Genomic DNA, 55,069 nt, shown 5'->3' on the forward strand with positions numbered 1-55,069 from the left:
TCCAATGGCCTGCCCCTGTTGTCCCGGTCCACACCTCAGCCTTGTTCCCGCGCCGGCCGGCCAGAGACGGTGAGGGCAGGTACGGATTGTGTTTGGACACTTGTCGAAGAAGGACCGTCGCCACGCTCGTGTGGACCAGCGCGACGGCGTAGAGCTGGGCCATCGTCAGCACGCCCGCCAGCGCGGCCGGTGGGATCAGCCGCGGCGAGCAGGCGCACCAGGTCGGGCCCGGACCAGCACCGGCAGCTTCCGCATCCGGTCCAGCCAGGCCCCGGCGGGCAGGCCCCCAGGACGAAGGCGGCGGTCTTCCTTGGCCGCGGTCAGCAAGGCCCGAACCTGGGAAGGCCGAGGCGTGCAGCTCCAGCACCGCCGCCAAGGCAGTCGGACCATGGTGACCTACTGCCGGCCTGACTGGTGGCGGTTCGTCTGATTGAGCAGCAGGTGCCGGAAGTTCGCGGTGGCTAGAAGGCCGGGTCCTGGGACGGACGGGGTTCCGTCGTCACCCGAGTGACTCTCGGTCACGGATTCGAAGCGGCAAGCACAGCCTCGATTCATTTCCGGTCCCCGGCGGTACCGACCGGTACCGGGACACCCTGGGGCGGCCCTCCGGCCGTTCCCCTGGTGACCACCTCCGTCTCACCATCCGGACGCGTCCCGCAGGGGACCAGCGGCGATCCCCGGCGCTCAGCCGCCCAGGCGCGCCGCCCACCGGCTCGTCCGATATCCGGGCCTTCATCTTCCGGTCACCGGGACGGTCTCCCGGAAACAGGCCGGATCACGGTGCCTGACCGTTCCCGGCCGTCGGCACAGAGTGACGGAAGACTGCCCGTTCGGGCAGCTCAGGCGTGGACGGAGGGGTCCGACGGGGCTGCCGCGCAGGGCCGTTCGGCCTGCGGTCGGGTCGTGGTGGGCGGAGAGTGGGGGGTATATGGCTCTTCCGAAACTACGGGGTCGCCATCGGAAGCCTGCACGACTCTCTCCCGCGACCCCGACCCACGACTTCGGCCAGTGGTACCACGGGCACCTCTTCCGCCAGACGCCCGTCGGCGTCTACCAGGCCGCCTCGACGTGGACGCCCCCGGCAGCGTCGGCGTCAGCTACCGCGTGGTCGACGACCTGACCGGGGCGGACATCGCCGGCCTGCGCAAACCGCCCCGACGGCTTCCACCACCTGGTCTCCTCGGCCACCTCCGGCGCCCTCGACTACGTCCGCAGCCCGCTGCTGCGCAACCGCCTCTGGTTCGAGTGGCTCCACCGCCGCCTCCGCCCGCCTCCACCACACCCTCGCTCCGCACCCGCCCGGCAGCCCGATGTTTCGGCCCGGACCTCTCGGACTCGCTGGCCACCTCGGTGACCAAGCTGCGCCGTCGCATCCTCGGCCTCGGCGGCCTCGACCACTTCCGCCCCTACCTCCGCTTCTTCCCCTGGATCGCCAGCAACGGCGACCAACGCGCTCGACGTCCTGCTGCCGCACCTGGAGGCCGCCGCCCGCATCTACGTCTTCGGCCAGGCCTTCACCACCGGCCTCGGCGTCCACGACGTCCACACTCAACCAGGGCGACCCGGTGGGCAGTCAGTGGTACCCGAGCAACGGGCCCTGGCAGGACGGCGCCGTAGTGTGCGAGCGGCCCGGCGGCCAGGTGGTCGTCTGGCAGATCAAGTTCAACACCCAGTCCCTGCACACCGACGCCTCCGGCCACCCGGTCTGAGACCGCCCCGAGGCAGGCCCCGAACCGGCCGCCGCGCCGAAATTCCCAGCGGGGCGGCCGGCCTCCGTGTCAGAGTCCACGGATGGACGCGCGCTTCCTCGCCATCGAAGACCTGACCGGAGTCCCGCCCGTGGCCGTGGTGGTGGACGTCATGCGGGCCTTCACCACCGCCGCCTGGGGCCCTGGGCCGCGGAGCCGAGCGGATCGTCCTGGCCGCCACCCTGGACGAGGCCCTGGAGCTGAAGGCCCGTCACCCCGACTGGCTCGCCCTCAAGGACGGCCCGGCCGCCCCCGGCTTCGACGCCGTCAACTCGCCCGGCCTGCTGCGCACGGCCGACCTCGGCGGGCGCACCGTCGTCCAGAAGACCACCGCCGGAACGGTCGGCGCCCTCGCCGTGCGCGACGCGCCGCTGGTGCTCTGCGCGAGCTTCGCGGTGGCCGGGGCCACGGCCGCCGTGCTGCGGGAGCACCGCGCCGAGCAGGTCACCTTCGTGGTCACGGGGGAGCGGGGGCGGGCGGAGGAGGACCTGGCCTGCGCCCAGTACGTCGCCGCGCTGGCCGACGGCCCCGCCGACGCCGAACCGTACCTGCTGCGCGCGGCCGGCTCACTGGCCGCCGCCGAGCTGGCGCAGGGCGTCCGGGAGGGCGTCCACCCCGACGACGTGGCGCTCTGCCTGGAGCTGGACCGCTTCCCGTTCGCGCTGGTGGCCCGCCGGGAGGGTGCCTCGACGGTGCTGCGGGCGCACCCGGTCGGGGCCTGAGGAAAACCACTTGCGTCCGCGGGCGGGCCCGCTGTTATGGTGATCGCGCTGTTGTGAGTCCGGAAGTTCCGAGGAGGTGTGTACGCATGGTCGCCGCCGTGTCGCGGCGCGCTTCTTCGTGCGCGCCATACGCCTACTTCCGTTCCCAGCCCACCGGCTGACGACGCGTCACACCCTTCGACGCACCCCGGTGGGCCGACTCCTCAGGAGCCCCCGCAGTGCGCGAGCGTTTCGCCGACAGTGATTCCTTCTCCCGTATCCGCCCCAAGGGCGGCGCCCGGCGCGGCCGCCGGAACGAGCGGTTCGACGACGTCGAGCCCGAGTACTTCTTCCCCGAGTTCCCCGTCGACTCCTTCGACGAGGACGCCGAACCCACCACCCCTCCCGCCGGTGACGGCCCGCCGGAGGGCGACCGCTGGTCCACCTGGGACCAGTCCACCCCGACCGAGAAGGGCCCCGAGCCCCGCCCGGACTGGGTGGTGACCGAGCTCGCCGCCGTCGACACCGAGCTCGGCATCGTCAAGACCGGCAAGGAGGCCGACGTCTTCCTGCTGGAGCGCGCCGTCCCCGGCACCGGCCGCCGCACCCTGATGGCGGCCAAGCGCTACCGCGACGCCCAGCACCGGATGTTCCACCGGGACTCCGGCTACCTGGAGGGCCGCCAGCACAAGGAGTCCCGGATCAGCCGGGCCATGGCCAAGCGGACCTCCTTCGGCAAGGAGGCCATCGCCGGGCAGTGGGCGGCGGCCGAGTTCACCGCCCTGTGCCGCCTCTGGGAGGCCGGGGTCGCGGTGCCGTACCCGGTGCAGATCACCGGCACCGAGATCCTGATGGAGTTCGTCGGCGACGAACACGGCGTGGCCGCCCGGCGGCTCGCCCAGTACGCCGCCGAGGAGGTGGACGTCCAGGACCTCTGGGACCAGCTCGGCCGCAGCCTCTCCGTGCTGGCCCGACAGGGGTACGCGCACGGCGACCTCTCGGCCTACAACACCCTGGTGCACGAGGGCCGGCTGGTGATCATCGACGTCCCGCAGATCGTGGACGTCATCGCCAACCCGCGCGGACGCTCCTTCCTGGAGCGCGACGTGCGCAACATCGGCGCCTGGTTCGTCTCCCGAGGCCTCCCCGAAGCCTCGGTCGACGCCCTGGTGGAGGTGCTGGCCTTCGACGCCCGGCTTGACTGAGCGGGGCGCACGCGCCGAGGGCGGCCGGGGATTCCCCGGCCGCCCTCGGCGTCGTGTGCGTGCTCGGTCACCTGGTGAAGGCGGCGGTGGCGCTCTGCGCGTCCGCGCCGCCGGCCGGCTCGGCCCAGCTGTTCATGGTGCCGGCGGCGAGGTCGATGTCCAGCTCCTTGAGCCGGCCGCCGCTGGTGGCGAAGAGGTGCTCGACGCCGTTCGCGGTGGCGCTGGTGACCCGGGTGATGCCGCTGCCGGGCATCTGGGCCCAGCCGCTCCAGTGCCCGGCGGCGAAGTCGCCGTCGGTCCTGACCAAGGTGCCGTTGGCCGTGACGGCGCTCAGGTGGACGGTGCGGCCGGAGGCGGAGGCGGCCACGTCCTGCGCGGTGACGACGCTCGGCCCGGAGGCGGTCCAGCCGTTCCACCGGCCCGCGCAGTAGTCGCCGTCCTTCTCCATCACCTGGTTGGTGGTGGCGTCGACGGCGAAGAGGTGGTTGACGCCGTCGGTGGTGGTGGCGCTGGTGACGCGCTTGAAGTTGCCGCCGTGGTCGGTCCAGCCGGTCCAGCGGCCGGCCTCGTAGTCCGCGTCGGCGTTGTAGAGGTGGCCGTCCTCGCCGATCACGACCAGGTGGAGCGCGTGGTTGAGCGCGGAGGCGGAGACCGCGACGGCCTTGCGGGGGAGGGCGTCGGCGAAGGAGGGCTCGAACCAGTTGGACCACTGGCCGGTGGCGTAGTCGCCGTCCTTTTCGAAGACCTTGCCGTCGCGGACCGCGAAGATCCGGTTCACCGAGAAGGTGGCGGCGCTGGTGACCTCGGTGACCCCGTCGGCGCCCATGTCGTTCCAGGAGCTCCACTGCCCGGCCGCGAAATCGCCCTCGGCGTTGCGCAGGCGGCCGTCCTTGAGGCCGACCAGGCGCACCGCGTCCGACGGGCGGGCGAGCTGGGTGGCGCTGCCGGTGAACCAGCGGGCGGAGTACGTCTGGTCGAGCAGGGTGGCGAAGCCCTGGGCGAAGACGGCGTAGCCGGCGTCGTTCGGGTGCAGGCCGTCGTTCATCTGAGCCGGGGTCAGGGTGGGGGCCTTGGCGAAGCGGAAGTGCCGGCCGGCCTGCTGCTGGACGGACTCCTCCTGCTGGAGGCGGGTGTTGAAGGCGTCCATGTTGGCGGACAGGTTGACCGGCATCGGGTTGTTCATGCCGGTGCTGGCGCCGATCAGGCCCTGCATGATCACGGTGACGCCCGGCTGCGCGGCGAAGATCTTGTTGACCAGGGCGACCGCCCTGGCCGCGGTGTCCGTGCCGTTGGCGCCCTGGTTGAGGTCGTTGATGCCGATGTGCAGCAGCACCACGTCCGGGCGGGCGGCGAGCCAGCCCTGGTCGACGCCCTGGCCGATCTGATCGACCGTGAAGCCGGGGTGGCCCTCGTTGGCGTAGTCGTCCATCACGCCGTTGCGGTTGGAGCCGACGAAGTCGAGAGCGTACCGGCCGCCGGCGGTGGCCAGGCCCTGGAGCGGTCCCCGGTAGCCGTTGCCGGTGCAGCTGCTGCGGCCGAAGGTGATCGAGTCGCCCAGCGGCAGCACCCGCACCACCGGCGCGTTCGCCGCGGCCGGGGCGACGGTGGCCGCGCTGCTCACGGCGGGCGCGACGGCGGTGCCCCCGACGGCCGCCAGCAGGGCGGTGGTGGCGGCGAGGGCGGTCAGGCGGGGCATGTCATCTCCAAGTGCGGCACGGCGGGCGCCGCGCGGTCGACGGGGGTCGGTGCGGAAGCTTATGGGGTGTATACGGATCACTTGTCACCGGCCCCCTGGCAGCGGGCCCGGAGGCCGAGGTCCGGAGACCGGGAGCCGGCCGACGGTGCGTCAGCTGGTGAAGGCGGCGGTGGCGCTCAGCGAGTCGGCGCCACCGGCGGCGGGGGCCCAGGAGCTCCAGGTGCCGGTGTTGTAGTCGCCGTCGATCTCCAGCAGGCGGTTGCCGGTGTCGGTGGCGAAGACGTGGTTGACGTTGTTGGCGGTGGCGCTGGTGATCCGCTTGAGGTTGCCGCCGGGCATCTTGAACCAGCCGTTCCACTGGCCGGTGGCGAAGTTGCCGTCGGTGTTGGACCAGCTGCCGTCGGGCGCGACGGCGCTCAGGTGCACGGTCCGGCCGGAGGCGGAGGCGGCCACGTCCTGCGCGGTGAACGCGGTGGAGCCCGCGTTGGTCCAGGAGCTCCAGCTGCCGTTCGCGTAGTCGGCGTCCTTCTCGACCACCTGGTCGCTGCTGTTGATGGCGAAGATGTGGTTGACGTTGTCGCTGGTGGCCGCGCTGGTGACGCGCTTGAAGCCGCCGCCGTGGTCGGTCCAGCCGTTCCAGCCGCCGGTGTTGTAGTCGGCGTCGGTGTTGTAGAGGTGTCCGTCGGTGCCGACCATCACCAGGTGGACGGTGTTGCCGAAGGCGGAGGCCGAGAGGGCGGCGGCGTTGACCGGCAGCGCGCCCGTGGCGGGCTGGAACCAGCCGGACCACTGGCCGGTGGCGTAGTTGCCGTCCTTCTCGAAGACCTTGCCGCCCTGGATCGCGAAGATCCGGTTCACCGACCCGGTCGCGGCGCTGGTCACCTCGGTGATCCCGGTGGCACCCAGGTCGCTCCAGCCGGACCACCGGCCGGTGGAGAAGTTCCCCTCGGCGTTCTGCAGCGTGCCGCCGGGCTTGAGGTCCACCAGGCGCACCGTGTTGGCCGGCGCCGGGAACGGGTCCGCGCGGTCGGTGTCCAGACCGGTGCCGGGCCAGCAGCTCCACGCGCGGTAGCCCTGGTCGGCGAGGATCTTCTCGGCTATCAGGATCTGCTGCGTCTTGGTGGCCTGGTCGGGGCGGGCCGCGTACTGGGTCCCGCCGTAGTACTGCCAGTTGTGCAGGTTGATCTGCAGACCGCCGTAGTAGCCGGCGGGGTTGACGGCGCTCCAGTTGTCGGTGCTCTCGCAGTGGGCCACCTTGTCCCAGGTGGCGACCGAGGCGGCCGAGGCCGTCCCCTGGCCGCCGGCCGTCACCACGGCCGCCAGCACGGAGGTGGCCGCGAGGGCGGCGGTGCGGCGGATCGGACGACGTGCGGACATGGGGGTACCCCGTTCTGGGAGAGCTGGAGGCGCCGGAGCGGCGGGTGTTCCGGCGAGCGTCGCTCGGCCGGTGATCACCATCCTGGTGGCCCGGCGTCCCCGGCAGAAGGCCCTCCGGCTGGCCGGAACGGGCCCCGGACGCATCCGTCCTCCGAGCCCTGACGGGACGTCACCGCGTACTCCTTGCAGCGGAACGGGGTGCCCACCGCGTCAGAGGGGTGGGGGACGGAACCCCCGGACGGATCGAGGGGGCGCGGGGATGGGTGCGGGCAGCGGTGAGGCCGGATTCGAGGAGTTCGTGGCGGCGCGGTATCCGGCGTTGCGGCGGACGGCTTACCTGCTGTGCGGGGACTGGCACGCGGCCGAGGACCTGGTGCAGGGCGCGCTGGTGAAGCTGTACGCGCGCTGGCGACGCCTGCGGGAGCCGGACAAGGCCGGAGCGTACGCGCGCACCGTGATGGTGCGCGACCACATCGACGGGCTGCGGCGCCGGTCCAGCACGGAGCTGAGCCTCCCCGAACCGCCCGAGACCCAGGCCGCCCGAGTGCCGGACAGCGACCGGCAGTTGGCGCTGCGCGCGGCGCTGGCCGAGCTGCGCCCGCAGTACCGCGCGGTGCTGGTGCTCCGCTACTGGGAGGACCAGACCGTGGCCGAGACCGCCCGGGTGCTCGGACTGGCCGAGGGCACCGTGCGCTCGGACGCGCACCGCGCGCTGGGCAAGCTGCGCGAGGTGCTGGGCGATTCGGTCCTCGACCTGGTCGCGGACTGATCCGCCGACCGGGCCGCCGGGCGGGGCCGTCGGGCCGGGCCCAGGGGCGCCGCACCACCACGACCATGACGACCAGTGAGGAGAAGGACGATGACCGCAGCTGACCCCGGGCCGGAGCAGGAGGGCCGGCTGGCCACCGCCGTGTTCGGCGCCGTGCTGGACCACGAGGAGCCGCCGCTGCCCGCGGTGCTGGCCCCCGTGCGCGAGCGCGGCCGGCGGCTGCGCCGGGCCCGGCGGGCCCGGGCCGGGCTGCTCGGCGCGGCGTTCACGGCCGCCGCCGTGCTGCTGGTGGTGAACGTGACCGCGGCGGGGGGCGGCCCCGCCGGCCTCGGGCCGGGCACCGTCACGCCGGAGACGGCCACGGCCTCGCCGTCGCCCAGTGCCTCGCCGACCGGCCCCGGCCGGGCGATGACCATGGAGGAGGGCTTCCAGCGGCTCAGGGAGGCGGTGCGGGAAGCCGCGCCGCAGCGGCTCTCGGTGCTGCACCTCAGCCCGTCCGGCTTCACGGAGTTCATGCTGACCGAGCCCGGGAGCCCCTCCCCGCGACCGGGGTCGACCGCGGAGGCGGTCCGGCTGGGCATCCGGGGAGGGCAGCCGGTCGCCCCCGGCCAGTCCCCGGAGTCTCCGTGCACCCGGACGGGGCCGCAGAAGGCCGCCACCTGCGTGCACCGGGTGCTGGGCGACGGCTCGACCGGCTGGATCTCCTCCTACGGCGGGGCCGACCCGCGCCTGGAGGCCACCTTCGCCTCGCCGGGCGGCACGGTCTTCGGGCTCTCCGTCATCAACCCGGCGGCGGCGGACCGGGCGGCGCTGAGCCTGGACGAGCTGGTGGACCTGGTCGGCCGCGCCCCCGTGTACACCGCGCTGCTCGCCACCCAGGAGACCTCCCCGGGCGGCCCGTCCCCCCAACCCTCCGCCTTCCGCACCTCCACCCCGTCCTCGGGACGGCCGTCCTCTCCGTCCTCGGCGCCGGGCTCGGGTTCCGCTTCGCCCTCGGGTCTCGGGTGACGCGGAAGGGCCCCGCCGGACGGTGTCCGACGGGGCCCTGACGGGAGGTCAGCCGCGGTTGGCGGCCGGCTTGGTGGTGACCGAGACGTAGTCGACCCGCATCGGGTGGCCGGGCTCGGTGGCCGGGCCGACGGTGCCTCCGTACGCGGCGGGCAGGTTGCCGCCGACGGCCACGTTGAGGATCAGGAACAGCCCCTTGCCGACGGCCCTGTCCCAGCTGGCGCGGTCCATCCGGGAGGCCTCCACGCGGTGGAACTCGCGGCCGTCCAGGTACCAGCGGATCTGCTCCGCCCCGGCGGTCAGGTCGACCTCCACGGCGTAGGCGTGGAAGTCCGACCGGCAGCCGTCGCACGGGACCTCACCCGAACCGAGGCCCTTGGGCTCCTGGCAGGGGCCGCCGTCCAGGACGCCGCAGTGCATGGTGCCGAAGACCGCGTCCCGGCCGTTGACGTTCTCCATCACGTCCAGCTCGCCGATCGCGGGCCAGCCGGTGTAGCCGTTGCGCAGCTCGCCGCCGAGGGTCCAGAAGGCCGGCCAGTACCCGGCTGCGGCCGGGCCGGTGACGTCCGGCAGCGCGATCGAGGCCTCGATCCGCATCACCCCGCCGGGCTGGGGCTTGAGGTCGGCCCGGCGGGACTCGATCCGGCCCGAGGACCAGCTGCCGTCCGTCGCGCGGGTGGGGACGATCTCCAGGGCGCCCCTGCCGTCCAGGCGGACGTTGGCGGTGGAGTCGGTCATGGTCTCGACCTCGCCGGTGCCCCACTGCGGGGCCGGGCAGCCGGGGTAGCAGGTACCGAGGTCGTACTGCCAGTTGGCGGCCGAGGGGCGGCTCCCGGACGGCCCGTCGAAGTCGTCCCGCAGCAGCTGCGTCCAGCCGCCCGCCTGCGGGGTCCCGGCGGTGCCGCCGCGGGCGGGTACCAGCCCGGCCTCGGTGAGCAGCCGCTCCAGGCGCGGGGTGAGCACCACCGCCGCCACGTTGGTGATGTGCGCGTCGTCGCGGTAGAGCAGGATGCGCTCCAGCACCGCCGGGCAGGCCTTCCCGGTGCCGGGGCAGAGCACGGAGTTCACCGAGACGCTGTGCACCCCGGGCATCCGGCCCGCCGCGACGGCCTCGGCCAGCGGGTCCGGCCACTGGGCCTTGGCGCGGTCGAAGGCGCAGGCCGCCGGGTCCGCGGTGTGGCCCGAGACGCAGGCCGGCACGTCGGTGCCGGGGACGGGGGTGTCCTGGAGGTAGACCACCGGGACGCCGAGGGCGCGCAGCGGGGCGAGGGTCTTCTCCCAGCCCCGGAGCAGCAGTCCGGGGTCGTCGGTGTAGCGGTTGAGGGTGGAGACGGCGATCAGCCGGGGCTTGGGGCCCTTCGCGATGCGTTCGAGTGCTGCCGTCCGCCAGGTGTCGCACTCGTGGTAGGTGCGGCCCAACTGGGGGTTGACCACGGTGAGTTCGGGCAGCGGGCAGCCCTGCTTGACCAACTCCTCCAGCGCCCAGCCGCGTTCGGCGGCGATCGCCAGCATCGCGGAGAACCACTGCCCGGCGTGCGAGTCGCCCAGCAGCACCACCCGGTCGGGGCTGGTGGTGTTGCCGAACAGGCAGGCGGGGCTGCTGACCGCGGTCGGGGCCACCTCGCACTCGCCGTCCGGGGGGAAGTCCTGCCGGGCCTGCACCGGATCGGGCACCACCGGACCGCCCTTGGGGGCGCCGGCGGTCTGCACCAGCAGCGAGGTGCCGTCGGGGGCGCCCGGCGGCAGGCCGAGCAGGTCGACGGGCTTGGAGGGGCCGAGCAGGCGCAGCGTCCCGGTGCCGACCACCAGCGCCAGCACCACCGGGACGATGACCGCGGCCAGGCCCAGGGAGAGGCCGCGGCGCGGGAGTTCGGAGAGCGTGCGGTTGTGCCGCAGCGGCGTCTCGATCCAGCGCATGGCGGCCATCGCGGGCAGTGCGGCGGCGGCGGTGAGCGCCACCTTCACCGGCCAGGAGAGCGCGCCGAACTGCGCCTCCGCGAGGATCAGCACCGGCCAGTGCCAGAGGTAGAGGTTGTAGGAGAGCCGGCCGACGGCCCGGGGCGCACGGGTGCCCAGCAGGCGGTTGACGCCCTGGTCGGTGCCCGCGCCGGTCCGGTCGGGGGTGCCGGCCAGGATCACGGCGGCGGTGCCGAGGGTCGGCAGCAGGGCGGCGTAGCCGGGGTAGGGGGTCTTGGAGTCGAAGACCAGCACGGCCGCGACGACGGCGAACAGGCCTGCCCAGCCGCACAGTTGACGCAGCGTCCGGGTGGAGGGCAGCAGGTGCCACGGCAGCAGCGCGAGCAGTGCGCCCACGCCGAACTGCCAGGCCCGGGACGGGGTCGCGAGGTACGCCAGCGAGGCGGAGCCCTGGGTCCAGTACAGCGCGAGGAGGAAGGAGGCGGCCGTCAGTCCGGTGGCGATCACGGTGGTCACCGAGCGCACCGAGCGGCCGCGGCGGGCGGCCCGCCCGGCGAAGAACACCACGGCGGCCAGCAGCGGACCCCAGAACAGGTAGAACTGCTCCTCGACCGCCAGCGACCAGAAGTGCAGCAGCGGGCTCTCGTCCCGCCCGGCCGCCAGGTAGTCGGTCTGCTGGGCGATGAAGCGCCAGTTCCCGATCGACAGCGCCGCCGCCAGGACGTCGTACTCGAGGTCGGTGCGGCGCAGCGGCACGGTGAGCCAGGCACCGGCCAGCGCGACCACGCCGAGCACCAGCGCGGCCGAGGGCAGCAGGCGGCGGGCCCGGCGGGCGAAGAACTCGCCGAGCCGGATCCGGCCGGTGGTGACGGCCTCGCGGACCAGCAGATGGGTGATCAGGTAGCCGGAGACGACGAAGAAGACGTCCACCCCGACGAAACCGCCGGCCAGGCCGGGCACCGAGGCGTGGAAGGCCAGCACGGCCAGCACGGCGAGCGCGCGCAGGCCCTCGATGTCGGCCCGGAAGCCGCTCGGCCGGCCGGGGGCGGTGGTGCGCACGGGCGCGGGGCGCTGCGCGGGTATGACGTAGGAGGTGGGACGGAGGTCCGAATCGACGGACGAGGACATCGGTGTGACGACCTTTCAGCCCAGCCAGGGCAGCATGGGGCGGACCCAGCCGGAGGCGAGCAGAGCGACGAGGACGAGGGCGGTGGTGGCGGCGAGCGCCTCCGGCCAGCGGCGGGGCAGCATCGCCCGGCGGGCCCGGGTGGCGTTGCGGGACTCGACCGTCTCCGAGGCGCCCGGCACCAGTTCGATCAGCAGGTCGCGGATCAGCGGCAGGCTGATCTGGAACTGCACCAGCAGGTAGAGCCCGAGGCCCCAGGTGGGCGCGATGCCGTGCTCGGCCGCAGCGAGCACCAGGCCCACGGCGGCGGCGCCGACCGAGCCGACCAGCCAGATCAGCGAGACCACGGTGACCTGCTGCGCCAGCTTGCCCGACTTGCTCTTGCCGGGGCCGGCCGTGCCGGTCGGCACCCAGGCGGCGCTGCGGCCGCGCAGGGTGTGCCAGAACGCGGCACCGGCGGCGACGCTCATCAGCACGTTGGCGCGGATCACCTCGACCCGCCAGCGGGTGCGGCTGATCCGGGGCAGCAGCACGTGCCAGAGCCAGAGCGGTGCGAGCAGCGGCAGCACGTGCCAGGGCCGGATCTCGTCCGGGTACCAGAACATCATCACCAGCGGCGGCAGCGGCGCGGCGAAGATGTTCACCACGGTGGTCAGGTAGCCGACCACGCCCTCGTAGAAGCACAGCCGCATCCGCCAGGGCGCGCCGATCCGCTTCAGCTCGGGGGTGGCGAGCAGGTGCAGGTTGCCCATCGCCCAGCGGTACTGCTGGTTGACGAAGGAGGCCAGGTTGTCCGGCGAGGTGCCCTTGGCGACCAGCACCGGGACGTAGAGGGTCTTGAAGCCCTGGGCGTACAGCGCCAGGCCGGTGAACAGGTCCTCGCTGTGGTCCAGCTTGGCGAAGCCGCCGGCGGCGTCGATCGCGGTGCGCCGGTAGACCGCGTTGCTGCCGCAGCAGATGGCCGCGTCACTGGCGTCCCGGGAGGGCTGGATCCACCGGAAGAACCACTCCTGGGCGGAGCCGGCGGCGCGCTGGATCCAGCCCATGGTCTCGTCGGTGTCGAAGCACTGCGGGCTCTGCACGATGCCGATGCCGGGATCGGCGAAGTACGGCACCAGGTGGCGCAGGAAGTCCGGCCGGGGCGCGAAGTCGGCGTCCAGGATGGCGACGAACTCGGCCGTGCTGAGCGTCAGCGCGTGGTTGAGGTTGCCCGCTTTCTTGAAGGCGCCGCGGTCCGGGCGGACCACGTACTCGTACCCGTGCGCGGCGGCCAGCTCGGCCACCTCGGGCCGGTCGGCGTCGTCCAGCACCCAGACGGTGAGCGCCTCCGGCCACTCGACCCGGGCGACCGCGCGGTAGGCGTTGGCCAGCACGTCCAGCGGCTCACCGCAGGTCGGCAGGTAGAGGTCGACGGTGGGCAGCTCGGCCGGGTGCCAGGCGTTCACCAGCACCTCGTGCGACTGCCGGGTGAGGCGGCGCGAGCGCAGGCTGTTGAGCGAGGAGAGCGCCAGCGCGACCAGGTTCACCGCCAGCACCGCGAGGAAGGCCCAGAGGGCGGGGGTGCGCAGCGAGAAGGTCAGCATCGTCACGGCGGTGAAGCTGAACGCCAGCGAGGTGCAGATCAGCACCCAGCGGCGCTGTGGTCCGAAGTACCAGTAGAGCTCCTGGTCGGAAGGTGGTTGAGGAAGGTGATGCACAGTCATGAGGCCCCCACAGCCGCGTGTTTCGACAGCGTCCTGGGCAGCACCGTACCGCAATTGGTATAGACCAATGGACGGGTGACTGGAGGGCGAGACGACCATCGGGTGAACCCTTGCCCCGGAGATCATTCCGGGCTCCGCACGGTGCGGTGGGGCGATCAGTGGGCCACGAACAGGCCAACACTGGCGCAATTCCCGCGTCTTGGGACGGGCGGGCGCGCTCGCCGGGCCGCGAGGGGTGCCCGGGCGGGAAGGTGATCTTGCCCGAAAGGGTCATTGACGAACCTTCAGGCGGCATCCGGGCGTGACGGACTCTTCATCCGCTGTTCACGGCCGGTGCGGCGGGGTTCGGACCAGGCCCCGGGGAACCGCCCACCCCCGTGAGGCGGTTCCCCGGGGCGGGGCCTCGGCGTCCACCACGCTACGGCGCCCGAGGCCGCTCCCCGAGGGACCCGGCACGCCAGGCGGGGGACCGTTCGTGCCAAGGGGGCCTATGCTGCCTCCTCGTGATCGAGAACGCGCCCCGGGGGACGACCTCCTCCGCCCTGGCCCGGCTGAACGTCGACGGCGCGCGCCGCCTCGGCGTCCCGGTCGAGGGGTACGCGCGGCTGGTGGGCCTGGACCCGGAGCACCTGCACGACGACCTCTGCCGGCCGCCCACCACCACCAGCATCCGGATCGCCGAGCTGATGACCGTCCGGGCCCCCTGGACCGAGGTCGCCCGGGTACTGGCCCGGGAGTCCGAGGTCGGGAGCCTCGGCGTCTGGGACTACCTGATCACCTCGGCCCCGACCCCCTTGGAAGGCCTGCGGGACGCGGTCCGCTACCTGGGCGCCGTCCTCGACACCGGCACGGACGGCGTCGAGGTGACCGAGAACGGCAGCCAGGTCACCCTCACCCACGTGAACCGCGCCGACATGTCCCACGAGGGGGCCGCCGCCGTCCGGGCCGGCGCGCTCGCCCTCTTCCAACAGCGGCTGAGCGCGGCCGCCCGCCGCGCGCTGGTGCCGGTGCACGTCACGCTGAGCACCACCGCCCCGGGTCGGCACCGGGAGCTGGCAGAGCTCTACGGGACCCGCTCGATCGAGTTCGAGGCACCGGTCGGCTCGATGACCTTCCTCGCCGCGGACCTGAACTCCCCGACCCCGCACGCCCAGCCCGGACTCTCGGCGGTGCTGCGCCGGCACGCCGAACAGAACATCGCGGGCGCGGTGGCCGTGCACGGCTGGCTGGACCTCTTCCACGCCGCCCTCGGAGCCGTCGCCGCCGACACCGAGGCCGCCCCCACGCTGGCGCTGGTCGCACGCCGGCTCAACCTCAGCCCCCGCACCCTGCAACGCCGGCTGGACGACCACGGCACCACCTGGACCGCCGAGGTGGAGGACCTGCGCCGGGCCGATGTCGTCCGGCTGCTCCGGCGCACCGACCTCGGCATCGACGCGGTGGCCGCCCGGAGCGGCTACGCCGACGCCCGGGCCCTGAGGCGGGCGGTCCGCCGCTGGTACGGCACGACACCCGCCGCGCTCCGGGCGGCCCCACCCGGTCGGCCCCTCGGGCGGGCACGCTGAGTTGCACCCGGCCGCGCGGGTGCGAAGCATGGGCATGACCGGGCACGCAGCGCCGGCACCGCACCAGGGAGGTGTCTGATGGCGGACTGGGACGATCAGGACCTCCCGGCCGAGGACGACGGAGTGCTCGAACCGGCGGACAGCCTGCTCACCGACCGCCTCGACGACGACCCGCTCGACACCGGCGTCATCCCCGCCGACGGCTACCAGGGCGCCACCGCCTACGGCACCACGGCCGCCGAGGCCCAGGCCGGCGAGTCCCTCGACCAGCACCTCGCCGAGGAGGAGCCGGACGTCGTCCCGGAGGTGGTCGACGACCGCTGGACCGACGGACCGTCCCCCCCGGGCGGGCCGCCTGCTCGGCGGCGAGGACGACGTCACCGGCTTCGACGTCGGCCCGGACGCCGGGGCCGCCGGCGCCGAGGAGGCCGCCGTCCACCTGGTCGACGCCGACCAGGACCGCGACGCCGAGTTCGCGGACGGCAGCCGCGACGAGTCGCTGGACGAGGCGATCGCCTTCACCATCGCCGACGACCTGGCCCGGGCCCGGGACGAGTACCGCTGAACCCCCTCCGCGCACCAGGTGACCACCCGTCAGCGGCCGGGCCGCACCCGGCGGGCGGCCTGACGGCCGAAGCCGCCCGGCGCCGCTGGAAGGCGCTCGGCGTCTGCCTGCTGGTCGGCTTCATGAGCCTGCTGGACGTCTCGATCGTCAACGTCGCCCTGCCCTCGATCGACCGCGGCCTGGACGCCGGCCCGGCCGAGCTCTCGTGGGTGCTCTCCGGCTACGCGCTCACCTTCGGACTGACCCTGATCCCGGCCGGCGTGCTCGGCGACATGTGGGGGCGCAGGACGGCCTTCCTGACCGGCCTCGCCGCGTTCACCGCCGCCTCGGCCGCCTGCGGCCTGGCCCCGACCGCCCTCGCCCTGGTGGTGTTCCGGCTGCTCCAGGGAGTGGCCTCGGGCTTGGTGGGGCCTCAGATCTCGGGACTCATCCAGGAGATGTTCACCGGCCCCGAACGCAGCCGCGCCTTCGGCTACTTCGGCACCACCGTCGGCCTGGCCACCGCCGTCGGCCCGCTGGCCGGAGGCCTGCTGATCGAGGCGGCCGGCCCGTCCGACGGCTGGCGCTGGGTGTTCTTCGTCAACGTGCCGATCGGGATCGTGGCCTTCCTCCTCGCCCTGCGCCTGATCCCCGGCCGGGCCGGCTGCGGCTCCTCGCAGGGCAGCCTGGGGCGGCGGATCGACGGGGTCGGGGTGCTACTGCTCGGCACCGGCCTGGTCGCGGTACTGCTCCCGCTGATCCAGGAGCAGCAGTGGAAGGGAGCCGCGAAGTGGTGGCTGATCCCGCTCGGCCTGGCCCTGCTGGCCCTCTTCGCCCTCTGGGAGCGGCGCACCGCCCGGGCCGGGGGCGTACCGCTGGTGGACCTGGCGCTGTTCCGCACCGGCTCGTACGTCTGGGGCGCGGTGCTCGGGATGCTCTACTTCGCGGGCTTCACCACGATCTTCTTCATCTTCACCCTCTACCTCCAGAACGGGCTCGGCTACAGCGCCCTGGCGGCCGGCCTCGCCGTCACCCCGTTCGCGGCCGGCTCGGCCGTCTCGGCGGCCGTGGGCGGACGGCTGGTGACCCGGCACGGGCGGTCCCTGATCGTGGCCGGCCTGGTCCTGGTGCTCGCCGGCACGGCACTGGCCGCCCTCGCCGTCCACCTGGTGCCGGGGCGCAGCGCCGGCTGGGCGACGGCCGGGCCGCTGCTGCTGGCCGGCGTCGGCTCGGGGCTGGTGATCGCCCCCAACCTGGCGCTGGCCCTGGCCGACGTCCCGGTGGTGCGGGCCGATACGGCGGGCGGCGTGCTGCAGACCGCGCAGCGGCTCGGCACCGCGATCGGCGTCGCCTGCGTCGGGGCCGCCTTCTTCGCCCACCTGGCGGGCGGCCACTCCTGGGCCTCGGCCTTCCAGGTGGGCATCCTGGTGGCGCTCGGCTTCGAGGCGGCGGCGATGGCCAGTGCCCTGGCGGACCTCCGCCGTCGCCGTCGTGCCTCCTCCGGCCGTGCCTCCGCACCGAACTGACTGCCCTTCGTGCGGAGGGAGACCGAACTCCACGGACCGCGAACGCCGTGGTCCCGTCGAGCGGGTCCGGCGTGATCCCCGTGCCGTGGGCGGTGTCCCCGGGACGGTGGAGCGGGCCCGGCGGGCGTGAGCGCCGTGGCGGGGAATCTCGGCTGCGGTGGGGGGAGGGCGAGGCTAGCGTGGTGCCTCTGTGAGGGAGAGGGGACCGCGGTGCTGGTCATGCCCGGGCGGCGGACGTCGACGATGGAGCTGCTGGCCGCGGAGGCGGCGGGCCGTGGGATGGCGGTCAGGGCCGCCGAGGAGCCCGGACTCGTGGGCCCCGCGTACTGGTACGGCGGGCCGATCGCGGGTGCCGGACTGGCGGGCCGGCTCGGGTTCGCGCTCCTGGAGCCCGGGGACGACTGGCTCGCCGAACTGTCGGAGGAGTTCACCGGCCGGTCGGTCCGGACCGCGACCGTGGCGGATGTGTGGGCGCTCGACCGGCCGACGTTCGTCAAGCCGCCACGTGACAAGTCCTTTCCCCCCGGCATCCACGCCGACGGCTCGCGGCTGCCCTCCGACCTGGACCCGGCGACGCCGGTCCTGCTGTCCGAGGTGGTGACCTTCGCCGCGGAGTACCGGCTCTTCCTGCTGGACGGTCAGATCGCTGCGGCGAGCCGGTACGCGGTGTTCGGCCGGCTCGATCCCCGCCCGCTCGCCACGGGCCTCGCGGAGCGGGCGATCGCGGCGGAGATCACGGAGTTCGCCGACCGGCTGGTCGCCGAGGCCGGGCACACCTTGCCGAGCGCCGTCGTCGTGGACGTCGGGCAGCTGCTCGACCCGTACCGCCCGGGCCACCGCTGGGCCGTGGTGGAGGCCAACATGGCGTGGTTCTCGCACGCCTACGCCGCCGATCCGGCACGGGTGCTGGACGTGGTCCTGCGGGCGGCGGGCCCGCGCGAGCACGTGCGGCCCCGGGACCTGGCGTTCGATCGGCACTGACCCGCACCACTCGACCCGGGCGCTTGTCCGAGAGCTCGCACCGGCGAACGGGGACTGCTCAGACCAACGGGACGGCGGCCTCGGGGGAGTACAGGCTGAAGGTGAGCGCCTGCTGGAGGTAGAGCTCCACCGTGTCGGCGTCGTGCCGCAGGTACCCGATCGAGAGGTCCTGGCCCAGGTGCAGCTCGAAGTCGCCGCCCCGGGTGGAGAGCAGCACCCCGCCGGTCAGCGCCGGGGCCCAGATCAGCGGGCAGTCCAAGGCGCGGGCGATGTGCTGACGGATCGGGTAGCCGTGGTCGGAGGTCTCGTTGACGGCGGTGTACGCGTCCGCGCCCAGCAGCAGTGCGTACGGGCCGCCGACGCCCGCCAGCCGCAGGGTGGAGAGTGCGTGGCTGACGGTGTCGGGGTAGGCGGTGACGTCCTGCGGCAGCGCCACCGGCGGATTGTCGGCGGCGGCCCGCAGCCCGGAGATCCCGGCCTCCGGCCAGCCGTCGAAGACCGCCCGGTCCTCGGCCATCGCCATGGTCCGGGCCGCGTCCTTGACCGGCTGCCAGTCGCTGTCCTTCGACCCGCGCTCCACGTCGTCCACCGCGTCCCGGCTCAGAGTGAAGCGCGTCCTCAACTCCACCACCGGGCGCACCTGGTGGGCCCGGGCTCGCAGGCCCTCGGCGGGCGGCGGCAGCGGGGTCAGGTGTCCGGTGCCGACCGCGGCCAGCGCCGGGCCGGCCGGGCCGGAGAGGTCCACCACCCGGCGACCGGCCAGGTGCAGGACGAAGGTCCGGCGGGCCTCCTCCTCGATCTCGGCCCAGGCGGCCTCGCTGATCGGGGCCAGTGCGCGGTGCAGGTTGTCCACGGGTTCACGGTGCTTTCACTGGGGGACGGTTCAATCGGCCCGGACGGGAGCGGGCTTGAGGCTGCCGATCCCCAACGAGCCGTCCTTCTCCGGCTGTTGACGCTCGCTGGTGGACGCGTCCGCGTCGGCGGCCGGCCCGTCCTCCAGGAAGTCGGCGGTCGGGACGTGGAAGAGGCTTCCGGTGACGGCGGTGGAGAAGTCCAGGATCCGGTCGTGGGAGGCCTCGTCGGTGCCGAGGAACATGTTCCGCAGCATCTGCTCGGTGACCTCCGGCGTGCGGCAGTACCCGGCGAAGTAGGTCCCGTACTCACCCCGCCCAGGCGAGCCGAACGGCATGTTGGCGCGGTAGATCTGGCGCTCCTCGCCGTCCTCGTCCAGCACCTGGTTGACCGCCACGTGCGAGTCCGGCGCCTGCACGCCGTCGGGGAGTTCGATGTCGGAGAGCTTGGTCCGGCCGATCACCCGTTCCTGCTCGTCCGAGCCGATCCGGTCCCAACCGTCCAGGTCGTGCAGGTACTTCTGCACGATCAGGTAGCTCCCGCCGGCGAAGTCCGGGTCCTCGTCCCCGACGTGGACCGCCTCCACGGCCGGGTTCCCCTCCGGGTTCTCGGTGCCGTCGACGAAGCCCAGCAGGTCGCGCTGGTCGAAGTAGGTGAAGCCCTGCACCTCGTCCACCACCCGCACCGCACCCGCCATCCGACGGGTGATCAGGGTGCCCAGCTCGAAACAGAGGTCGGCCTGCTGCGCCCGGACGTGGAAGACCACATCGCCCGGGGTCGAGGGGGCGGTGTGCCGCGCGCCGCGCAGCGGCACGAAGGGGTGCAGTCCGGCCGGCCGCGGCCCGCCGAACAGCCGGTCCCAGGCCTGTGAGCCGATCCCCGCCACACAGGTCAGCCGGTCCGCCGGCCGACGGAACCCCACCGACCGCACCAGCCCCGCCAGATCCCCCAACAACTCCCGCACCACCGGCTCACCACCGGCCTCCACGGTCATCACCAGGAACAACGCGGCCCGGCTCGGTGCCGCCAGCACCGCCTGCACGTTCGGCGACTTCCCACCCACGTCCGACTCCCCTCCGCGACCGCCCCCTACGGGCGGCCCCACCCAGCTTGACCGGGCCCGTGCCCGATCCCACGACGGCAGGCGGACAGGTACCCCGAACGGCCCAGTCCCCGCCCCACCCTGACGAATTCTCAGCCGCCCCTCCCGGCACCTCCGACCCCCGACGGCGCTCCGTCAACTGCCCCGCCCGCACTCCGTGGGGTGTTCGGGCCCGAAAGGCTCGTGCAGGAGTGCGGATTGCGCCAGGATGATCCACGTCGGGCCGCATCGGCCCGGAGTTCGCAGCGGAAGCACGGGGGCGGTACGCATGACGGCGGGTCAGAAGGTCGCGGTGTTCGGCGGATACGGACACACCGGTCGGTTCGTGGTCGCGGAGCTGCTCCGGCGCGGCTACCTCCCGGTGCCGTCCGGCCGCAACGCCGAGGCGCTGGAGGAGCTGGCCGGTGCGCACGGGCTGGAGGCCCGGGTCGCCTCCGCCGACGATCCGGCCTCGCTGGACCGGGCGCTGGCCGGAACAGTGGCCGTCGTCAACTGCGCCGGCCCGTTCGCCACCACCACGGGCCCCGTCATCGAGGCGGCGCTGCGCGCCGGGATCCCCTACCTGGACGTGGCCGCCGAACTGGAGGCCAACCTCGACACCTTCGCACACTTCTCCGACCGGGCCCGTGAGGCGGGCACGCTCGTCGTCCCGGCCATGGCCTTCTTCGGAGGCCTCGGCGACCTGCTGGTCACCGCCGCCATGGGCGACTGGACCGAGGCCGACGAGGCGCACATCGCCTATGGGCTGAACCACTGGCACCCCACCGCCGGCACCCGCCGGGCGGGCGCGGTCTCCCGGGAACGGCGCGGTGCCGTCCGGCTGCGCTTCAGCGGCGGCCGGTGGGAGCGCCGCACCGACGCGCCGCCCACCCTGGACTGGGACTTCCCCCAGCCGTTCGGACCCCGATCCGTGATCGGTGAGTTCACCATGGCGGACGTCGTCACCGTCCCCCAGCACCTGGCCATCCCCGAGTGACCACCTACATGACCGCCAACGCGGTCGCCGACATCTCGTCCCCCGACACCCCCGCCCCGACCGCCACCGACGGAGCCGGCCGCTCCGACCAGACCTTCGTGGTCGACGTCCTGGTCCGCCTGAACGGCGCCGAACGCCGCCTCGCAGCCCACGGCCGGGACATCTACGCCGTCACCGCCCCGCTCGTCGTCGAAGCCCTCTCCCGCGTCCTCGACGGCCGCACCAAGTCCGTCGGCGTCGCCTCCGCCGGGGCGGCCTTCGACGCCCTCGACTTCCTGCGCGCCCTCGCCCCGCACGTCATCCTCGACCCCGCCCCGGACCCCGCCTGACCTCCCGTCAGGCGGCGTGTCCGGGCAGGGAGTCGGCGGACGGCGTGGTGGAGTGGGCCTGCCGGTCGTCCGTCCGGCCCGTCCGCAAGGAGCACGCGATGACCGAGCCCGGGACCTCCTACGCCGACCTGCGCGCGATCGTGCTCAACTGCACGCTCAAGCGCTCCCCGGAGCGCAGCCACACCCAGGGGCTGATCGACATCAGCACCGGCATCATGCAGCGCCAGGGCGTGGCCGTCGACGTGCTGCGGCCGGTGGACCTGGACATTGCCACCGGGGTCTGGCCGGACATGACCGAGCACGGCTGGGAGACCGACGAGTGGCCGGTGGTCTACAGCCAGGTGATGTCCGCCGACATCCTGATCCTGGCGGGGCCGGTCTGGCTCGGGGACAACTCCTCGGTGATGAAGCAGACCATCGAGCGGCTCTACGCTGCTCCTCGATCCTCAACTCCCAGGGCCAGTACGCCTACTACGGCCGCGTCGGCGGCTGTCTGATCACCGGCAACGAGGACGGCGCCAAGCACTGCGCGATGAACGTCCTCTACAGCCTCCAGCACCTCGGCTACACCATCCCGCCCCAGGCCGACGCCGGCTGGGTCGGCCCCGCCGGCCCCGGCCCCTCCTACCTCGACGAGGGATCGGGTGGGCCGGAGAACGACTTCACCAACCGCAACACCACCTTCATGACCTGGAATCTCCTGCACATGGCCCGCCTCCTGAAGGACGCCGGAGGCATCCCCGCCCACGGCAACCAGCGCTCCGGCTGGGACGCGGGCTGCCGCTACGACTTCGAGAACCCGGAACACCGCTGAGACTCGTCCGGGAGGCCATCCCGGCACCGAAAACGCAACTTCGACATGATCGGGGAAGGCGACTAGCCTCACCCGCTCGTGGGTGACCGCCCACGCGTGCAAGGGGGTCCCGTACCCGGACCCCCGGAACCGGGGAGGGACGCATGCCGCAGCTGGCGCTGTACACGTTCGGAGTTCTGAAGTTGCCGTTGGCCGATCCGGGGACACTCACCCGTGAGCTGTACGAGAGCGGGGAGTCGGTCTACCGCGAGATCACCCGGCAGCCCGGGTACCTGGGGCACGCCGAACCGGTGGCCGGGGGACCGGGAGAGCTCTTCGGGGCGGACTGGGGGGTGTGGGGGGAGTTCGCGGTGCCGGGCTGGTACCGGAAGGGGCGGACGGCGGAGAGTACGGCGCTGGCGGCGACGCTGTCGCTCTGGACGGATGAGGACGCGGCCTTCGAGGCGGTGTACGGCGGGCTGCACCGCGAGGCGCTGAGCCGGCGTCACGACTGGTTCGAGAGGTCGGCGTACCCGACCCACGTCATGTGGTGGGCCACCGACGGTGCGGTGCCCACCTGGGGCGACGGGGCATCGAGGATGGAACGCCTCCACGAGCACGGCGTCACGGCGGACGGCTTCACCTTCCGGCACCCGTTCGCTCCCGAGGGTAAGCGGCCCGGGAGCTAGAGGGAGAGTTCGACCACCAGGGGGCGGTGGTCGGAGATCGGCGGCCGAGCCATCCGTACCGGCTGGCGGGGGCCGGGGCCGGTGGTGAGGATGTGGTCGAGCTGGAGGCGCGGGTGGTGGGCGGGGAAGGTCCGGGCCCGGGCGGTGGGGTGCCAGCCGCAGCCCAGGACGGTCGTCGGGACGGTGCCCGGGAGGTTCAAGTCGCCGAGCAGGACCTGTGGTTGGGGTAGGTCGGCGATCCACTTCCGGACGGCGAGGAGCTGGCGGACGTTCCAGCCCGGGACGAAGGACAGGTGGAGCGCCACCGCCGTGAACGGTCCTCGCCGGCCTTCCAGGACCGCCGCCAACGCCACCCGGGGATGGTCCCGCACCACCCGGAGGCCGCGCGGGGAGGGGGACGGGAGCAGCGCCGCGACCGGCGGCTCCGCGAACCGCCTTGCCCGCCAGTGGTGGACAGGCAGCCGCGACAGCAGCGCGATGCCGTGCGAGGGAGCGGTGCCGTCGTGTCCGGTCCCGGGCGGGCCGTACACCCGCAGGCCCGGCTCGGAACGCTCCCGTACCCAGCCGCGCCCCTCCCTGGCCCGGGCGTGGAAGGCGGAAGCGTACCGCCACTCCACCGGCCCGAGCGCCTCCGCGACGGCGCGGGCCTGGTCGACCCGGCCGGAGCGTTCCTGGAAGCGGTCCAGCTCCTGAAGCACCGTCACCTCGGCGTCCAGGGCGGCCACGGCCTCCACCAGCGCCCCGACGGCCACCGGGCCGCGGTCGCCGACCGTCCGCCCGTGCAGGACGTTGAAGGTGGCGAGCCGTACGGGAGTCGAGGCGGTCATTCCCTGACGCTACCTCAGGGCGGTGTGGCCGTTCGCCGGACAGGCGTGACCGTGGACGGGCAAGCTGTTCGCCGACGGAACGGGGGAGACGAGGGTGATCGAGACGATCGTCGCCGTGGTGGGGGCGTTCAGCACCCTGGCGGGCGTCGGGATCGGCGTGGCCGGATACCGGAGCCAGGCGGCGCTGGTGAAGCTGCAGGGCGAGCAGCTCCGGCGCCAGATCGAGGACTCCGAGCGGGCCCGGCGGTCGGCGGAGGCTGCTGAGCGGCGTGCCGAGGAGGCCGAGCGTCGCGCCGAGCTGGCCGGCAGGCAGCGGGCCGAGCAGGAGGAGCAGGCCGAGCGGCGGCGGGAGCGGCAACAACTCCTGATGTCCGCAAGGGACTTCACCGTCGAGCCGGTCGGGAACGCGGTGCGGGCCGCCTACCGGGGCCGGCATCCCGTGACGGAGGTACGGCTGTACTGGCGGGACACGGAGATCACCCCGGGTGGCCGGGCTCTGGACCTGTACCTGTCCTCCGACACCCCCTCGACGGGGGAGGCCGTCGTCCCCGTGCCGGGGATGCCGGAAGGTACGCGGGCGCAGTTGGCGGAGATCCACGCGGAGTACACCGACGTGCAGGGGCGGCGCTGGCGCCGGCGAGGGGACGGGGGCCTCCTGCTGCGCGGCGCGGACGGCCGGTGGAGCGCCGAGCCCACCGTCTGGCTGGACCTCGTCCTGGAGGAGCCGTTCCCGGTGGTGACGGGGCAGGGGTCGCAGACCAACCCGTGGGGCCGGCCGCAACCGCAGGGCTTCCCGCCGCGGCAGCCGCCGTTCGGGTACCCGGCGGTGGGGGACTGGGGGACGGCCGAGCCGAGCTCCATGAGGGTGGCGTCACACGTCGTCCACGGTGCGTCGGTCCCTTCGGTCGGTCCCAAGGGCGTTGAGGGAGGGGCACGGTGGCCGCTCGTCCTCGCTCTTGCGGGCATCGGGGCCGGCGTCGCCGCCCTCTCCTTCCTTGCTCTGTGGAGATGAGCGGGCCGACCGGTCAGCCGCCCGCCGCCGGTTGTCCCAGGTGGCGCCTATGGTTCCGGTCATGAGCGTTCCCGAGGTCATCCCGATCAGGCACGAACCCGACTACCGCACGAGCACCATCGGACGATGCCGGGGCGGCCAGTTCTTCGCCTCGGTCACCGCGACCCTGCCCGAGGACTGGAGCGACGGCGACTGGCAGTCCCGGAAGCGCTGGTACAGCGTGCTGCACCGGTTCGACGAGGCCGGCCGTCACCTGGATTCGCGCATCCAGTTCACTGGCACCACGGCGGACGGCGAGCGGAAGGCGGTCGACGCGGCAGGGCTGCTGCTCGCCGAGTGGCTGGACGCCCTTCCGGATCGGCAGTACCAGGACATCGCGATCGCGCCCTTCGAAGTCCGTTTCGAGGAAGCCCTGTTCGGCCTGGTCGTGGAGGAGGACGAGGACGGAGAGCCGGGCGAGGAGGGGGAGGAGGAGGGCGAGGGCCGCGGCGTGTGGGTCGAGCTCTACCCCGACGGCCTGGGTTTCACCGCGCCCTGGGACGGTTGCTACGACACCTGAGCCGAGTCGCTGACCTGCCGTGGTGGGGCCGGGTGCCGTGCTCGGGCGCGTGCCGCATAGGGTCGGTCCATGCACGAAAAGCAAGACCACGGGCAGGCCGACGCCGAGGTGAACGGCTCGAACACCACCGCGTCCGCCGAGGCCGACACGGCGGTGTTCGTCTGCGCGACGTGCGGCGTCCCGCTGACGGGGCCGCTCACGCGGCTGCCGGAGGTTCCCGAGGCGCCGTACTACGAGTGGTGGGAGGCCGACCAGCCCGGTCCGTCGCCGCCGACCGTGCCGTCGGGCCACTACGCGATCGAGACGGAGCCGTACGGCGGGCCCTTGGTCGTTGCCGAGGCGCCCGGGCCGGCGATGCCTCGCCGCGGATCGATATCCGACGTGGAGGGCAACTACCTGATCTCGCAGGGCCCGAGAGGCAACATCGTCATCAACCCGGACAACGCCCGAGGCCTGGAACTGCGGCACGCGTCCGCCGCCTGTTGCGGAGCGACCCCGGACGGCGGGATGAACCAGGTGTGCGCCTGCGGAACCCTCGTGGCGACCCTCTGCTCCGACTGCTGCCTCCCGTACGAACTCCACCTCTCGGCCGACCACGTCCGCGCCGTCCGCAGCTGAGACCGACGCGCTCCGTCGCGACGCGGGTCAGGCGAGCGGCGGCCAGGGGCCGGTGAGGAGCCGGGTGGCCTCGGCGAGGATCCTGGTGGTGATGGTCTCCAGCGAGTCCTCGAACGCCGGGATCCAGTTGTCGTACTCGGCGCCGTCACCGGCGATCCGGCCCAGCGCATCGGGATGGCCGAGCGGAGCCCACGCTTCGCGGGCCAGGAGGTCGGCGCCGGTGGCAGGATGGACGGCCCCCGCCACGATCAGGGTGAGCCACCAGCGGGCGAGCTCCCAGCGGATCTCGTCCTCCTCCGTGGGCAGACCCGCGAGCAGACCGAGCTCGTCCATGACCTGCTCGAAGAGGCCCGCCGCTTCCGGCTCCTCGGAGCGCCCGAGCCCGGCGAGTGACCGCAGGGCAGGGGAGTCGACATCGAGGACGAGCGCGGCCAGCCCGGCGCGGATCAACTGGTCGGCCCGGACCTGACGCCCGAGGCGGCGTTCCAGGGCCAGCATGCGCAGGTCCGTGAGCGCTTCCTCCGCACTTCGGGCGTAGGGGTCGTACGCGGTCCTGAGCACGGCTCGGTCGGGGATGCCGTTGGTCTTCCCGAGCAGGTACGACCAGAACGGGACGGTGGCGCGGGCCTCGTCGAGCCGGGCGGGCAGGCCGCTGAACTCGTGCCGGAGGTAGTCGGCGAGGTCGGCCCCGTAGTAGATGACGTCGCTCTGGTGCACCGACAGGACGGGGTGCCCGAACTGCCGGGCGGTGCCCGGCAGGTAGCGGTGCCCGAAGACCGGCACGAGTCGGGGGACACCGGCCAGGAAGGCCTTCGCGATCCGCACCGCCTCTTCGAGCCGCTCCGGCCGTTCGCCCCACGTCAGGTGCCAGAAGGCGTTGTGGCGGACCTCGAAGAGCAGCCCCTCGACCGGCCGGTCGAGACTGTCGCGCAGCGTTCCGGAGTCCGCGCCGCCGCGCCAGTCCGGCCAGCCCGTGCCGATGGGGAGCCCGGCCCTCAGGAAGGCCCGGTGGTCGGCCGCGAAGCGGAAGCCGAAGCGCGCCTCCACCGCGTCCAGTTCGTCCTCGCTCAGGCCGGGTGCGAGGTCGGCGCCGTGGAGGCGGTGGAGGGTTCGGGCGGCTTCGACCGTCAGAGGGCGGGACGGCTGGTGGGTCACTCTCGCAGCTTAGTCGGTACACCGACGCAGCCGGGGCCCACGGCCCGGCAGCAGCCCTGCACGCTGCCGTGAACGAGCACGGTGGACTAGGCGTTCGCGCGGCGGAGGCGCTCGGCCGCCTGGACGCGGACGGCTTCGCAGGACATCGGGGCGTCGCCGTGCAGGGCCTCCCAGCGGGCATTGTGGGCGGCCGGCCAGAGGCTGGCCGCCCAGGCGATCTCGAGCTCCTCCGCGGTGAACCGGCGCCCCTGCTGGTTCTGGTAGGCCGTCAGGAACGCCGAGGAGCTCTCGATTGGAGCCAGGGTCGGGGGCGAGCTGCTGGCGAACGTTCCGCTCGCGGCGCCCACCAGTGCCGCCTCCGGCTGCCATGCCAGGCTGTCCCAGTCGTGCACGGCCCACAGGACTCCTCCCCGCCAGCGGAGGTTCTGCGCTTCGAAGTCGACGTGGCCCGGTACGCACGGCAGCCCGGTGGCCAGCAGCCGTGTGCGGGCCCGGGCAGCCGTCGAGACGACGTACGCGGGCACGGCGCTCTGGTCCCGTTCGTCGAGGAAGCCGATCGTCGGCCAGAGTCCCGGATCCGTGTGGTCCCAACGGGCCCAGCGCGGATTCGGCAGCGGCGGTGCGGCGAGGAGTTCGGGCAGGTCGGCCAGTTCGGCCATGAGGCGGGCGAAGACCTCTGCGTAGCGCACGGCGATGTCCGGTGAGTCGCCGCGCAGTGGTTCACCGCCGAGCCGGGCCTCCTCGGCGTGCACAGCCATCGCGCCGACGCGGACCACGGGTGTGAGCGGCCGCGCGCACGGAAACCCGCGCAGTGCCAGGTGAGCCTGCGCGGCGACGCACGAAGCGGCCCGGCCGTCGTCCTCCCGTGCCTTCACCACGATGTCTCGGCCGTCGGCCAACTCCAGACCGAACACGGCGGATTGCGCATGCCGCGCGAACAGCACGCGGACCGGATCGCTCCCCAGCCGGTCCGTGCACCAGTCGGCCAGCCAGGCCGGTAGCTCGTCCGTGGTCATGGTGACGACTGTGGCACGGGTGCGAATGCGCCGGAAGCGAGCGGACACGCGGGCTGCCGCGACCGCCCGGAGGTCGGTGCTCTCCGGGTCAGGGCCGGTGGAAGGCGATCTCCGGGAAGGTCGGGGACGGGGTGTCGAGGAGGGGGGTGGTGGCTCCGCGCAGGTGGTGGTCGAAGAAGGCACCGACGTAGCTGCGCACGATGCGGGTGGAGCGTGCGCCCGGGAGCGGGGTCTCGGGGTGGGGGTAGCCGGAGGCGTCGCCGAGGACGGGCCAGTCGGTGAAGCCGGGGTGGCCGAGGCCGGTGACGACGAGCCAGCGCTTCCAGCCGTCGAGGCGGGCCCAGGTCTCGTTCCAGGACGGGTCGTCGAAGTCCGGCGGGAGGAGGGTCGGGTCGCCGGAGAGCATCAGGAAGGGCCGGCCGCCGAGGCCGGTCTCGGGGACGGGGGTGAAGAAGGTGCCGTCGAGATTGGCTCCGGCGTCGACACGGGGGTCGGTGGCCATGACGGCGGAGGCGGCGTTGCCGCCGATGGAGTGGCCGGCGGCGCCGATCCGGGTGCTGTCGATCAGCCAGGAGTACCGCCAGGCGGGGTGCGGGCCGGTGACGCGGTCCAGGACGAAGGAGAGGTCGCGGGCGCGGCCGTCCGAGACGCGCTTCAACTCGCCGCTGGGGAAGACCTGTTCGCAGGCCTTGCAGGTGAGCAGACGGTCACCGGGGAAGAGCGTGCCGTCCGATTCGTAGGCGTGGTCGACGGCGGCGACCACGTAGCCGCGGCTGGCGAGGTCCTCGGCGAGGCCGGTGAGGGAGGCCCGGGGGAGGGAGAAGCCGGGGGAGAGGACGATCAGCGGGTAGCGGCGGGGGGTGGGGCGGGGGAGGGCGTCGGTGCGGGCGTGGGTGCGGGTGGCCGCGACGCGTTCCGGGGTGGTGTGGTCGGCGAGTTGGCCGCGGTCGGTGAGCAGGGCCTTGGCTTCGGCGGTGGTGAGGTAGGGGGCCGGGGTGCCGGTGCGCGGCAGTGCCGGGTAGTAGAGCGAGAGCAGCAACTCCCGGTCCTCGGCGGGCACCCAAGGGTCCTTGCGGCTGTGGTCGACCAGGGAGAGGGTGTCCTGTCCGACGGCGAAGTCACCGGTGAGTGGCGGGAGTTCGATGCCGCGCAGGGTTCCGGTGGTGGCGGAGGCGGGGCCGGCGAGCACGGCCGTGACGGCGAGGGCGGCGGTGACCGCGACCGTTGCCACGGCGTGGATGATCTTCTGCATGGCCGCATGATAGGCAGATAAGGTTAGGCTTACCTAATATCGCTGGTGGGAGGTGCTGCCGGACCTGGACGAGGACTTGACGGTGGGTCAGGCGTGCGAAAACGAGTGGAAGTGCGGACGCTCCCGCTGGGACGATCGCCGGATGGGTGCATTGGACGCGGTGGCGGCCCGGGTGGCCGCCGGGGCCGTGGTGGAGTTCCGGCCGAGCGGCGACTCGATGGTCCCGCTGATCCGCAGCAGGCAACTGGTGACCGTGGCCCCGGTCGACCCGGCCAAGGTCGAGGTGGGCGACATCGTGCTGGCCCGGGTCGCGGGGACGGTCTACGTGCACCTGGTCTCGGCCCTCGACCGGACCAGGAGGCGCGTCCAGATCAGCAACAACCGCGGCCGGGTGAACGGCTGGACCGGCCACGACCGCGTCTTCGGCATCTGTACGGCGGTCGAAGGGATCCCGCGGGCCGGGGCGGCGGCGAAGGTCAGGGGCCTTCCGTCCGACGCCACGCGTTGAGCGGGGACGGCTGGAGGACGAGTGCGTTCGCGAGGTTGAGCACGCGGATGGAGCCGGTGGGGAAGCGGACGGTGATGCCGTCGGCGAAGTCCTCGGCGCCGTACTGGTGACGGACCCTGCGGACGGAGCGGATGGGCTCGCCGACGAACGGGGTCATGGGGAAGCCGGGCGGGTCGTCCTGCACCGGTGTGTGGACGGGGTCGGGCGGGGTGAGGTCCAGGGTCAGGCCTCCGTCCTGGGCGGCGAAGCGGACGGGGCCGAGGTCCTCCAGGTGCCACCACATGTGGAGGAGGGACGGTTCGGCTGCCTCGGGTTGCTGCCAGGCGGCGGTCACGCGCACCAGGCGGCGTCCGACGAGGTCCTCGGTGGAGATCATCCGGTGATGCTCTCATGGTGTTCGGCCACCCGGTCCGCCCGGGCGCGGCGGGAGGTGTGCCAGAAGGAGTACAGGCTGCCCGCGCAGAGGAGGGCGACGGCGGAGGCGGAGACGAGGAAGGCGGGGGAGGTGGGGTCGGAGGCGCTGGCGCCGGCGGTGACGTAGGCGGCGGTGCCCGGGATGACGCCGAGCGCGGTGGCGGCGGTGAAGGGGAGCGCGCGGACGCCGGAGAAGGCGGCGGCGTAGTTGGCGCCCTGGAAGGGGATGCCGGGGATCAGGCGCAGCAGCAGGACGGAGCGGAAGCCCCGGTCGCTGAGGTGGCGGTCCAGGGCGGTGAGGACGCGGCCGCGCAGCAGGGGCCGGACGGCGTCGCGGCCGAGGGTGCGGCCGAGGGCGAAGGCCAGCAGCGCGCCTAGGGTGGTGGCGGCGACCGCGACGGGGATGCCCTGGGCGGCGCCGAGGAAGAGGCCGGCGGCGGCGTTGAGGGCGGGCTTGGGGACGAAGGCGACGGTCGCCGCGGCGTAGACCAGCAGGAAGAGCGGGGCCGGGACCCCGCCCTCCAGCAGCTCGGTCGGGCTCCAGAGCAGCAGGGAGCCGGCCGCGGCCGCGAGCACGCAGAGCAGCGCCCCGAGCCGGAGCCAGGGCGAGCGGGCACACCGTGCGAGGACTGTCACCCGGTGAGCGTAACCCGGAGGGGAGGCGGGGGAGGTCAGGCCTTGGGCCGGGGGAGGGCGTCGAGCAGGCGGGAGAGTTCGTCCTCGGTGTTGTAGTAGTGGACGGAGGCCCGGACCACCGTCGGCAGGCCGCGGGCGCCGAGGTCCCACTGGGCGCTGGTGGCCCAGGAGACGGAGACGTTGACGTCGCGGGAGCGGAGCAGTGCGGCGACGTCCGGGGAGTCGTGGCCGTCGACGGTGAAGCTGACGATGGCCGAGCGGCGCAGCCCCTGGTCGTGGACGTGGACGCCGGGCAGTGCGGCCAGGCCCTCCCGGAGGCGGGCGGCGAGTGCGGTGACGCGGCGTTCGATGGCGTCCAGGCCGAGCTCCAGGGCGGCGTCCACCGCGACGCCGAGGCCGATCTTGCCGGCGTAGAAGGTCTCCCAGGTCTCGAAGCGGCGGGCGTCCGGGCGGACCTCGTACGACTCGGGGCCGGTCCAGGTGGCCGCGTGCAGGTCCAGGAAGGGCGGCTCCAGACGCTCCGTCAGGCGGCGGGAGGAGTAGAGGAAACCGGTGCCGCGCGGGCCGCGCAGGAACTTGCGGCCGGTCGCGGTGAGCAGGTCGCAGCCGATCTCGGCGACGTCCACCGGGAGCTGGCCGACCGACTGGCAGGCGTCGAGGAGGTAGGTGACGTCGAACTCGCGGGCCACCTTCCCGATCTCGGCGGCCGGGTTGACCAGGCCGCCCTGGGTGGGCACGTGGGTGACGGCGATCAGGCGCACCCGCTCGTCCATCATCGAGCGCAGCGCCTCGACCGAGAGCTGCCCGTGCTCGTCGTCCGGGACGGTCTCGACGCTGACCCCGTACCGGTGGGCGGTCTGCAGGAAGGCGATCGCGTTGGAGGCGTACTCGGCCCGGGCGGTGAGGATGCGGTCGCCGGGGGCGAAGCGCAGGGCGTAGAAGGCCATGTCCCAGGCGCGGGTGGCGTTCTCCGTGACGGCGATCTCGTCGCGGTCGGCGCCGAGCAGGCGGGCCAGCGCGTCGTAGGTGTGCTCGATCCGGTCCTGGGCGGCGGCCGCGGCCTCGTAGCCGCCGATGGTGGCCTCCAGCTCCAGGTGGGAGGTGACGGCGTCCAGGGTCCGCCGGGACATCAGGGCGGCACCGGCGTTGTTGAGGTGCGCCTTGTGGGCGCAGCCCGGGGTGTCCCGGCGGAGCGACTCGATGTCCATGTCCGTGCTGCCTCTTCCGGTAGGGGACGTGCGTGCCGCACACCACCATCCCAGACCGGGGGCGCGGGAGGGAGGGGAGGCCGAACGGTGGCAGGACGGCGGGCGGACGGGTGAAAGGGGCCAGTGGGCCGAGCCGGTGACCTATGGTCAGCTCTTTCGCGGACCGGCTGCTCCGTTGGGACGGGGGGCGTTGCCCTGGGTGGCCGGAGCGCGGGGTGGCGAAGGAGCGGGGTCCGGCGAGGTCACGGGCGGGGCGGTCATCTCTTTGGGTGGCGGGCGATTTGTGCCGAATTCTCCCGGGGCGGAGAGTGGGCGGCCGTCCCCATCCCAGGCCGCCGCCTGGGGCCCTTCCCGAGAGCGAGGCGATCCGCATGTCCGTGCCACCCGTCCCCTTCGCACCGGGGAGACTCCCCGGACTCGGCCACGCACCGGCCCTGCTCCGCGACCCGCTCGGCTTCCTCGGCTCGCTCTCCCGCACCGGGGAGGTGGTCCGGATCGGCCTCGGCCCGCGCACCGTCCACGTGGTCACCAGCCCCGCCCTGGTGCACGCCCTGCTCACCCCGCTGGCCCGCACCTGCCCGCGCGGCGCCGTGCAGCAGACCCTGCGGGACGCCTTCGGCGACGGCCTGCTGATGAGCGAGGGAACCGCCCACCGCGACCGCCGGCGCTCGCTCCAACCCGCCTTCACCGCCGAGCGGGTGGCCGGGTACGTCCCGCTGGTGGAACGCCTGGCCCGGGAGCGGATCGGCGCCTGGCAGCCCGGCCGCACCGTGGACGTGGCCCGGGAGATGAACCACCTCGCGCTGGAGATCGTCACCGGTGCCCTCTTCGGTGCCCGGCTGCGCCCCGCCCACACCGGCGCCTTCCACCGGGCCCTGCCCGAACTGGTGAAGGGTCAGATCATCCAGTCGCTCTGGCCGCACCCGGCGCTGGCCCGCCTCCCGCTGCCGGTCAACCGCCGCTTCGCCGCCGCCGTCCGGGTGCTCAACCGGGTGGTCGACCAGGCCGTCCGCACCCCGTCCGACGACGAGGCCGGACCGCTGCTCGCCCTCCTGCGCACCGTCACCGACCCGGCCACCGGCCGCCCGCTCGACGAGCACGCCGTCCGCTCCGAGGCCATCGCCATGTTCGGCGCCGGCACCGAGACGGTCTCCACCACCCTCAGCTGGCTCTGCCAGGAGCTGCTCGACCATCCCGAGGTGCATCGCGAGCTGCTCGCCGAGCTCGACCAACAGCTGCGACCCGGGGAGGAGTTGAGCATCGAGACGATCGAACGGCTGCCCTACCTGCGCCGGGTGCTGCGCGAGGTGCTCCGGCTGCACGCCCCCAACGCCTTCCTGATGCGCACCGCCGCCGAACAGGTCCGGCTCGGCCCGTACACCGTCCCGGCCGGGGCCGAACTCCTGTACAGCCTCACCGCCCTGCACCGCGACCCCTCCCGCCACACCGACCCGCTGCTCTTCGACCCGGACCGCCCGCTCTCCACCGAACGGCACGCCTTCCTGCCCTTCGGCGCCGGCAAGCACCGCTGCATCGGCGAGGCCTTCGCCTGGATGGAGCTGGCGGTGGTCGCGGTCACCCTGCTGCGGACCTGGCGGCTGCGGCCGGTGGCCGGGGCCAGGGCCCGCGAGGTGGTGTGGACGACGGTGCAGGCCCAGGGGGTCCGGCTCAAGCCCGAACGGCTGACGGCCCGTCTGCTGCCCGCACCCGCGAGCGCTCCCGCCGCCGAGGGGCCCGCCGCCGAGGCGCCCGCCTTCGAGAGACCGGCCCGGCGCGGCGCCCCGGCGGGACGCCGGTGAACTCCGCGCTGGAGGCCCGCAGTCAGGAGGAGCTCCGGCACCAGGACTGGCTGCTCCGGCACGGACTGATCCGCCGGCACGGGCTGGAGCGCTACCGGGCCTACGGCCTACCGGAGTTGATCGACCTCAGCTACCCCGGAGCCCCCGCGCGGGAGCGCCGGCTGCTGCTGGACGTGCTCGGCTGGTTCACCCTGCTGGACGACCACTTCGACGGACCGATCGGCCACCACCCGCCCAGCGCGGGCGAGTTCACCGGCCGCCTGATCGCCGTCACCAGGGCCGCGGGCCGGCCGAGGGTGCCGCTGCTGCCCCCGGCCGACCGGGGCGACGCCCTGCTCGGGGCGTGGACGGAGCTCTGGTACCGCCAGTGCCTGGGGCGCAGCCGCCGCTGGCGCAGGCGCGCGGCCCGGGACTGGGCCGACTGTCTGCGCACCTTCGTCACGGAGACCGAGCACCGCAGCCGGGGCACCCTGCCCGGCGGGCTGCCGGCCGTGCTGATGCGCCGGCACGCCAGCTGCCTCTACCCGTTCATGAACCTGCTGGAGCGGGTGGCCGACCGCGAACTGCCCCGCGGGCTCTGCCTGCGGGCGGACTGGAGACGGCTGCGCGCGCAGACCGCCGACGCGGCCACGCTGATCAACGACCTGTTCTCGCTGGAGCGGGAGGAGAGGCAGGGCAACGGGTTCAACACCGTCACGCTGCTGCGCCGGGAGTTCGGGCTGAGCCGGGAGACGGCCCGGCGGGTGGTGGCGGACCGGACGGCGGGGCTGCGGGCCGAGAGCGAGCTGCTGCGCAGCGGGCTGGTGCTGCGTCACCCGGGTGCCCGCTGGTACCTGGAGGGGACCAGGCAGCTGGTGGACGGGGTGTACGCCTGGACGAGTGCGAGCCGGCGCTACCGCTCGTCCTGAGACGGGTGCGGTTCCGGCGGCCGCGCCGTGGTGGTGCCCCCCGCTCCACCACCACGGCGCGGCGGGGCGTCAGCGCAGCGGGCCGAACAGCCAGTTCCCCGGGGTGTCCGCCTCCTCGCTGGTGTAGTACTCCTCGACGGCGTGGCAGACCTGGTTGAGGCTGATCGCGCCGTCCCCGTCGGTGTCGAGCATGGTGAAGGCGACCTCGAGCTTCTCCTGCTTCAGGCCCAGCGTGCGGCCGTACATGGTGATGAACTGCTCGCGGCTGAGCCACCCGTCGTCGTCGGTGTCGCACAGCTCCAGCCAGGCCCGGAGCATGGTGTTCATCCGCCCGAGGAAGCCGGCCCGGTCGGTGGCGACGGCCTTGCGGACCCCGGCCCGCCACTCCTCGCGGTCGATGGAGCCCTTGTGGGCGGTGTCCATCGGGATCAGGTCGATGTCCCAGAGGGCGGCGAAGGCGCCCTCCAGGCGGGCCACCACGCTGAGCGAGTGGCTGTCGAAGGCCGAACTCAGGCGCGAGGCCAGCGAGATCAGGTCCTCTTCGCGGATGTGCCCGTCCCGGTCGGTGTCCAACATGTCGAAGGAACGGTCGAGCTTCTGGTCGAGCACGGTGCGCGTGGTCATTCGGGTTCCCCTCCCCGGCCCCTCCGGGCCGTCGGTCGCCCGGGACCTACCCCGGCGGCGGGGGCCGAGTCTCACTCGTTGGAGTGGTTTGACTGATCGTCAGACTGCTTCTCTCCGAGGGGATTTGTGTTCCGCAGGGATTTGAGCAGAGCGATGTCGGCGGCATGCCGAACGCCCTCCACCCGGTCCGGGTCGTGGCGTCCGTCCGGGGTCTCGATCACGAACGGGACGCCCTCGGTCGCGGGGTGGGCGAGCAGCGCCGCGAAGGCGGCCGCGCCGATGTGTCCGGCGCCGATGTTCTGGTGGCGGTCCTTGCGGGCTCCGACCACGTCCATCGAGTCGTTGGCGTGCACCAGCCGCAGGCGGCCGGGGCCGGCTGCGGCGGTGAGCGCGTCCAGCGTCTTGGCGACGCCCTCGGGGTCCGCCAGGTCGTGCCCGGCGGCGAAGGCGTGGCAGGTGTCGAGGCACACCCCCACCTTGGGGTGGTGGTCCAGCGCCTCGACGTAGGCGGCCAGGTCCTCCATCCGGGAGCAGAGCGAGCTGCCCTGCCCGGCGGTGGGCTCCAGCAGCAGCCAGGGTGCGGCCTCGCCGAGCGCGTCGAGCTCGTCCAGCAGGGGACGGACGTCCTCGCGCACCTGGCGCATCGCGGCCGCGTACCGGGAGCCGCCGCCCGGTTCCTGCCCGACGGCGGAACCGGTGTGCACCACCACGCCGAGGGCACCGATCCGGTGACCCCGGCTCAGCGAGTGGCGCAGGGAGTCGGCCGAGCGCTCCCGGGTCGCGGTGCTGTCCGAGCCGAAGTTGATCAGGTAGGGCGCGTGCACGTAGGCCGGGATGCCGGACTCCGCGCACGCCGCCCTGAACTCCTCGTCGCGGGCCGGGTCGCCGGACGGCGTGGCCCAGCCGCGCGGGTTGGCGACGAAGACCTGCACGGCCTCGGCGCCGACCCGCTCCGCGTACGCCAGCCCGGTGCCGACCAGTCCGCGGCCGGCCACCGGTACGTGGGCGCCGACGGGGTTGCGGAGGACGGGTGGGGCGGGCGGAGCTGCGTGGTTCATGGCCCCGAGGGTAGCCGGGCCGTCGTCCGGATCGACGGCCAGGACCCGGGGGCGGGTCGGTGTGGGGGGTGGGGCTCAGGCCTGGACCGGACCTCGAAGGGCCTCGATCAGACCCCGGAGGGCCTGGATCAGACCTCGAAGCCCGCGGCCCAGGTGGCGAACGCGGCCCAAGCTGCGGTGCCGAACTCCAGGTGCGGGCCCTGCGGGTCCTTGGAGTCGCGGACCGGGACGACGCCGTGCGCGGCGGAGAGGTTGAGGGCCGGCTGCACGCAGTTGCCGCCGGACGCCCCGCTGTAGCTCGACGACTGCCAGTCAGCTCGGTTCAGCTCGCTGTTCGTCAGCATGGTTCTGGTGCTCCTTAGCTACCTTTTCAACGAGGTTCAGCGACGCTTCGGGTGAGAGTGCGTCGGCCCGAGCCAGGTCGTAGGAGAGTCTCAACTCCCTTACCCGGTCGGGGTTTTCGACCAGCACACCGGTATGCGGCGCCTCGACGTACCCCGTGTCCGGGGTGCCGTCGGTGAAGGACATTAGCGTCATCGAACCCTCCAGCAACGCATGCGCCCCACGGGACGTCTCCAGTACCTGGATCACCACCATTCTTGACCGGACCAGGCCAAGCAGCTTCGTCAACTGATCAGCCATCGTGTCAAAACCGCCCACCGGTCGACGAATGGCATTTTCCGAAAGAAGCCACCACAACAGCGGACGTGTTGGACCGGTGAGCAGTTGTTGTCGTCCCAGGCGCGCTGCGACCTTCTCCTCGATCAGTTCCGGTCGGGCCAAGGGCAATCCGGCTTCGAATACTGCACGCATGTACCCCTCGGTCTGACCGAGCCCGGGGATCAGGTCCCCGCCGTACTCCAGCATCTGGCAGGCCCGGGGCTCGAGTTCGGCGTACGACTTGAAGAAGCTGGGGAACTGGCCGCGGGTCACGTGCGGCCAGAGCTTCGAGAAGATCCCGGCCGCGTCGAGGGTGGCGTCGACCCGTTCGGCGAACTCCCGGGTCGGCGTGCGCCGGCCGGTCTCGATCTGACCGATCAACGACCCGGTGTAGCCGAGGAGATCACCGAGGCCCTCCTGGCTGAGCCGGGCCTTGGTGCGGTGGTCGCGCAGCTCCGAACCGAAGAGCGCCAGCATGGATTCGGACGGGTCGAGCTCACGCGGACTGGGCATCGGTGCAGGGTCCCCCGGTCTGTCGGATCGGTTGTTGGATCGTCACCTCTGGCCTTGGTAGCTCTCCGTGTCGATCCTGTTACCAAGCTAGTCGATCGACTTCCCGGTCGGCAGGACAACGAGGCAGTGCGCGACAACGGAGGTCGGCGATGGGTGAGTTGACGGAGCGGGTGGCCGAGCGGATGCAGGTCCGGGGTGAGTACGGCAGCCGCCGGGACTTCGACCGGGCCGAGTACGTCTCCGGCGCCGCACTGTCCTTCGGCGAGTGCGGGTGTCCGATGCCGGACTGCCCGATCCGGGCGGGCGACGGCGAGCGCCTGCGCCTGGACCGTCGGATGCCCTAGGTACGTCGCCGCGGTGGGCTCGGAAACTGCTTGTGCCGGCCGTGGTGGAGCGGTGATCATCGCCGGATGGACGACGAACCGAGAGAACTGCCCGCGTCCCTGGCCGCGTTGCGGGAGGCCGCCCGTCGAGCCGGGTTCACCATGTCGAGCGAGGCGCGGACCGGGGCGCTGCTCGCGACGCTGGCCGCCGCCCGCCCGGGCGGCCGACTGCTGGAGCTCGGCACCGGGGTCGGAGAAGGCACCGCCTGGCTGCTGGACGGGATGGACGAGAAGGCGTCACTGGTGACGGTGGAGCTGGACGAGGAGCTGCAGGCGGTGGCGCGCGAGCAGTTCGCGGCGGACAGCCGGGTCTCCTTCGTCCGGGCCGACGGCGGCGCCTGGCTGACGGAGTACCAGGGGCCGCTCTTCGACCTGGTCTTCGCGGACACCTGGCCGGGGAAGTTCACCCACCTCGACCGGGCCCTGGAACTGGTCGCCCCCGGCGGCTGCTACCTGATCGACGACCTGCTGCCGCAGCCCGGCTGGCCGGCCGGACACCAGGAGGCCGTGGACGCGCTGCTCGCGGAGCTCGCGGCGCGCCCCGACTTCCGCAGCGTCCGGCTCGACTGGGCCGGCGGACTGCTGCTCGCCGTCCGCCGCTGACCCGGCGTCAGCCGGACGCAGGACCGGCGCCCGCTCCCCGGAGCGCGGCCCAGAAGCCGTCGGCCCCTCCTGGCTGCATCCGGGAGGGGCCGACTCGTGTCCGCAGGCCCAGGGCCTGTCCGGTGGATCCTGCCGGGCGCGCGACGCCGGACCGTCCCGCCCGGACGCGCGCCCGAATCATCCGCGCCCGTCCAGGGCGGGGCCGACTCGGGCGCACGCCCGGACGAGCGCCCGACGCCGCGCGCCGATCCGACGGGATCCGCCGGACGGGCCTTGGGCGTCGGCGGGGCTCAGTGGGTGGTGACGCTGTCGTTCGGGACGGTGCCGGCCACCTTGTCGGACGGGCGGTTCTGGCGCAGCGCCCCCGCGCCGAGCACCATCGCGGCGGTGAGTGCGGTGACCACGGTGAAGGAGACGGTCAGCGAGCTGGCCTGGGCGATGCCGCCGACGATCGCCGGGGCGACCAGGCCGGAGGTGTAGGTGATGGTGGCGACGCCCGCGATGGAGCGGCTCGGGTCACCGCCGGCGCGGCCGGCCGCGGCGAAGGCGAGCGGGACCACCACCGCGATGCCGATGCCGATCAGCGCGAAGCCCGGGATGGCGGCCCACGCCGAGTCGGTGGCGATCACCAGCAGCCCGCCGGCCGTGGCCAGCGAACCGCCGACGCGGACCGAGCGCACCGCGCCGAGGCGCTGCACCAGCAGGTCCCCGAGCAGCCGGGCCACCGTCATGGTCGCCGCGAAGGCGGTGTAGCAGGCGGCCGCCACGCTGGGGGAGGCGCCCGTGACGTCCCGCAGGTAGACGCCGCTCCAGTCCATCGAGGCGCCCTCGGCGAAGACCGCGCAGAAGCCGACCAGCCCGATCGCCAGGGCCGAACGCGGCGGCAGCGCGAAGCGCGGCGGCTCCTCGGCGCCGGGAGCGGGACGGACGTCCAGCAGTCCGCCGCAGACCGCGTAGCCGGCGGCCGCCAGCACCAGCGCGGTGAGCGCCAGCTGGATCCGGGCGTCGAACTGCTGGTGCGCGGCGAGCACGCCGAAGCCGGAGGCCAGCAGGCCGCCGGCGCTCCACATGCCGTGCAGGCCGGACATGATGGAGCGTCCGTAGCGCTGCTCCACCTCGACGCCCTGGGCGTTCATCGCCACGTCCGACATGCCGGAGGTGCCGCCGTAGACCAGCAGGGCCAGGAAGAGCGTCGGCAGGTTGACGGCCGTCGCGGGCAGCGCCAGCGACAGGCACCAGAGCACCAGCAGCCAGCGGACGGCCGCGAGGGCCCCGTACCGGTGCACGATCCGGCCGGCCAGCGGCATGGCGAGCGAGGCGCCGACCGCCGGGGCGACCAGGGCCAGACCGAGCTGACCGGGGCTCAGGTCGAGGTGGTCCTGGAGCCACGGGATGCGGCTGACGAAGCTGCCGGTGACGGCACCGTGCACGGCGAAGACCAGGGCGATCCGCACCCTGGCGCGGCGGACCTGCTGACCGGACTCCATGGTCTCCATGGTGAGGCGTCCCCCTTAGGACTGACGGAACGAGCGGGTGGTGGCAGGGCGATAAGCTATCAGGAAGGGAACCTGATAGATAGCTCTGGAAGGATGCGGTCCCATGACCATCGCGCGCACGGCCACGCCGAGCACCGCCCGCGCCATCAACGACCGCCTGGCGCTCGACCTGCTGCTGGCCCAGGGGCCGCTCACCGCCACCGAGCTGCGCGGGCTGACCGGCCTCTCCCGGCCGACCGTCGCCGACCTGCTGGAGCGGCTCCAGCGCGGCGGCCTGGTCACGGTGGCGGGGGAGAGCGGCGAGCAGCGCCGCGGGCCGAACGCCCGGCTCTACGCCCTGGTCGCCGACCGGGCCCACCTGGCCGGGATCGACGTCCGGGCCACCGGGGTCACCCTGGTGGTGGCCGACCTGACGGGCCGTACGGTGGCCACCGCCGAGGTGTCGGCCGGGCCGGAGCACGGGGCGGATCTGACGGGCCGTACGTTGAAGGCGCTGGCGGAGGCCTGCGCCGGGGCCGGGGTGCGGCGGCTGCACACCGTCGCGGTCGGTGCCCCCGGGGTGGTGGACCCGGCCACCGGGGAGCTGCACAACTCCGGCCAACTGCCGCGCTGGCACGCCGAACTGCTGGCCGGCCTGCGGGCCCAGCCGGAGACCGAGGTGCTGCTGGAGAACGAGGTCAACCTGGCCGGGATCGCCGAGCACCGGATCGGCGCCGCCCAGGGGCGCGAGGACTTCGTGCTGTTCTGGCTAGGCCACGGCACCGGCGCCTCGGTGGTGCTCGGCGGCCGGCTGCGCCGGGGTGCCTCCGGCGGCACCGGGGAGATCGGCTTCCTGCCGGTGCCCGGCACCGGCGGGCTGCCCACCGCCGACGGCTGCGACAACGGCTTCGACTCCACGGTCAGCAGCCGCGCGGTCTGCGAACTGGCCCGGGAGCACGGGCTGACCGTGCCGCCGGGCGGCCCGGTGGAGCAGGCCGAGGGCGTGCTGCGGGCCGCCGTGGAGGCGGGTGGGGCCGCGGGGGCCGGCGGGTCCGCGGAGGCGGCCTTCCTGACGGAGCTGGCCGAACGGATCGCGATCGGGGTGGCGGCGGTCTGCGTGGTGCTCGACCCGGGCTGCGTGGTGCTCGGCGGGGAGCTCGGCCGGGCCGGCGGGGCGGAGCTGGCGGCGCTGGTGGAACGCCGGCTGGCGGGCCTGTGCCCGTTCACCACCGAGGTGCGGCCCGGTGCGGCCGGGGGCGGCGCCGTCCTCGCGGGCGCGGTGCTCACCGCCGGCGACGCGGTCCGCCGCGACTTCTTCGGCGAGCCCTGACCGCAACCCGGGTCTGACGCGGGTTCAGGGGACGAGGCTGCGGGGCCGGGCCGGGGGTCAGGCGGCGGGGGAGCGCAGGGCCGGCATGCCCAGGGCGACGGCGGCGAGCAGGCCCGCGACCACCACGACCGTCACCAGCAGCCCGCCCAGCACCCGGCGGACCGAGCGCGGCTCGGGCTCCGGCGGGGTGACGTTGCTCTGGTAGCGCTCCGCCTCGGCTATGAAGGCGAACGGGACGGGCTCGGGTGCCATGCTCTGCTGCTCCTGGATCGCTCGGGTTCCACTGACCGTTCTGTCCAGTTTAAGCCCGGTAAAACCCTGACTGGCCGTTACCTGACGCCGCCCCGGATGCGGCAGGATGATCCCGGTACTGCCCACCCTCGTGTCAGGAGCCCCGCATGGCCGACCGGCCGGTCCACCCCTACCGCATCGGCGAGGCCGCCGCGCTGCTCGGCGTCAGCACCGACACGGTGCGCCGCTGGGTGGATGCCGGGCGGGTGGCGGCGGAGCGGGACGAGCACGGTCACCGGATCATCGGCGGCGCCGAACTGGCGGCCTTCGCCCGGGAGTTGGCCAAGCCGGAGAACGCCGAGGCGGAGGGTCGCCCGTCGTCCGCGCGCAACCGCTTCCCCGGCATCGTGACCGAGGTACTGCTCGGCGACGTGGCCGCCCAGGTGGAGATCCAGGCCGGGCCGTTCCGGGTGGTCTCGCTGATCAGCCGGGAGTCCGCCGAGGAACTGCGGCTGGTGCCCGGGGCTCGGGCCACCGCGGTGATCAAGTCCACCAACGTCGTGGTGGAGCGCGGTTGATGGCCGTCGCCCGTGCCCTCGCCGTCGCCCACCGGGGCGACCCGTACCGCTTCCGCGAGAACACCCTGCCCTCCGTCGAGTCGGCCTTCGCCGCCGGGGCCGACGCGGTGGAGGTCGACGTCCAGCTCACCCGCGACGGCGTCCCGGTGCTGCTGCACGACCTGACGCTGCGCCGGCTCTGGGAGGACCAGCGCCCGATCGGCTCCGTCACCCTCGCCCAGCTGGAGGAGATCGGTGCGCCGGGGATGCGGGTCCCGACCCTGGCCGAGGCACTGAAGGCCGCCGCCGCGTACCCCGGCGCCCGGATGCTGCTCGATCTGGACGGCCCGGGCCCGGCCGCCGCCGCGCACGAGGTGGTGCGCGGGCTGGGAGCCGAGCGCTCCACCGGCTGGTGCGGGCCGGCGTCCGCGATGCTGGCCGTCCGTGCGCTCGACCCGGCGGCCGAGCTGGCGCTGACCTGGAAGCTCCCGCAGCAGCCCGCCGCCACCCTGCTGGCCGACCTGCGCCCGCGCTACCTCAACCCGCCGTTCGGCCTGCTGGACGCGGACTACGTCCGGGCCGCCGCGGACAGCGGACTGGCCGTCAGCACCTGGACCGCCGACCGCCGCCGCACCATGGTCCGGCTGCTGGCCCTCGGGGTGGCCTCCGTGACCAGCAACCGCATCGGGCTGTTGCGCAGGGTGGTGGACGGCGCGCGGTAGCCGGCCGCCGATCCGGACATTCCGTCAGATCCTGTGATCAGATGGACGGATCAGGCACGGGTGGCGGGAGGCGGCGGCATGGCAGTGGAGCCCGGTACCGAGGCGGAGCGGCCGCCCGAGGACTTCCGGCCGCCCTACCTGATGCTCCCGCCGACCGTCCGGGCGGCCGCCGCCTGGTCGGTGGCGGTGGTCCTGTTCATCACCGTGGCCGCCCTGGTCGTCTACGCCCTGGTGGCCCTGCGGGCCGCCACCATCCCGGTGATCCTCTCGCTGCTGGCCACCGCGCTGCTCTACCCCGTGATGCCCTGGCTGGTCCGACGCGGCGTCAAGCGCGGCCTGGCCGCCGCCCTCACCTGCGCGGTGCTGGTGCTGGCGGTCGCCGCCGTGCTCACCCTGCTCACCAACTCCCTGGTGCACAGCGCCCCGCAGATCGCCGCCTCGCTGCGCGAGACCGGCCAGCGGATCGCCGACTGGCTGGGCCCGGCCGGGGAGAAGATCCAGTCCGGCCTCTCCTCGGCGGCCGGCACCGGCAGCACGGTGGTGGGGCAGCTGGCCAACGGGGTGCTCTCCGGCATCGGCGTGCTCACCCAGCTGGTCACCGGCGGGGTGCTGGCGCTCGCCCTGGTCTTCTTCTTCCTCCGGGACGGGCACCGCACCGGGGACGCGGTGCGCGGCGTGCTGCCGGAGCGTCAGGCCGAGCTGGTGATCGCCTGCGGACAGCAGGCCTTCAGCGCGATGGCCGGCTTCATGCGCGGCACCACCCTGATCGCCCTGATCGACGCCACCTTCATCACCATCGGCCTGCTGATCCTCGACGTCCCCGGTGCCCCCGGCCTCGGCGCGCTGGTCTTCATGGGCGCCTACATCCCCTTCGTCGGCGCCTTCCTGTCCGGCACCGTGGCCGTCCTGGTCGCCCTGGCCGACGGCGGGCTGGGCACCGCGATCTGGACCCTCGGCGTGGTGCTCGCGGTCCAGATGATCGAGGGCAACGTCCTCCAGCCGATCATCCAGAGCCGCACCGTCGAGCTGCACCCCGCCACCATCATGATCGCAGTGGTGGCCGGCTCCGGGATCGCCGGCATCCTCGGCGCCCTGCTCGCCGTCCCGGTCTGCGCCGCCGGCCTCGGCATCGTGTCGGTCCTCCGGGGCACCGTCGGCCGGCGCCACCGGGGCGCTAAGGTCGACGACGAGTAGAACCGACGGCCGATCAGGAGCGGGTACGACGTGGAGTTCCGGACCGACACCTTGCTGGGTGCCCCGTACGAGGCGGCCGAGCTGCCGCTGGCCGCCGACGAGGAGGGCGCCGTCAGCGCCACCCTGGTCCGCCGGCTGCTGCCCGGATCGCGGCGCGCGGTGCTGTACGTGCACGGCTACGTGGACTACTTCTTCCAGACCCACCTGGCCGACCACTTCGCCGAGCTCGGGTACTCCTTCTACGCACTCGACCTGCGCAAGTACGGCCGCTCCCTGAGGCCCCATCAGTCGCCGAACTTCATCACCGACCTGGCGGCCTACGACGAGGAGCTGGACGAAGCGGTCCGGATCGTCCGGGAGCAGGACGGCCACACGCGGCTGCTGGTCAACGGCCACTCCACCGGCGGCCTGATCACCGCCCTCTGGGCCTCCCGGCGGGCCGGGCGCGGAGTCGTGGACGGGCTCTTCCTCAACAGCCCCTTCCTCTCCATGCCCGCCGCCCCCGCCGTGCGCACCCTCGGCGCCCCCCTGATCGACGCCGTCGGCCGGGCCTCCGCCACCCGCAAGCTCCCCAGCTCGCTCAACCCGCACTACGTGCACAGCCTGCACCGCGACCACCGCGGCAGCTGGGACTTCGACCTCACCCTCAAGCCCGCCGAGGGCTTCCCGCTCTACGCCGGCTGGCTGGCCGCGATCCAGCGCGGCCACCGCGCCGTCCGGGCCGGGCTCCGGGTCGACTGCCCGGTGCTGCTGATGGCCTCCACCGCCTCCATCAGCACCACCCGCTGGGACCCGGCGCTGCACCGCAGCGACGCCGTGCTGCGCGCCGACGACATCTCCGCGCTCGCCCCCCGCCTCGGACGGCACGTCACCACCGTGCGGATCCCGGACGGCATGCACGACCTGGTGCTCTCCGGCGAGGCCGCCCGGGGGCGGGTCTTCGCCGAGCTGGACCGCTGGCTGGCCGCCTACCTCCCGGCCGACGACGCGGTGCAGGCGTGAGCCTGGTGACCGGGGAGGAGCGGCTGCCGGTCGAGCGGGTCACCGACCTCGGCCGGGCCAAGCTGATGCCCGACCTGGACCACGAGCAGGGCTGGCTGCTCACCCTGGACGGCACCCCGCAGTCGTACGTCGACCTGGCCGACCCGGGCCACCTCGAGTTCGAGTACACCCAGCGGATCGCCCACCTGCTGGACGCCCTCGCCCCCGCCGGTGAGCCCCTCACCGCCCTGCACCTGGGCGGCGGAGCCCTCACCCTGCCCCGCTACCTGGACGCCACCCGGCCCGGCTCGACGCAGCGGGTGGTGGAGGTGGACGGCCCGCTGGTGGAGCTGATCGGCAGTCAGCTGCCCTGGCCCGCCTCGATCGAGGTGACCGTCGGCGACGCCCGCGAGGCGCTCGCCGCAGCCGCCCCGGGCGCCGCCGACGTGGTGGTGGCGGACGTCTTCCACGGCTCCCGCACCCCCGCCCGGCTCACCTCGGTCGAGTTCGTCCGGCTGGCCGCCGCCGCCCTGGCCCCCGGCGGCTGCTACGCCGCCAACCTCGCCGACGGCCCGCCGCTGGCCTTCGCCAAGGCCCAGGCGGCCACCCTGCGCGCGGTCTTCCCGCACGTCTGCCTGGCCGCCGAGCCCTCCGTGCTGCGTGGACGCCGCTACGGCAACGTCCTGCTGATCGGCTCCGACCGGCCGCTGCCCGAGGCCGAACTGACCCGGCGGCTGGCCGCCGACGTCTTCCCGGCCCGGCTCTGCCCCCAGGACGAACTGACTCGCCTGGTCGGCCGCACCGCCCCGGTCACGGACGCGGACGCCACCGACTCGCCGCCCCCGCCCGAGGGGGCCTTCAGCATCGGCTGACGGGGCGGCCGGTCGGCTCGCTCGGCTCGTCCTGACGGACCGTCGGGCGGCCGGGTCGGAGGTGGCGGCCGGGGCCGGCGCAGCCGCGTGACGTCGGCGGGGCGGCTCGCTCGGGGGCGCGCCGGCGGGCGGTCGGAAGGACGGGCCCGAAGGAGGCGGCTTCCTCCGGCGGAGCCGTGCCGGGTCGGCTGACCGGCCGTCAGCCGCCCGTGGTGTCGGCCCGTCGGTGCGGGCCGGATGCGGCACCCTGAGGAGATGGAACAGCTCTCCGCGATCCCGGAGACCGCGCTGTGGACCCTCCACCACCGCGCGGTGGCGGCCCGTCAGCCCGGCACCGCCTTCCACGACCCCAAGGCCGTGGAACTCACCGAGCGGTTGGACTTCCCCTTCGCCGAGCGCTTCGGCAGCGGCCAGGGCCTGGGCAGCCGGATGCAGCGGCGCCGGGTCGAGCTGGTCGACGGCGAGGTCGCCGACTTCCTGCGGCGCAGTCCGCGCGGCACCGTGGTCTGCCTCGGCGACGGCCTGGAGACCCAGTACTGGCGGGTCGACAACGGCCGGGCCCGCTGGCTCTCGGTCGACCTGCCGGAGGCGGTCGAGCTGCGCGCCCGGCTGCTCCCGCCCGGGCCCCGGCAGCGGCTGCTGCCCTGCTCGGCCACCGACCCGGCCTGGCTGGACGAGGTGGACCCCGAACACGGCGTGATGGTCGTCGCCCAGGGCCTGCTGATGTACCTGCGTCCCGGCGAGGTGGGCGAGCTCTTCGACCGCTGCGCCGAGCGCTTCCCGGGCGGGACGCTGGTCTTCGACTCGATCCCGCACTGGTTCAGCCGGGCCACCCTGCGGGGCGTCTCCCGGAGGGCCGGGTACCGGGTGCCGCCGATGCCCTGGTCGGTCGGCGGCCGTGAGCTGCTGCGCGATCCGCGGACGGTGCCGCTGGCCGCCCGGCACGCCTGGCTGTTCCGGGTGCTGGCGCTGGACCTGCCGGACCGGCGGGCCCGGATCGTCGGCTCGGTCGGCCTGCCGGAGCTGCTCGGCCGGGGCTGACGGCCCGTCCGGGCGAAGGGTCGGCGAGGGCGGGAACCGCCGGGGGCTCCCGTACGTGGGAGTACCCGGGGGACGGGCCGGGTTAGGCTGCCCACGACTTTCTTCGGCACCGCCCACCGGGTGCTGCCCGCCCACGGAGGGATACCGACCTTGCACCTTGACGTATGGCTGGAGAGCGTGCCGCCCAACGCGGTCTACGCCCTGGTCGGAGTGATCATCCTGTTGGAGAGCCTGGGCATCCCGCTGCCCGGCGAGATCGCCCTGGTGACTGCCTCGGTGCTGGCCGCCAGTGGTGTGGTCAATCCCTGGGGCGTGGCGATCTGCGCGATCGTCGGCGCGATCGTCGGCGACTCGATCGGGTACTCGATCGGGCGCAAGGGCGGCAAGCCGCTGTTCGAGAAGGTCGGGAGGAAGTTCCCCAAGCACTTCGGGCCCGACCACCTGGCCACCGCCGAGCGCTCGTTCCAGAAGTGGGGCATGTGGGCGGTCTTCTTCGGCCGCTTCATCGCCCTGCTGCGGATCTTCGCCGGGCCGCTGGCCGGTGCCCTGAAGATGCCGTACTGGAGGTTCCTGATCGCCAACGTGCTCGGCGGCATCGTCTGGGCCGGCGGCACCACCTGGCTGATCTACACGGTCGGCAAGGTCGCCGAGCACTGGCTGAAGTCCTTCTCCTGGGTCGGCCTGATCGTGGCCGCCCTCGGTGGGCGGCCTCTCCGCCCTGATCCTGAAGCGCCGCGCCGCCAAGAACCGCGCCGCCCACCCCGAGACCAGCGGCGGCACCCCCGCCCCGGAGCCGGTGGCCAGCGCCGACTGACCGTCAGCCCCCTCCCCGACCGCCGGGTCCCGTTCGTCGGGCCCGGCGGTCGGCGTTCCGGCGGTCGGCGTTCCCGGCGGTACTAGGCTGACGATCAGTCGACGACCTAGGAGGACCCGGTGGGCCAGGACCAGTGGACCAGGGTGGACGAGTACTTCAGCGAGACCCTGATCGGTGACGACCCGGAGCTGACGGCGGCCCAGGCGGCCGCCGACGCGGCCGGGCTGCCGCAGATCGCGGTGGCGCCCAACCAGGGGCGGATGCTGCAGCTGTTCGCCCGCTCGATCGGGGCGAAGCGGATCCTGGAGGTCGGCACCCTCGGCGGTTACAGCGCCATCTGGCTGGGCCGGGCGCTGCCCGAGGACGGGCGGATGCTCACCCTGGAGCTCGACCCCGCGCACGCCGAGGTGGCCCGGGGCAACCTCGAACGGGCCGGGCTGGCGAAGCGGGTGGAGGTCCGGCTCGGCCGGGCCGCCGACACCCTGGCCGAGCTGGCGGCGGAGGGCGTCGAGCCCTTCGACTTCTTCTTCATCGACGCCGACAAGGTGAGCAACCCCGACTACGTCGCCTGGGCCGTCGACCACTCCCGCCCCGGCACCCTGATCGTGGTCGACAACGTGGTGCGCGGCGGCGCGGTCGCCGACGCGGACTCCACCGACCCGGCCGTGCTCGGCACCCGCCGCCTGCACGAGCAGCTGGCCGCCGAACCCCGGGTCACCGCCACCTCCGTGCAGACCGTCGGCGTCAAGGGCTACGACGGCTTCACCCTGATCCGGGTCGAGCGGTGACCGCCGTGCGGATAGGACTGCTGGGCACCGGCCCCTGGGCGCAGCGGGTGCACGCCCCGGCCCTGGCCGGGCACCCCGAGGTGGAGTTCGCCGGTGTCTGGGGCCGGCGCCCCGCCGCGGCGGCCGAGCTGGCGCAGCCGTACGGCGTGCCGGTCTTCGAGGACGTCGACGAGCTGCTCGCCTCGGTGGACGCGGTCTCCATCGCGCTGCCGCCGGCCGTCCAAGCCGAGTACGCCGTGCGGGCCGCCGAGGCCGGCAAGCACCTGCTGCTCGACAAGTCCGTCGCCCTGACGGTCGACCAGGCGCGGGCGGTGGTCGGGGCCGCCGAGCGCGCCAAGGTCGCCTCCGTGGTCTTCTTCACCCTGCGCTACCACCCCGACATCGCCGACTGGCTCGGCGAACAGGGCGCCCGCGACGGCTGGTTCACCGCCCGCGCGGAGTGGTTCGGCTCGGTCTTCGCCCCCGGCAGCGGCAGCCCGTACGCGGACTCGCCCTGGCGGCGGGAGAAGGGCGCCCTCTGGGACGTCGGCCCGCACGCCCTCTCGGTGCTCCTCCCGGTCCTCGGCGACGGCGAGGTGGTCTCGGCGTCCACCGGCCCCCTGGACACCGTCCACCTGGTGATCCGTCACGCCGCCGGTGCCCTGAGCAACCTGACGCTCAGTCTGACCATGCCGGTCGCGGGTGCGGTGGAGGGCGTGGTTCTGGAGCTGCGCGGCGAGGCCGGCCGCTTCCTGATGCCCGAGCGCCACGAGAGCCCGCAGGAGGCCTACGCCCGCTCGGTCTCGGCGCTGCTGCGCTCGGCGGCGGACGGCACCGCGCACCCCTGCGACGCGGCCTTCGGCCTGCGGGTGGTCGAACTGCTCTCGGACGCCGAGCGGTTGATGCGCTGAGCACCACCGGGGGCCGGCGGCTCGCCGCGCGCCCGCGCCGCGAGCCGCCGACCCCCGCCGACCCCCGCCGGGCTCTGTCCGGTGCCTCAGATGCCGAAGGCCGCCGGGTAGTGGACCAGGCCGGAGGGCAGTGGGTCACCCGGGGTGAGGGCGAGGGCCATCAGGGCCTCGTCGGGGACCTCGATGGAGAGCTTGATGCCGTGCTGGGAGGCGCGCTCGAAGCCGAAGCGCGGGTAGTAGGTGGGGTGGCCGAGGACCACGACGTGGCGCTCGCCCAGGGCGGCGGCCGCGCGGAGGGCGGCGCGGATCGCGGCGGCTCCGGCGCCGGTGCGCTGGTGGGAGGGGAGCACCGCGCAGGGGGCCAGGGCGAGGGCCGGGGTCCCGTCGATGTGACAGCGGGTCAGCAGGGCGTGCCCGACCGGGCGGTCCTCCTCGTCGACGGCGACCAGGGAGAGACCGTCGATCCAGGCGGTGGGGTCGGCGCGCAGGGCGTCGACCAGGTCGGCCTCGCCCGGGGTGTCGAAGGCGGCCAGGTTGATCGCGCGTACGGCGTCGGCGTCGGCCGCGGTCTCGGCGCGGGTGGTCCAGATGGTGGTGCTCATGGTGTCCGAACCTAACCGACCGGGCCCGGAACGGGCGAGGCGCCGCGCCCGGGGTGGGGGTCCCGGGCGCGGCGCTGGGTGCGGGCTCAGCCCCAGGGGGACGGAGCCGGCGGGGTGACCACCGGCGGGCGGTCGTCGCAGGTGATCGTGTTCGGCAGCTCCCAGGGGGCGAGCCAGGGGCCGGTGGTGCCGCCGCCGTCGTTGCCGCCGAGGTCGGTGAGGGCGAACTCGGAGCCGGCCGGGGTGAAGTGGAAGGTGCCGCAGTTGTTGACGCCGACCGCGCCGACGTTGCGGGCGTCCACGTTCTCGAAGGTGGCCGAGCCGGCGGCCCGGGCGCTGAGCACGGAGGTGCCGGTGCCGTCGATCCGCAGGTCCTTGAACTTCAGGCCGTCGATGGAGACCTGGTCCTTGACCGGCCAGTCGGAGACCAGCATCAGGGCGTTGTAGGTGGAGTCCAGCAGGTGGTCACCGGTGACCCGGACGTCGGCGGAGATCGAGCGGTCCAGGGCGTAGAACCAGATCGCGCCCAGCCCGATCTTCCAGTTCAGCTCGTACGTGCCGCCGCGCACCGTGGTGTTGTCGGTGATCAGCAGCTGCCCGGCGAAGGGCTCGGCGCCGAACCGCGAGCCCGCGTGGATGGCGCTGCCCTCGCGGACCGGGTCGGCGACCAGGTTGTTCGAGAGGGTAGTGTCGGTGCCGCCGTAGATCGCGATGCCGTTGGCGAGGACGGGGGACTGCACCGTGTTGTGGTCGAAGACGTTGCGCGCGTTCGCGGTCTTCTCCGACCACATCGCCAGGCCGTCGTCGCCGGTGTTGCGGACGAAGTTGTCGGCGACCACGGAGTCCGTCACGGCGGTGTGGAAGTTGAGGCCGTCGGCGATCTGGTCGGCGATGACGTTCCCGGTCACCTTCAGCCGGGCCATCGGACCGTCCAGCCAGAGTCCGACCTTGGTGTGGTGCAGGTAGAGGCCGGAGACGGTGGAGTCGCTGAGCGCGCCGCCGATCGCGTTGACCTGGTCGGTGTCGATCCGCTCGCGGACGTCGCCCTCGATCGCGAAGCCGGACAGGTGCACGTTGCGGCTGCCGCCCTCGGCGGCGCTCTTGCCGTACAGGCCGACGCCGGTGTGCACCGAGCCGTCCGGGGCGGGCTGCGGGAGGGTGGTCTGACGCCCCTTCAGCACGGTGTACCAGCTGCCGGCGCCGACGACGGTGACGTCGTCCACGGTGATGTGCCGGTTGACCTGGTAGGTGCCCGGCGGCAGGTAGACCTTGAGGCGGCTGCGCTGGGCGAAGGCGATGGCGCGCTCGATCGCGGGCGCCGAGTCGCGGCGGCCGGTCGGGTCGGCGCCGAAGGCCAGCACGTTGGCGGCGAAGGGCTCGACGTGCGGGGCGCCGACCAGTTGGGAGTCCAGCAGGTCGACGACGGTCCACTCGGCGGCGTTCGCGGTGCGGGGGACGGTCAGGCGGACCACGTCGCCGGCCTTGTACCGCTTGCCGAGCAGCAGTCGCTGCTCGTCGTAGAAGTGGCTGGGCCGGAACGGCTTGTCGACCACCGGAGCCGGGGTGGTGGCGGCCGGGACGCAGCCGCACTCGGTGATCCACCAGTCGGGGTGCAGGAGTTCGGCCTGCGGGTCGTTGGAGAACGGGTACTGGTTGTAGAGCCAGGAGTACTCGGAGGTCAGCGTCATGGTGCGGCGGTCCTTGCCGTTGACGGTGACGTCCAGCGGGCTGGTGATGCCGCCGCCCCGGGGCGCGTCCGGGATGCTGTAGCGGACGGTGATCGCGTCGGCCGCCGCGGGGAGGGTGAACTCCACGTACTGACCCGGGGTCAGCTTCACCGCCTGCCTGCCGCTGGCCTCGGAGGGCAGCGTGTAGGCGGTGCGGTCGGGCCCGATCCGGGTGCCGGTGGTGACGGCCGACTCGGCCTCCTGCTCGGCGAAGGGGACCCGGGCGCCGCGCCCCTCGGTGAGTGCGGGGGCCAGCCCGGCGCGGGTGAGCACGGGGGACGGGGCGGTCGCCGGGGCGGCGTCGGCGGTGCCGCCGAGCAGCGGGCTGAACAGGAGCAGCGTCGCGGAGAGCGGTGTGACCGCCCTGCGGAGGTTCCGGGCCATCAGGTGCCTGTCTCTGGAGGGGGATTGGCACGTGACAGTAGGGCCTCCACAGGGGAGTCCACAAGATTCTTGCGCTGGATTGTTTCAGTTATGCGCTCCAGGCGTCACATTTTTGCGCATCGGGTCAGCTGCGGCGGCCGCGGCGGGAGAGGCGGAACAGGACGAATCCGGAGATCAGGGTGACGGCGGCCGTCAGCGTGGCGAGCGCGACGCCGGCGCCGGTGTGCGGGAGCAGGCCGCCCTGGTCCGGGGCCGGGCTGGGGGAGGGGTCGGGCGAGTGCGACGGGTCCGCAGTCGGGCTGCCGCTCGGGTCCGGGGTGGGGCTGGCGCTCGGGGAGGGGCTGGGCGAGGGGTGGTCCACCACGACCGTGGCCGTGCAGGCCGGGTCGGTGGAGCCGCTCGGGCAGTTGCCGCCGGCCCGGTCGGCCACCGCCGTGTTGACCAGGGAGCCGTCACCGGCCGCAGGCTGACGGACGGTCACGCCGTAGGTGATGGTGGTCCTCGCCGCCGGGGCGAGGCCGCCGGTCCAGCTCAGCACCGGGGCCCGGTAGGACACCTGGCCGGTGGAGGCGGTGGCGTCGCCGCCGTACTCGGCGTCGTCCAGCACCTCGGTCAGGTCGTCGGTGAGGGTGAGCCTGTCGATCGCCACCGTGCCGGTGTTCTCCACCGTCACGGTGTAGGTCACCTTGTCGCCCGGCTCGGCGTCGGCCTTGTCGGCGGTCTTGGTGACGGCGTACTGCGGGGCGGCGGTCACGGTGTTGCGCACCGTGTTGCTGTCGCGCTGCTGGGTGCGGCCGGTCTGGGCGCCGGTGAAGGAGACCGAGCTGGTGTTGTCCAGCTTGGTCCCGGCGGTGGTCGCCGGGTCGACGGTTGCCTTGAAGGAGATCGTGGTGGTGGCGCCCGGTGCCAGGTCGGGGACCTGGCAGGTGACGGTCCGGCCGCCGGCCGCGCAGTCCGGGTTGGACCCGACGACGAAGCTCGCCCCGGCCGGGAGCTCGTCGGTCAGCTCGATGCCGGTGGCGGTGTCCAGGTCCGCGCTGGTGCCGTCGCGGTGCTGGTTGGCCACGGTGAAGGAGTAGGTCACCTGGCCGCCGGCCTGGACCAGCCCGGGCGGGTTGTCGTCGGTGGTGCCCGCCGGGTCGTTGGCCTTGGTGATCCGCAGGTCCGGCTCGACCGCCTCCAGGGCCAGCCAGACCGCCTGCGGGTGGAGGGCGTCGCCGTCACCGTTGATCCGCAGCACCGCCTGGGTGCTGCCGGCCGGCAGCTTGCCGGTGATGTCGATGATCCGGGCGTCGTAGCCCAGGTTGTTCACCGGGTTCGGGGTCCGGTCGGTGAGGTTGGTGCCGGTGCCGTCGGCGGCCACGCGGTCGATCCGGCCGGTGAAGGCGTTGTCGTCCACCACCTGGCCGCTCGGGGTGGGCATCATCAGCTTGGTGAGCGAGGAGGGGTCGGCGCCGACTTCCAGTGAGTCGCCCGCGATCGGGGTGTCGCCGTCGCCGACCGTCACGCCCATGGTGGCGGCCGGGGCCTTGGCGGCGGAGGTCCGGATGCCCGAAAGGGTCAGCGTGGCGGCCGAGTTGGGTGGGCGCACCAGCTGGTAGCCGTCCCAGACCTGGAGGTAGCGCAGCGGCTCGGCCGCGTTCTCGTACGCCACCACCAGGGACCAGCCGCCCCAGCAGCCGACGTTCTGGCCGCCGTAGTCGGCGGTGGAGGAGCGGCCCTGGCAGGCCTGGATGTCGGCCACCGTGTAGGAACCCGAACCGGCCGCGCTCACCAGGTCGGTGACGTCCTTGACGCCGGCGTGGGCGGTGATCGGCTTCGGCGGGTTGCCGCCGGTCTGCTGGTCGAACCAGTCGTAGGTGTCGGCGGTCAGCCGCTGGTAGTCGGCCGCCCCCGGCACCTTGAGCTCCACCTGGTTCGCCTTGCTCACGTCGCCGGAGGTGGAGGTGACGCTGGTGCCGTCCGGGTTGAGCTGCCAGTACAGCCGGGCCGAGAGCACCTTGGAGCCCGGAGGGACCGTCAGGGTCGCGGCGGAGGCGGTGTTCCCGGGGGCGGCCGGGTCGGACTTCACCCACTTGGTCCGGCCGTTGTTGTAGCTGTTGTCGTTGCACTCGTCGCCCTGGCTGTCGTCGCAGGCGAGCACCGAGTTGGAGGCCATCGTCAGGTTGCCGTGCGCCAGCAGGGTGACCGCGGGGTCCGGGCCGATCGGGCGCTGGGTGCCCGCGCCGCGGGGCCGGGCCTGGTTCGACTGCGGGGCCGGCCCGGCGGCGACGGTGGCGATGGCGGCGACGGCCATGGCGACCAGGATGCGGGTGCGGGCACGTGGGCGCTGCACTGGTTCCTCCGTGTATGGGGGGTCTGTCCGCCGCTGATCATGGCAGTGGGGATCATGAACGGGCAGAAACCATTACACGTGACCTGGATCGCACTAAACGGACATTGCGGTTGTCGGCGTGGCGCGCGAGTGTCCGGGCGGTGTTCGGCTCACGCGCCGCCGATCGGGGCGAGGCCCGGGAAGAGGTCCTGCCAGCGGTAGCGCGGGGAGTGCAGGTGCCAGTACGCGAAGCCGGTCAGGTACCTGTCCAGGTGCGGTCGTTGGGCATCGGTGGCGAGGGCGAGGATGCGCCGGCGGGCGGCCTCGCCGCTCTCGGAGGTGCGGCGGTGGACGGTGAGGTAGGGGACGCCCTTGCGCACGGCCTGGCGGTGGAGGCGGCCGGCCAGGAAGTCCGGCGTGTCCACCGCCTCCTTGTAGCAGGAGAGCACGTCGTTGACGTCGTTGAGGAAGTCCACGCCGGAGCTCAGGGCGGCGGCCCAGAAGGCGCGGTGGCGGTCAGCGCCTAGGCAGGGATCGGTGAACTGCAGCATGGCGAACCAGAATTGGGAGAATCCGTTGTAGGCACGGACGAAGTCGCTGTCCAGGCCGTCGGTGGCGTCCGGGCGGAACTCGGCCTCCATCAGGAGGCCGGTGAGCGCGTTGTGGAAGAAGCTCTTGAGGACGGCCAGCACGGTCGGTTCGCAGTGCGGCGCCAGCTGCTCGAACATGTGGCCGACGTAGCGGGTCTCGGGGGTGGTGACGGGCTCTCCTGGCAGCAGGCCGGCCC

General features: G+C 73.5%; 49 protein-coding genes and 6 pseudogenes (1 of these 55 cut by a window edge). 31 read left to right on the forward strand and 24 right to left on the reverse strand.

Annotated features, from left to right (window positions below; all coding sequences use genetic code 11):
- Window positions 1-195: 195 nt before the first annotated feature.
- Window positions 196-327, reverse strand: coding sequence for a hypothetical protein (locus ABD946_RS19685; protein ID WP_345285352.1), 132 nt, complete (start codon window positions 325-327; stop codon window positions 196-198).
- Window positions 328-1,441: 1,114 nt separating this feature from the next.
- Here ABD946_RS19685 and ABD946_RS42815 point away from each other — a divergent pair.
- The 4 genes and pseudogenes from ABD946_RS42815 to ABD946_RS19700 form a co-directional block, all read left to right on the forward strand.
- Window positions 1,442-1,534 (forward strand): annotated as a pseudogene (locus ABD946_RS42815) (hypothetical protein); the annotation flags it as partial.
- Between the two features lie 25 nt (window positions 1,535-1,559).
- Window positions 1,560-1,709 (forward strand): annotated as a pseudogene (locus tag ABD946_RS42820) (DUF2278 family protein); the annotation flags it as partial.
- 82 nt (window positions 1,710-1,791) lie between these two features.
- A pseudogene (locus ABD946_RS19695) lies at window positions 1,792-2,470 on the forward strand (2-phosphosulfolactate phosphatase).
- A 218-nt stretch (window positions 2,471-2,688) separates the two neighbouring features.
- Window positions 2,689-3,654, forward strand: coding sequence for a serine protein kinase RIO (locus ABD946_RS19700; RefSeq protein ID WP_345285356.1), 966 nt, complete (start codon window positions 2,689-2,691; stop codon window positions 3,652-3,654).
- Window positions 3,655-3,721: 67 nt separating this feature from the next.
- Here the strand turns inward: ABD946_RS19700 and ABD946_RS19705 are convergent, their stop codons facing one another.
- Window positions 3,722-5,350, reverse strand: coding sequence for a GDSL-type esterase/lipase family protein (locus ABD946_RS19705; protein ID WP_345285358.1), 1,629 nt, complete (start codon window positions 5,348-5,350; stop codon window positions 3,722-3,724).
- A gap of 150 nt (window positions 5,351-5,500) precedes the next feature.
- Window positions 5,501-6,727 (reverse strand): transglycosylase family protein, encoded by a 1,227-nt coding sequence (locus tag ABD946_RS19710; protein ID WP_345285360.1) that lies wholly within the window; start codon window positions 6,725-6,727, stop codon window positions 5,501-5,503.
- A 259-nt stretch (window positions 6,728-6,986) separates the two neighbouring features.
- On the opposite strand from ABD946_RS19710, the gene ABD946_RS19715 reads away from it, so the two are divergent.
- Complete coding sequence (locus tag ABD946_RS19715; RefSeq protein ID WP_345285362.1) at window positions 6,987-7,496, forward strand: SigE family RNA polymerase sigma factor; 510 nt, start codon at window positions 6,987-6,989, stop codon at window positions 7,494-7,496.
- A 90-nt stretch (window positions 7,497-7,586) separates the two neighbouring features.
- Entirely contained in the window at window positions 7,587-8,504 is a 918-nt protein-coding gene (locus ABD946_RS19720; protein ID WP_345285364.1) for a hypothetical protein, read from the forward strand.
- Window positions 8,505-8,552: 48 nt separating this feature from the next.
- Here ABD946_RS19720 and ABD946_RS19725 read toward each other — a convergent pair whose 3' ends face one another.
- Both ABD946_RS19725 and ABD946_RS19730 read right to left on the reverse strand, forming a co-directional pair.
- A complete protein-coding gene (locus ABD946_RS19725; RefSeq protein ID WP_345285366.1) occupies window positions 8,553-11,549 on the reverse strand; it encodes an acyltransferase family protein in 2,997 nt (998 codons plus the stop codon).
- 15 nt (window positions 11,550-11,564) lie between these two features.
- Window positions 11,565-13,250, reverse strand: a complete 1,686-nt coding sequence (locus ABD946_RS19730) for a glycosyltransferase family 2 protein (protein WP_345285368.1) — start codon at window positions 13,248-13,250, stop codon at window positions 11,565-11,567.
- Window positions 13,251-13,753: 503 nt separating this feature from the next.
- Here ABD946_RS19730 and ABD946_RS19735 point away from each other — a divergent pair.
- The 4 genes from ABD946_RS19735 to ABD946_RS19750 all read left to right on the forward strand — a co-directional run bounded on the left by ABD946_RS19735 (window position 13,754) and on the right by ABD946_RS19750 (window position 17,866).
- The gene (locus tag ABD946_RS19735) at window positions 13,754-14,815 is read left to right on the forward strand and encodes a helix-turn-helix domain-containing protein (protein ID WP_345285370.1); all 1,062 of its coding nucleotides are present in this window, start codon (window positions 13,754-13,756) and stop codon (window positions 14,813-14,815) included.
- Between the two features lie 355 nt (window positions 14,816-15,170).
- Window positions 15,171-15,380 (forward strand): DUF5709 domain-containing protein, encoded by a 210-nt coding sequence (locus ABD946_RS19740; RefSeq protein WP_345285461.1) that lies wholly within the window; start codon window positions 15,171-15,173, stop codon window positions 15,378-15,380.
- A gap of 59 nt (window positions 15,381-15,439) precedes the next feature.
- Complete coding sequence (locus ABD946_RS19745; protein WP_345285463.1) at window positions 15,440-16,885, forward strand: MFS transporter; 1,446 nt, start codon at window positions 15,440-15,442, stop codon at window positions 16,883-16,885.
- Between the two features lie 243 nt (window positions 16,886-17,128).
- Window positions 17,129-17,866, forward strand: a complete 738-nt coding sequence (locus tag ABD946_RS19750) for an ATP-grasp domain-containing protein (protein ID WP_345285466.1) — start codon at window positions 17,129-17,131, stop codon at window positions 17,864-17,866.
- Window positions 17,867-17,924: 58 nt separating this feature from the next.
- Here the strand turns inward: ABD946_RS19750 and ABD946_RS19755 are convergent, their stop codons facing one another.
- Entirely contained in the window at window positions 17,925-18,719 is a 795-nt protein-coding gene (locus ABD946_RS19755) for a family 1 encapsulin nanocompartment shell protein (RefSeq protein ID WP_345285372.1), read from the reverse strand.
- 30 nt (window positions 18,720-18,749) lie between these two features.
- Window positions 18,750-19,781: a Dyp-type peroxidase gene (locus ABD946_RS19760; protein WP_345285374.1), complete on the reverse strand. Its 1,032-nt coding sequence runs from the start codon at window positions 19,779-19,781 to the stop codon at window positions 18,750-18,752.
- Window positions 19,782-20,088: 307 nt separating this feature from the next.
- Here ABD946_RS19760 and ABD946_RS19765 point away from each other — a divergent pair.
- From ABD946_RS19765 to ABD946_RS19775, 3 genes and pseudogenes are all read left to right on the forward strand, one after another.
- Window positions 20,089-21,125 (forward strand): annotated as a pseudogene (locus ABD946_RS19765) (saccharopine dehydrogenase family protein).
- A gap of 98 nt (window positions 21,126-21,223) precedes the next feature.
- Window positions 21,224-21,939 (forward strand): annotated as a pseudogene (locus ABD946_RS19770) (flavodoxin family protein).
- A gap of 143 nt (window positions 21,940-22,082) precedes the next feature.
- Window positions 22,083-22,607 carry a DUF3291 domain-containing protein gene (locus tag ABD946_RS19775; RefSeq protein WP_345285376.1) on the forward strand — a complete coding sequence of 175 codons (525 nt, stop codon included), beginning with the start codon at window positions 22,083-22,085 and terminating at the stop codon, window positions 22,605-22,607.
- Here ABD946_RS19775 and ABD946_RS19780 read toward each other — a convergent pair.
- A complete protein-coding gene (locus ABD946_RS19780) occupies window positions 22,604-23,434 on the reverse strand; it encodes an endonuclease/exonuclease/phosphatase family protein (RefSeq protein WP_345285378.1) in 831 nt (276 codons plus the stop codon). The genes ABD946_RS19775 and ABD946_RS19780 overlap by 4 nt on opposite strands.
- A 94-nt stretch (window positions 23,435-23,528) precedes the next feature.
- On the opposite strand from ABD946_RS19780, the gene ABD946_RS19785 reads away from it, so the two are divergent.
- The 3 genes from ABD946_RS19785 (at window position 23,529) to ABD946_RS19795 (ending at window position 25,623) form a co-directional block, all read left to right on the forward strand.
- The gene (locus tag ABD946_RS19785) at window positions 23,529-24,446 is read left to right on the forward strand and encodes a hypothetical protein (RefSeq protein ID WP_345285380.1); all 918 of its coding nucleotides are present in this window, start codon (window positions 23,529-23,531) and stop codon (window positions 24,444-24,446) included.
- 61 nt (window positions 24,447-24,507) lie between these two features.
- Complete coding sequence (locus tag ABD946_RS19790; protein WP_345285382.1) at window positions 24,508-25,005, forward strand: hypothetical protein; 498 nt, start codon at window positions 24,508-24,510, stop codon at window positions 25,003-25,005.
- Between the two features lie 69 nt (window positions 25,006-25,074).
- Window positions 25,075-25,623: a hypothetical protein gene (locus tag ABD946_RS19795; protein ID WP_345285384.1), complete on the forward strand. Its 549-nt coding sequence runs from the start codon at window positions 25,075-25,077 to the stop codon at window positions 25,621-25,623.
- Between the two features lie 27 nt (window positions 25,624-25,650).
- Here ABD946_RS19795 and ABD946_RS19800 read toward each other — a convergent pair whose 3' ends face one another.
- From ABD946_RS19800 to ABD946_RS19810, 3 genes are all read right to left on the reverse strand, one after another.
- Window positions 25,651-26,778 (reverse strand): SMI1/KNR4 family protein, encoded by a 1,128-nt coding sequence (locus ABD946_RS19800; RefSeq protein WP_345285386.1) that lies wholly within the window; start codon window positions 26,776-26,778, stop codon window positions 25,651-25,653.
- Between the two features lie 86 nt (window positions 26,779-26,864).
- On the reverse strand, window positions 26,865-27,842 hold the full coding sequence (locus ABD946_RS19805; protein ID WP_345285388.1) for an aminoglycoside phosphotransferase/kinase family protein: 978 nt from the start codon (window positions 27,840-27,842) through the stop codon (window positions 26,865-26,867).
- Between the two features lie 40 nt (window positions 27,843-27,882).
- Window positions 27,883-29,046 carry an alpha/beta hydrolase family protein gene (locus ABD946_RS19810; protein WP_345285390.1) on the reverse strand — a complete coding sequence of 388 codons (1,164 nt, stop codon included), beginning with the start codon at window positions 29,044-29,046 and terminating at the stop codon, window positions 27,883-27,885.
- Window positions 29,047-29,188: 142 nt separating this feature from the next.
- Between ABD946_RS19810 and ABD946_RS19815 the strand changes: the two genes are divergently transcribed.
- On the forward strand, window positions 29,189-29,554 hold the full coding sequence (locus ABD946_RS19815; protein WP_345285393.1) for a S24 family peptidase: 366 nt from the start codon (window positions 29,189-29,191) through the stop codon (window positions 29,552-29,554).
- Here the strand turns inward: ABD946_RS19815 and ABD946_RS19820 are convergent.
- Genes ABD946_RS19820 through ABD946_RS19830 form a run of 3 tightly spaced genes read right to left on the reverse strand, consistent with a single transcriptional unit; the run spans window position 29,523 to window position 31,812 of the window.
- Window positions 29,523-29,930, reverse strand: coding sequence for a hypothetical protein (locus ABD946_RS19820; RefSeq protein WP_345285395.1), 408 nt, complete (start codon window positions 29,928-29,930; stop codon window positions 29,523-29,525). The two genes, ABD946_RS19815 and ABD946_RS19820, sit on opposite strands and share 32 nt — an antisense overlap.
- Entirely contained in the window at window positions 29,927-30,604 is a 678-nt protein-coding gene (locus ABD946_RS19825; RefSeq protein ID WP_345285397.1) for a TVP38/TMEM64 family protein, read from the reverse strand. Before ABD946_RS19825 ends, ABD946_RS19820 begins: the two co-directional genes overlap by 4 nt.
- Window positions 30,605-30,639: 35 nt before the next feature.
- Window positions 30,640-31,812 (reverse strand): aminotransferase class V-fold PLP-dependent enzyme, encoded by a 1,173-nt coding sequence (locus ABD946_RS19830; RefSeq protein ID WP_345285399.1) that lies wholly within the window; start codon window positions 31,810-31,812, stop codon window positions 30,640-30,642.
- A gap of 371 nt (window positions 31,813-32,183) precedes the next feature.
- Between ABD946_RS19830 and ABD946_RS19835 the strand changes: the two genes are divergently transcribed.
- Together ABD946_RS19835 and ABD946_RS19840 are read left to right on the forward strand one after the other, a co-directional pair.
- Window positions 32,184-33,611 carry a cytochrome P450 gene (locus tag ABD946_RS19835; protein ID WP_345285401.1) on the forward strand — a complete coding sequence of 476 codons (1,428 nt, stop codon included), beginning with the start codon at window positions 32,184-32,186 and terminating at the stop codon, window positions 33,609-33,611.
- On the forward strand, window positions 33,608-34,519 hold the full coding sequence (locus ABD946_RS19840; protein WP_345285403.1) for a terpene synthase family protein: 912 nt from the start codon (window positions 33,608-33,610) through the stop codon (window positions 34,517-34,519). Before ABD946_RS19835 ends, ABD946_RS19840 begins: the two co-directional genes overlap by 4 nt.
- A gap of 69 nt (window positions 34,520-34,588) precedes the next feature.
- Here ABD946_RS19840 and ABD946_RS19845 read toward each other — a convergent pair whose 3' ends face one another.
- The 4 genes from ABD946_RS19845 to ABD946_RS19860 all read right to left on the reverse strand — a co-directional run bounded on the left by ABD946_RS19845 (window position 34,589) and on the right by ABD946_RS19860 (window position 37,374).
- Entirely contained in the window at window positions 34,589-35,143 is a 555-nt protein-coding gene (locus tag ABD946_RS19845; protein ID WP_345285405.1) for an EF-hand domain-containing protein, read from the reverse strand.
- Window positions 35,144-35,214: 71 nt separating this feature from the next.
- The gene (locus ABD946_RS19850; RefSeq protein WP_345285407.1) at window positions 35,215-36,201 is read right to left on the reverse strand and encodes a deoxyribonuclease IV; all 987 of its coding nucleotides are present in this window, start codon (window positions 36,199-36,201) and stop codon (window positions 35,215-35,217) included.
- Between the two features lie 128 nt (window positions 36,202-36,329).
- Complete coding sequence (locus ABD946_RS19855; protein ID WP_345285409.1) at window positions 36,330-36,545, reverse strand: DUF397 domain-containing protein; 216 nt, start codon at window positions 36,543-36,545, stop codon at window positions 36,330-36,332.
- Window positions 36,514-37,374, reverse strand: a complete 861-nt coding sequence (locus tag ABD946_RS19860) for a helix-turn-helix domain-containing protein (RefSeq protein WP_345285411.1) — start codon at window positions 37,372-37,374, stop codon at window positions 36,514-36,516. Before ABD946_RS19860 ends, ABD946_RS19855 begins: the two co-directional genes overlap by 32 nt.
- Window positions 37,375-37,523: 149 nt before the next feature.
- Between ABD946_RS19860 and ABD946_RS19865 the strand changes: the two genes are divergently transcribed.
- Both ABD946_RS19865 and ABD946_RS19870 read left to right on the forward strand, forming a co-directional pair.
- Window positions 37,524-37,718 (forward strand): hypothetical protein, encoded by a 195-nt coding sequence (locus tag ABD946_RS19865; RefSeq protein WP_345285413.1) that lies wholly within the window; start codon window positions 37,524-37,526, stop codon window positions 37,716-37,718.
- A 66-nt stretch (window positions 37,719-37,784) separates the two neighbouring features.
- Entirely contained in the window at window positions 37,785-38,360 is a 576-nt protein-coding gene (locus ABD946_RS19870) for an O-methyltransferase (RefSeq protein ID WP_345285414.1), read from the forward strand.
- Window positions 38,361-38,650: 290 nt separating this feature from the next.
- Here ABD946_RS19870 and ABD946_RS19875 read toward each other — a convergent pair whose 3' ends face one another.
- On the reverse strand, window positions 38,651-39,856 hold the full coding sequence (locus tag ABD946_RS19875) for an MFS transporter (RefSeq protein ID WP_380150053.1): 1,206 nt from the start codon (window positions 39,854-39,856) through the stop codon (window positions 38,651-38,653).
- Window positions 39,857-39,959: 103 nt separating this feature from the next.
- Between ABD946_RS19875 and ABD946_RS19880 the strand changes: the two genes are divergently transcribed.
- Complete coding sequence (locus ABD946_RS19880) at window positions 39,960-41,165, forward strand: ROK family transcriptional regulator (protein WP_345285416.1); 1,206 nt, start codon at window positions 39,960-39,962, stop codon at window positions 41,163-41,165.
- Window positions 41,166-41,222: 57 nt separating this feature from the next.
- On the opposite strand, the gene ABD946_RS19885 is transcribed toward ABD946_RS19880, so the two are convergent.
- Window positions 41,223-41,417 carry a hypothetical protein gene (locus ABD946_RS19885; protein WP_345285418.1) on the reverse strand — a complete coding sequence of 65 codons (195 nt, stop codon included), beginning with the start codon at window positions 41,415-41,417 and terminating at the stop codon, window positions 41,223-41,225.
- Between the two features lie 146 nt (window positions 41,418-41,563).
- On the opposite strand from ABD946_RS19885, the gene ABD946_RS19890 reads away from it, so the two are divergent.
- The 9 genes and pseudogenes from ABD946_RS19890 (at window position 41,564) to ABD946_RS19930 (ending at window position 49,255) form a co-directional block, all read left to right on the forward strand.
- Window positions 41,564-41,974: a TOBE domain-containing protein gene (locus tag ABD946_RS19890; RefSeq protein ID WP_345285420.1), complete on the forward strand. Its 411-nt coding sequence runs from the start codon at window positions 41,564-41,566 to the stop codon at window positions 41,972-41,974.
- Window positions 41,974-42,675: a glycerophosphodiester phosphodiesterase gene (locus ABD946_RS19895; protein ID WP_345285422.1), complete on the forward strand. Its 702-nt coding sequence runs from the start codon at window positions 41,974-41,976 to the stop codon at window positions 42,673-42,675. Before ABD946_RS19890 ends, ABD946_RS19895 begins: the two co-directional genes overlap by 1 nt.
- Before the next feature lie 78 nt (window positions 42,676-42,753).
- Window positions 42,754-43,869, forward strand: a complete 1,116-nt coding sequence (locus ABD946_RS19900) for an AI-2E family transporter (protein ID WP_345285424.1) — start codon at window positions 42,754-42,756, stop codon at window positions 43,867-43,869.
- Window positions 43,870-43,899: 30 nt separating this feature from the next.
- Window positions 43,900-44,871, forward strand: a complete 972-nt coding sequence (locus ABD946_RS19905; protein WP_345285426.1) for an alpha/beta hydrolase — start codon at window positions 43,900-43,902, stop codon at window positions 44,869-44,871.
- Window positions 44,872-44,936: 65 nt separating this feature from the next.
- Window positions 44,937-45,722 (forward strand): spermidine synthase, encoded by a 786-nt coding sequence (locus tag ABD946_RS19910; RefSeq protein ID WP_380150066.1) that lies wholly within the window; start codon window positions 44,937-44,939, stop codon window positions 45,720-45,722.
- A 255-nt stretch (window positions 45,723-45,977) separates the two neighbouring features.
- Window positions 45,978-46,763, forward strand: a complete 786-nt coding sequence (locus ABD946_RS19915) for a class I SAM-dependent methyltransferase (protein ID WP_345285429.1) — start codon at window positions 45,978-45,980, stop codon at window positions 46,761-46,763.
- A gap of 150 nt (window positions 46,764-46,913) precedes the next feature.
- Window positions 46,914-47,577 (forward strand): annotated as a pseudogene (locus ABD946_RS19920) (DedA family protein).
- Window positions 47,578-47,696: 119 nt separating this feature from the next.
- On the forward strand, window positions 47,697-48,365 hold the full coding sequence (locus tag ABD946_RS19925) for an O-methyltransferase (protein WP_345285430.1): 669 nt from the start codon (window positions 47,697-47,699) through the stop codon (window positions 48,363-48,365).
- A 5-nt stretch (window positions 48,366-48,370) separates the two neighbouring features.
- Entirely contained in the window at window positions 48,371-49,255 is an 885-nt protein-coding gene (locus tag ABD946_RS19930; RefSeq protein WP_345285431.1) for a Gfo/Idh/MocA family protein, read from the forward strand.
- Window positions 49,256-49,341: 86 nt separating this feature from the next.
- Here the strand turns inward: ABD946_RS19930 and ABD946_RS19935 are convergent, their stop codons facing one another.
- The 4 genes from ABD946_RS19935 to ABD946_RS19950 form a co-directional block, all read right to left on the reverse strand.
- The gene (locus tag ABD946_RS19935) at window positions 49,342-49,857 is read right to left on the reverse strand and encodes a GNAT family N-acetyltransferase (protein ID WP_345285433.1); all 516 of its coding nucleotides are present in this window, start codon (window positions 49,855-49,857) and stop codon (window positions 49,342-49,344) included.
- A gap of 86 nt (window positions 49,858-49,943) precedes the next feature.
- Entirely contained in the window at window positions 49,944-51,968 is a 2,025-nt protein-coding gene (locus ABD946_RS19940) for a glycosyl hydrolase family 28-related protein (RefSeq protein ID WP_345285435.1), read from the reverse strand.
- 124 nt (window positions 51,969-52,092) lie between these two features.
- A complete protein-coding gene (locus ABD946_RS19945; RefSeq protein ID WP_345285437.1) occupies window positions 52,093-54,303 on the reverse strand; it encodes a DUF7927 domain-containing protein in 2,211 nt (736 codons plus the stop codon).
- 149 nt (window positions 54,304-54,452) lie between these two features.
- Window positions 54,453-55,069 carry the 3' portion of a hypothetical protein gene (locus tag ABD946_RS19950; RefSeq protein ID WP_345285439.1) on the reverse strand. 424 nt of this gene lie beyond the right edge of the window, so only the last 617 of its 1,041 coding nucleotides appear in the window; its start codon lies off the right edge, out of view; its stop codon occupies window positions 54,453-54,455.

The organism is Kitasatospora albolonga (genome assembly GCF_039535905.1).
GTDB lineage: Bacteria > Actinomycetota > Actinomycetes > Streptomycetales > Streptomycetaceae > Kitasatospora > Kitasatospora albolonga.

What these genes read in the sequence shown, in the direction of transcription:
- ABD946_RS19705 (WP_345285358.1), bottom strand. Translation starts at nt 5,350, where the DNA reads ATGCCCCGCCTGACCGCCCTCGCCGCCACCACCGCCCTGCTGGCGGCC.
- ABD946_RS19780 (WP_345285378.1), bottom strand. Translation starts at nt 23,434, where the DNA reads ATGACCGCCTCGACTCCCGTACGGCTCGCCACCTTCAACGTCCTGCAC.
- ABD946_RS19835 (WP_345285401.1), top strand. Translation starts at nt 32,184, where the DNA reads ATGTCCGTGCCACCCGTCCCCTTCGCACCGGGGAGACTCCCCGGACTC.
- ABD946_RS19895 (WP_345285422.1), top strand. Translation starts at nt 41,974, where the DNA reads ATGGCCGTCGCCCGTGCCCTCGCCGTCGCCCACCGGGGCGACCCGTAC.
- ABD946_RS19830 (WP_345285399.1), bottom strand. Translation starts at nt 31,812, where the DNA reads ATGGACATCGAGTCGCTCCGCCGGGACACCCCGGGCTGCGCCCACAAG.
- ABD946_RS19820 (WP_345285395.1), bottom strand. Translation starts at nt 29,930, where the DNA reads ATGATCTCCACCGAGGACCTCGTCGGACGCCGCCTGGTGCGCGTGACC.
- ABD946_RS19915 (WP_345285429.1), top strand. Translation starts at nt 45,978, where the DNA reads ATGGAACAGCTCTCCGCGATCCCGGAGACCGCGCTGTGGACCCTCCAC.
- ABD946_RS19935 (WP_345285433.1), bottom strand. Translation starts at nt 49,857, where the DNA reads ATGAGCACCACCATCTGGACCACCCGCGCCGAGACCGCGGCCGACGCC.
- ABD946_RS19860 (WP_345285411.1), bottom strand. Translation starts at nt 37,374, where the DNA reads ATGCCCAGTCCGCGTGAGCTCGACCCGTCCGAATCCATGCTGGCGCTC.
- ABD946_RS19715 (WP_345285362.1), top strand. Translation starts at nt 6,987, where the DNA reads ATGGGTGCGGGCAGCGGTGAGGCCGGATTCGAGGAGTTCGTGGCGGCG.
- ABD946_RS19810 (WP_345285390.1), bottom strand. Translation starts at nt 29,046, where the DNA reads ATGCAGAAGATCATCCACGCCGTGGCAACGGTCGCGGTCACCGCCGCC.
- ABD946_RS19885 (WP_345285418.1), bottom strand. Translation starts at nt 41,417, where the DNA reads ATGGCACCCGAGCCCGTCCCGTTCGCCTTCATAGCCGAGGCGGAGCGC.
- ABD946_RS19875 (WP_380150053.1), bottom strand. Translation starts at nt 39,856, where the DNA reads ATGGAGACCATGGAGTCCGGTCAGCAGGTCCGCCGCGCCAGGGTGCGG.
- ABD946_RS19910 (WP_380150066.1), top strand. Translation starts at nt 44,937, where the DNA reads ATGCCCGACCTGGACCACGAGCAGGGCTGGCTGCTCACCCTGGACGGC.
- ABD946_RS19880 (WP_345285416.1), top strand. Translation starts at nt 39,960, where the DNA reads ATGACCATCGCGCGCACGGCCACGCCGAGCACCGCCCGCGCCATCAAC.
- ABD946_RS19725 (WP_345285366.1), bottom strand. Translation starts at nt 11,549, where the DNA reads ATGTCCTCGTCCGTCGATTCGGACCTCCGTCCCACCTCCTACGTCATA.
- ABD946_RS19865 (WP_345285413.1), top strand. Translation starts at nt 37,524, where the DNA reads ATGGGTGAGTTGACGGAGCGGGTGGCCGAGCGGATGCAGGTCCGGGGT.
- ABD946_RS19900 (WP_345285424.1), top strand. Translation starts at nt 42,754, where the DNA reads ATGGCAGTGGAGCCCGGTACCGAGGCGGAGCGGCCGCCCGAGGACTTC.
- ABD946_RS19775 (WP_345285376.1), top strand. Translation starts at nt 22,083, where the DNA reads ATGCCGCAGCTGGCGCTGTACACGTTCGGAGTTCTGAAGTTGCCGTTG.
- ABD946_RS19890 (WP_345285420.1), top strand. Translation starts at nt 41,564, where the DNA reads ATGGCCGACCGGCCGGTCCACCCCTACCGCATCGGCGAGGCCGCCGCG.
- ABD946_RS19795 (WP_345285384.1), top strand. Translation starts at nt 25,075, where the DNA reads ATGCACGAAAAGCAAGACCACGGGCAGGCCGACGCCGAGGTGAACGGC.
- ABD946_RS19845 (WP_345285405.1), bottom strand. Translation starts at nt 35,143, where the DNA reads ATGACCACGCGCACCGTGCTCGACCAGAAGCTCGACCGTTCCTTCGAC.
- ABD946_RS19940 (WP_345285435.1), bottom strand. Translation starts at nt 51,968, where the DNA reads ATGGCCCGGAACCTCCGCAGGGCGGTCACACCGCTCTCCGCGACGCTG.
- ABD946_RS19730 (WP_345285368.1), bottom strand. Translation starts at nt 13,250, where the DNA reads ATGACTGTGCATCACCTTCCTCAACCACCTTCCGACCAGGAGCTCTAC.
- ABD946_RS19870 (WP_345285414.1), top strand. Translation starts at nt 37,785, where the DNA reads ATGGACGACGAACCGAGAGAACTGCCCGCGTCCCTGGCCGCGTTGCGG.
- ABD946_RS19720 (WP_345285364.1), top strand. Translation starts at nt 7,587, where the DNA reads ATGACCGCAGCTGACCCCGGGCCGGAGCAGGAGGGCCGGCTGGCCACC.
- ABD946_RS19815 (WP_345285393.1), top strand. Translation starts at nt 29,189, where the DNA reads ATGGGTGCATTGGACGCGGTGGCGGCCCGGGTGGCCGCCGGGGCCGTG.
- ABD946_RS19850 (WP_345285407.1), bottom strand. Translation starts at nt 36,201, where the DNA reads ATGAACCACGCAGCTCCGCCCGCCCCACCCGTCCTCCGCAACCCCGTC.
- ABD946_RS19790 (WP_345285382.1), top strand. Translation starts at nt 24,508, where the DNA reads ATGAGCGTTCCCGAGGTCATCCCGATCAGGCACGAACCCGACTACCGC.
- ABD946_RS19750 (WP_345285466.1), top strand. Translation starts at nt 17,129, where the DNA reads ATGGAGCTGCTGGCCGCGGAGGCGGCGGGCCGTGGGATGGCGGTCAGG.
- ABD946_RS19710 (WP_345285360.1), bottom strand. Translation starts at nt 6,727, where the DNA reads ATGTCCGCACGTCGTCCGATCCGCCGCACCGCCGCCCTCGCGGCCACC.
- ABD946_RS19855 (WP_345285409.1), bottom strand. Translation starts at nt 36,545, where the DNA reads ATGCTGACGAACAGCGAGCTGAACCGAGCTGACTGGCAGTCGTCGAGC.